Annotated in this window: 47 protein-coding genes and 2 pseudogenes; 29 read left to right on the forward strand and 20 right to left on the reverse strand. The window is 64.8% G+C overall.

What is annotated here, in order from left to right; translation table 11 throughout:
• Window positions 1-111: 111 nt before the first annotated feature.
• From BMW51_RS16390 to BMW51_RS15185, 5 genes and pseudogenes are all read left to right on the forward strand, one after another.
• On the forward strand, window positions 112-246 hold the full coding sequence (locus BMW51_RS16390) for a hypothetical protein (protein ID WP_281243254.1): 135 nt from the start codon (window positions 112-114) through the stop codon (window positions 244-246).
• Window positions 247-316: 70 nt separating this feature from the next.
• Entirely contained in the window at window positions 317-1,408 is a 1,092-nt protein-coding gene (locus tag BMW51_RS15170; protein ID WP_093007966.1) for an NAD(P)-dependent alcohol dehydrogenase, read from the forward strand.
• A gap of 8 nt (window positions 1,409-1,416) precedes the next feature.
• A pseudogene (locus BMW51_RS15175) lies at window positions 1,417-2,241 on the forward strand (aldo/keto reductase); the annotation flags it as partial.
• A 17-nt stretch (window positions 2,242-2,258) separates the two neighbouring features.
• On the forward strand, window positions 2,259-3,239 hold the full coding sequence (locus BMW51_RS15180) for an aldo/keto reductase (protein ID WP_093007968.1): 981 nt from the start codon (window positions 2,259-2,261) through the stop codon (window positions 3,237-3,239).
• On the forward strand, window positions 3,199-3,966 hold the full coding sequence (locus tag BMW51_RS15185) for an SDR family NAD(P)-dependent oxidoreductase (RefSeq protein WP_245708578.1): 768 nt from the start codon (window positions 3,199-3,201) through the stop codon (window positions 3,964-3,966). The genes BMW51_RS15180 and BMW51_RS15185 overlap by 41 nt, the downstream gene beginning before the upstream one ends.
• 186 nt (window positions 3,967-4,152) lie before the next feature.
• Here BMW51_RS15185 and BMW51_RS15190 read toward each other — a convergent pair whose 3' ends face one another.
• Genes BMW51_RS15190 through rfbC form a run of 5 tightly spaced genes read right to left on the reverse strand, consistent with a single transcriptional unit; the run spans window position 4,153 to window position 8,134 of the window.
• A complete protein-coding gene (locus tag BMW51_RS15190; protein ID WP_093008049.1) occupies window positions 4,153-4,686 on the reverse strand; it encodes a septal ring lytic transglycosylase RlpA family protein in 534 nt (177 codons plus the stop codon).
• 20 nt (window positions 4,687-4,706) lie between these two features.
• Window positions 4,707-5,576: a glucose-1-phosphate thymidylyltransferase RfbA gene (gene rfbA / locus BMW51_RS15195; protein ID WP_093007970.1), complete on the reverse strand. Its 870-nt coding sequence runs from the start codon at window positions 5,574-5,576 to the stop codon at window positions 4,707-4,709.
• Entirely contained in the window at window positions 5,573-6,514 is a 942-nt protein-coding gene (rfbD, locus tag BMW51_RS15200) for a dTDP-4-dehydrorhamnose reductase (RefSeq protein ID WP_093007972.1), read from the reverse strand. Before rfbD ends, rfbA begins: the two co-directional genes overlap by 4 nt.
• Window positions 6,514-7,566: a dTDP-glucose 4,6-dehydratase gene (rfbB, locus tag BMW51_RS15205; RefSeq protein ID WP_093007974.1), complete on the reverse strand. Its 1,053-nt coding sequence runs from the start codon at window positions 7,564-7,566 to the stop codon at window positions 6,514-6,516. Before rfbB ends, rfbD begins: the two co-directional genes overlap by 1 nt.
• A 10-nt stretch (window positions 7,567-7,576) precedes the next feature.
• Window positions 7,577-8,134 carry a dTDP-4-dehydrorhamnose 3,5-epimerase gene (gene rfbC, locus BMW51_RS15210; RefSeq protein ID WP_093007976.1) on the reverse strand — a complete coding sequence of 186 codons (558 nt, stop codon included), beginning with the start codon at window positions 8,132-8,134 and terminating at the stop codon, window positions 7,577-7,579.
• 166 nt (window positions 8,135-8,300) lie between these two features.
• Here rfbC and BMW51_RS15215 point away from each other — a divergent pair, with 166 nt between their 5' ends.
• The 5 genes from BMW51_RS15215 (at window position 8,301) to BMW51_RS15235 (ending at window position 15,005) form a co-directional block, all read left to right on the forward strand.
• Complete coding sequence (locus tag BMW51_RS15215; protein WP_143051899.1) at window positions 8,301-9,527, forward strand: tetratricopeptide repeat protein; 1,227 nt, start codon at window positions 8,301-8,303, stop codon at window positions 9,525-9,527.
• A 1-nt stretch (window position 9,528) separates the two neighbouring features.
• Window positions 9,529-10,989 carry an O-antigen ligase family protein gene (locus BMW51_RS15220; protein ID WP_093007980.1) on the forward strand — a complete coding sequence of 487 codons (1,461 nt, stop codon included), beginning with the start codon at window positions 9,529-9,531 and terminating at the stop codon, window positions 10,987-10,989.
• Between the two features lie 110 nt (window positions 10,990-11,099).
• Window positions 11,100-11,810, forward strand: a complete 711-nt coding sequence (locus BMW51_RS15225) for a polysaccharide biosynthesis/export family protein (protein ID WP_245708579.1) — start codon at window positions 11,100-11,102, stop codon at window positions 11,808-11,810.
• A gap of 83 nt (window positions 11,811-11,893) precedes the next feature.
• Window positions 11,894-14,041: a GumC family protein gene (locus tag BMW51_RS15230; protein ID WP_177171710.1), complete on the forward strand. Its 2,148-nt coding sequence runs from the start codon at window positions 11,894-11,896 to the stop codon at window positions 14,039-14,041.
• Window positions 14,042-14,120: 79 nt separating this feature from the next.
• Window positions 14,121-15,005: a hypothetical protein gene (locus tag BMW51_RS15235; RefSeq protein ID WP_093007984.1), complete on the forward strand. Its 885-nt coding sequence runs from the start codon at window positions 14,121-14,123 to the stop codon at window positions 15,003-15,005.
• A 59-nt stretch (window positions 15,006-15,064) separates the two neighbouring features.
• Here the strand turns inward: BMW51_RS15235 and BMW51_RS15240 are convergent, their stop codons facing one another.
• From BMW51_RS15240 to BMW51_RS15250, 3 genes are all read right to left on the reverse strand, one after another.
• A complete protein-coding gene (locus BMW51_RS15240) occupies window positions 15,065-16,024 on the reverse strand; it encodes a rhamnan synthesis F family protein (protein ID WP_093007986.1) in 960 nt (319 codons plus the stop codon).
• 73 nt (window positions 16,025-16,097) lie between these two features.
• Window positions 16,098-17,129, reverse strand: coding sequence for a glycosyltransferase family 2 protein (locus BMW51_RS15245; RefSeq protein ID WP_143051901.1), 1,032 nt, complete (start codon window positions 17,127-17,129; stop codon window positions 16,098-16,100).
• Between the two features lie 67 nt (window positions 17,130-17,196).
• Entirely contained in the window at window positions 17,197-18,105 is a 909-nt protein-coding gene (locus tag BMW51_RS15250; RefSeq protein ID WP_143051902.1) for a hypothetical protein, read from the reverse strand.
• 112 nt (window positions 18,106-18,217) lie between these two features.
• On the opposite strand from BMW51_RS15250, the gene BMW51_RS15255 reads away from it, so the two are divergent.
• Complete coding sequence (locus BMW51_RS15255; RefSeq protein WP_093007992.1) at window positions 18,218-19,645, forward strand: oligosaccharide flippase family protein; 1,428 nt, start codon at window positions 18,218-18,220, stop codon at window positions 19,643-19,645.
• 42 nt (window positions 19,646-19,687) lie between these two features.
• On the opposite strand, the gene BMW51_RS15955 is transcribed toward BMW51_RS15255, so the two are convergent.
• A complete protein-coding gene (locus BMW51_RS15955; RefSeq protein WP_143051903.1) occupies window positions 19,688-20,155 on the reverse strand; it encodes a hypothetical protein in 468 nt (155 codons plus the stop codon).
• 378 nt (window positions 20,156-20,533) lie between these two features.
• Here BMW51_RS15955 and BMW51_RS15260 point away from each other — a divergent pair, with 378 nt between their 5' ends.
• Window positions 20,534-21,634 carry a glycosyltransferase gene (locus BMW51_RS15260; RefSeq protein WP_177171712.1) on the forward strand — a complete coding sequence of 367 codons (1,101 nt, stop codon included), beginning with the start codon at window positions 20,534-20,536 and terminating at the stop codon, window positions 21,632-21,634.
• A 38-nt stretch (window positions 21,635-21,672) separates the two neighbouring features.
• On the opposite strand, the gene BMW51_RS15265 is transcribed toward BMW51_RS15260, so the two are convergent.
• Window positions 21,673-22,764, reverse strand: coding sequence for a glycosyltransferase family 4 protein (locus tag BMW51_RS15265; RefSeq protein ID WP_177171713.1), 1,092 nt, complete (start codon window positions 22,762-22,764; stop codon window positions 21,673-21,675).
• Window positions 22,765-23,083: 319 nt separating this feature from the next.
• Here BMW51_RS15265 and BMW51_RS15270 point away from each other — a divergent pair, with 319 nt between their 5' ends.
• Window positions 23,084-24,328, forward strand: coding sequence for an O-antigen polymerase (locus BMW51_RS15270; protein ID WP_093007998.1), 1,245 nt, complete (start codon window positions 23,084-23,086; stop codon window positions 24,326-24,328).
• A 66-nt stretch (window positions 24,329-24,394) separates the two neighbouring features.
• Window positions 24,395-25,243 (forward strand): glycosyltransferase family 2 protein, encoded by an 849-nt coding sequence (locus BMW51_RS15275; protein WP_177171714.1) that lies wholly within the window; start codon window positions 24,395-24,397, stop codon window positions 25,241-25,243.
• A 136-nt stretch (window positions 25,244-25,379) separates the two neighbouring features.
• Here the strand turns inward: BMW51_RS15275 and BMW51_RS15960 are convergent, their stop codons facing one another.
• Window positions 25,380-25,796, reverse strand: a complete 417-nt coding sequence (locus BMW51_RS15960) for a hypothetical protein (protein WP_143051904.1) — start codon at window positions 25,794-25,796, stop codon at window positions 25,380-25,382.
• On the opposite strand from BMW51_RS15960, the gene BMW51_RS15280 reads away from it, so the two are divergent.
• Genes BMW51_RS15280 through BMW51_RS15290 form a run of 3 tightly spaced genes read left to right on the forward strand, consistent with a single transcriptional unit; the run spans window position 25,761 to window position 29,211 of the window.
• Window positions 25,761-26,708 carry a hypothetical protein gene (locus tag BMW51_RS15280; RefSeq protein ID WP_425441002.1) on the forward strand — a complete coding sequence of 316 codons (948 nt, stop codon included), beginning with the start codon at window positions 25,761-25,763 and terminating at the stop codon, window positions 26,706-26,708. The genes BMW51_RS15960 and BMW51_RS15280 overlap by 36 nt on opposite strands.
• Window positions 26,705-27,622: an aldo/keto reductase gene (locus BMW51_RS15285; RefSeq protein WP_143051906.1), complete on the forward strand. Its 918-nt coding sequence runs from the start codon at window positions 26,705-26,707 to the stop codon at window positions 27,620-27,622. Before BMW51_RS15280 ends, BMW51_RS15285 begins: the two co-directional genes overlap by 4 nt.
• Complete coding sequence (locus BMW51_RS15290) at window positions 27,619-29,211, forward strand: GMC oxidoreductase (protein WP_143051907.1); 1,593 nt, start codon at window positions 27,619-27,621, stop codon at window positions 29,209-29,211. The genes BMW51_RS15285 and BMW51_RS15290 overlap by 4 nt, the downstream gene beginning before the upstream one ends.
• Window positions 29,212-29,267: 56 nt before the next feature.
• Here the strand turns inward: BMW51_RS15290 and BMW51_RS15965 are convergent, their stop codons facing one another.
• On the reverse strand, window positions 29,268-29,801 hold the full coding sequence (locus tag BMW51_RS15965; RefSeq protein ID WP_143051908.1) for a hypothetical protein: 534 nt from the start codon (window positions 29,799-29,801) through the stop codon (window positions 29,268-29,270).
• Here BMW51_RS15965 and BMW51_RS15295 point away from each other — a divergent pair.
• From BMW51_RS15295 to BMW51_RS15305, 3 genes are all read left to right on the forward strand, one after another.
• Window positions 29,800-30,837 (forward strand): replication initiator protein A, encoded by a 1,038-nt coding sequence (locus BMW51_RS15295; protein ID WP_245708580.1) that lies wholly within the window; start codon window positions 29,800-29,802, stop codon window positions 30,835-30,837. The two genes, BMW51_RS15965 and BMW51_RS15295, sit on opposite strands and share 2 nt — an antisense overlap.
• 404 nt (window positions 30,838-31,241) lie before the next feature.
• Window positions 31,242-32,138, forward strand: a complete 897-nt coding sequence (locus tag BMW51_RS15300; RefSeq protein WP_093008008.1) for a helix-turn-helix domain-containing protein — start codon at window positions 31,242-31,244, stop codon at window positions 32,136-32,138.
• Between the two features lie 226 nt (window positions 32,139-32,364).
• Window positions 32,365-32,613, forward strand: coding sequence for a hypothetical protein (locus BMW51_RS15305; protein WP_093008010.1), 249 nt, complete (start codon window positions 32,365-32,367; stop codon window positions 32,611-32,613).
• An 86-nt stretch (window positions 32,614-32,699) separates the two neighbouring features.
• Here the strand turns inward: BMW51_RS15305 and BMW51_RS15310 are convergent, their stop codons facing one another.
• Window positions 32,700-33,860, reverse strand: coding sequence for a glycosyltransferase (locus BMW51_RS15310; RefSeq protein ID WP_093008012.1), 1,161 nt, complete (start codon window positions 33,858-33,860; stop codon window positions 32,700-32,702).
• A gap of 1,261 nt (window positions 33,861-35,121) precedes the next feature.
• Here BMW51_RS15310 and parA point away from each other — a divergent pair.
• Entirely contained in the window at window positions 35,122-35,775 is a 654-nt protein-coding gene (gene parA / locus BMW51_RS15320; protein ID WP_093008016.1) for a ParA family partition ATPase, read from the forward strand.
• Complete coding sequence (locus tag BMW51_RS15325) at window positions 35,772-36,077, forward strand: ribbon-helix-helix domain-containing protein (protein ID WP_093008018.1); 306 nt, start codon at window positions 35,772-35,774, stop codon at window positions 36,075-36,077. The genes parA and BMW51_RS15325 overlap by 4 nt, the downstream gene beginning before the upstream one ends.
• A gap of 602 nt (window positions 36,078-36,679) precedes the next feature.
• Here the strand turns inward: BMW51_RS15325 and BMW51_RS15330 are convergent.
• From BMW51_RS15330 to BMW51_RS15345, 4 genes are read right to left on the reverse strand one after another with little or no spacing between them, the layout of a single operon-like run.
• Complete coding sequence (locus BMW51_RS15330; protein ID WP_245708581.1) at window positions 36,680-39,739, reverse strand: discoidin domain-containing protein; 3,060 nt, start codon at window positions 39,737-39,739, stop codon at window positions 36,680-36,682.
• A complete protein-coding gene (locus BMW51_RS15335; RefSeq protein WP_093008022.1) occupies window positions 39,736-41,160 on the reverse strand; it encodes a glucoamylase family protein in 1,425 nt (474 codons plus the stop codon). Before BMW51_RS15335 ends, BMW51_RS15330 begins: the two co-directional genes overlap by 4 nt.
• Before the next feature lie 59 nt (window positions 41,161-41,219).
• On the reverse strand, window positions 41,220-44,315 hold the full coding sequence (locus tag BMW51_RS15340) for a TonB-dependent receptor (protein ID WP_245708582.1): 3,096 nt from the start codon (window positions 44,313-44,315) through the stop codon (window positions 41,220-41,222).
• Window positions 44,312-45,352: a LacI family DNA-binding transcriptional regulator gene (locus BMW51_RS15345; RefSeq protein ID WP_093008024.1), complete on the reverse strand. Its 1,041-nt coding sequence runs from the start codon at window positions 45,350-45,352 to the stop codon at window positions 44,312-44,314. Before BMW51_RS15345 ends, BMW51_RS15340 begins: the two co-directional genes overlap by 4 nt.
• Window positions 45,353-45,497: 145 nt before the next feature.
• On the opposite strand from BMW51_RS15345, the gene BMW51_RS15350 reads away from it, so the two are divergent.
• The gene (locus tag BMW51_RS15350) at window positions 45,498-47,789 is read left to right on the forward strand and encodes a glycoside hydrolase family 3 N-terminal domain-containing protein (protein ID WP_093008026.1); all 2,292 of its coding nucleotides are present in this window, start codon (window positions 45,498-45,500) and stop codon (window positions 47,787-47,789) included.
• Here the strand turns inward: BMW51_RS15350 and BMW51_RS15355 are convergent.
• Both BMW51_RS15355 and BMW51_RS15360 read right to left on the reverse strand, forming a co-directional pair.
• A complete protein-coding gene (locus BMW51_RS15355; RefSeq protein WP_245708583.1) occupies window positions 47,750-49,078 on the reverse strand; it encodes an MFS transporter in 1,329 nt (442 codons plus the stop codon). The genes BMW51_RS15350 and BMW51_RS15355 overlap by 40 nt on opposite strands.
• Window positions 49,079-49,109: 31 nt before the next feature.
• On the reverse strand, window positions 49,110-49,841 hold the full coding sequence (locus tag BMW51_RS15360) for an SDR family NAD(P)-dependent oxidoreductase (protein WP_093008055.1): 732 nt from the start codon (window positions 49,839-49,841) through the stop codon (window positions 49,110-49,112).
• Window positions 49,842-49,922: 81 nt separating this feature from the next.
• Between BMW51_RS15360 and BMW51_RS15365 the strand changes: the two genes are divergently transcribed.
• The 6 genes from BMW51_RS15365 to BMW51_RS15390 all read left to right on the forward strand — a co-directional run bounded on the left by BMW51_RS15365 (window position 49,923) and on the right by BMW51_RS15390 (window position 54,071).
• Window positions 49,923-50,300, forward strand: a complete 378-nt coding sequence (locus BMW51_RS15365) for a winged helix-turn-helix transcriptional regulator (RefSeq protein WP_093008028.1) — start codon at window positions 49,923-49,925, stop codon at window positions 50,298-50,300.
• Window positions 50,301-50,755: 455 nt separating this feature from the next.
• Window positions 50,756-51,211, forward strand: coding sequence for a CsbD family protein (locus tag BMW51_RS15370; protein ID WP_093008030.1), 456 nt, complete (start codon window positions 50,756-50,758; stop codon window positions 51,209-51,211).
• A 4-nt stretch (window positions 51,212-51,215) separates the two neighbouring features.
• Complete coding sequence (locus BMW51_RS15375) at window positions 51,216-52,718, forward strand: PAS domain S-box protein (protein WP_093008032.1); 1,503 nt, start codon at window positions 51,216-51,218, stop codon at window positions 52,716-52,718.
• The gene (locus BMW51_RS15380) at window positions 52,715-52,933 is read left to right on the forward strand and encodes a hypothetical protein (RefSeq protein ID WP_093008034.1); all 219 of its coding nucleotides are present in this window, start codon (window positions 52,715-52,717) and stop codon (window positions 52,931-52,933) included. Before BMW51_RS15375 ends, BMW51_RS15380 begins: the two co-directional genes overlap by 4 nt.
• Before the next feature lie 2 nt (window positions 52,934-52,935).
• Window positions 52,936-53,832: a hypothetical protein gene (locus BMW51_RS15385; RefSeq protein ID WP_245708584.1), complete on the forward strand. Its 897-nt coding sequence runs from the start codon at window positions 52,936-52,938 to the stop codon at window positions 53,830-53,832.
• A gap of 101 nt (window positions 53,833-53,933) precedes the next feature.
• Window positions 53,934-54,071 carry an entericidin A/B family lipoprotein gene (locus BMW51_RS15390; protein WP_093008036.1) on the forward strand — a complete coding sequence of 46 codons (138 nt, stop codon included), beginning with the start codon at window positions 53,934-53,936 and terminating at the stop codon, window positions 54,069-54,071.
• 163 nt (window positions 54,072-54,234) lie between these two features.
• Here the strand turns inward: BMW51_RS15390 and BMW51_RS15395 are convergent.
• Window positions 54,235-54,680: pseudogene (locus BMW51_RS15395) on the reverse strand (integrase); the annotation flags it as partial.

Below are 54,680 nucleotides of genomic sequence, written 5' to 3' on the forward strand. Positions count from 1 at the left end.
CGCTGCTTCTGCCAGCCGCGGTTTCAGGTGTGACGGTCGACGCTGAGCAATCTAAATGTGACGCAGCGTGGGCCCGATCCGTTTAATGGCTGAGCGGCTGTGGATGCTAGAATGCTGGTGCTGAAGCACGCAAGCGTCAACCCTGCTCGACCTAACACAGCACGGCAGCGGCGACTGGTCGGGGTGCTCGAGGTGCGCGTTGACGGGCGCGCGGCTTACCGGCTGGTGCTCGGCGCACCCAACTGATCGCGCGCACGGATAGAGACGGCGTTCCGCTCGTTCTGCCTCGCAACTGACCAGTGCGAGGACACTCACCATGACAATCAAGGCCATCGGCTACGCCGCATCGGGCAAACACGCCAAGCTGAAGCCGATGCAGCTTGAGCGGCAGGACCCGCTGCCCAACGAGGTGCAGATCGCGGTGCTCTATTGCGGCGTCTGTCACTCCGATATCCACCAGTGCGAGAACGACTGGGGCAACACCGTCTATCCATGCATGCCCGGACACGAGGTGGTCGGACGCGTCGTCAACAAGGGCTCGCTGGTGACGAAACACGCAATCGGCGATCTGGTCGGGGTCGGCTGCATGATCGACAGCTGCCACGAATGCGCGCCCTGCCTCGCCGGCGACGAGCAATATTGCGAGGGACCGAACAGCTGGCTTGCGACCTATAACGGCCCGATGAAGCAGACCAAGACGGGCGAGAACATGTACGGCCGCGATAATACATTCGGCGGCTATTCCGACCAACTCGTGGTGCGCGAGGATTTTGTGCTCAAGATCCCGGCCGCGCTCCCGATTGAGGCTGCGGCGCCAATCCTGTGCGCGGGTGTCACCACCTATTCGCCGATGAAGCACTGGGGTGTGAAGGCGGGTAGCAAGGTCGGCGTCGTCGGCTTCGGTGGTCTGGGCGACATGAGCGTAAAGATCGCACGCGCGATGGGCGCGCAGGTGACCGTCTTCACGCGCGACAAGGACAAGGTGGCGGAGGCGCACCGGCTCGGCGCGAAGAGCGTCGTCGAAGGCGACGATAAGGCGTACGCGGCGCTCGAAGGCCACTTCGACTTCATCATCTCGACCGTGCCCGAGAAGCACGAGGTCGATCCCTTCATTCCGCTGCTGCGCCACGACGGTGTGTTCGTCGCGGTCGGCGCGCTCGCCCCCATGCCGGGATGGAACCACATGAACGTCATCATGGGGCGCAAGACGATCGCGGGCTCGCTGATCGGCTCGATCACGGAAACGCAGGAGGTGCTCGATTTCTGTGCCGAACACCGCATCGCGCCCGACATCCAGCTGATCCCGATCCAAGAGATCAACGAGGCGTACAAATACGTGAAGTCGGGCGACGTCCGCTTCCGCTACGTCATCGACGCGGCGAGTTTGGCCGAGGATAAGGCGGCCTGAGCACGCCTGTGCGCCAGGTTGTACTGCCCGACGGCACCCACGTTCCCGCGCTTGGGCAGGGAACGTGGAACATGGCCGAGCACGCCGACGCAAGGCCTGAGGAGATCGCCGCGCTGCGCGACGGTGTCGAGCGTGGGCTGACGCTGATCGACACCGCCAAAATGTACGCCGACGGGCGCAGCGAGCAGCTGGTCGGTGAGGCGATCGCGGGATTACGCGACCGCGTGTTTATCGTCACCAAGGCGTATCCGCACCACGCCGGGCGCGACACGTTGCCCCGCGCCTGCGAGGCGAGCCTGCGTCGGCTCAGCACGGACACGATCGACCTCTACCTGCTTCATTGGCGCGGGAGCGTGCCCTTGGCGGAGACGGTCGATGCGATGGAGGCGCTGGTCACGCGCGGGCTGATCGCGCGCTGGGGGGTGAGCAACCTCGACCGCGATGACATGGAAGAACTCGTCACGGCAGGCGGTGCGAACTGCGCGACCAACCAGATCCTCTACAATCTCTCGCGCCGCGCCCTCCAACACGACCTGATCCCTTGGCTGACCGAGCGGCACATGCCCGTCATGGCGTACAGCCCGGTCGAGCAGGGACGATTGCTCGGCCACGCTGCCTTGCGCGAGGTCGCCAAGGCACGCGGGGCGACGCCGGCGCAGGTCGCACTCGCCTGGCTGCTGGCGCGCGATGGCGTGATCGCAATCCCCAAGGCGGGGACGCGCGCGCACGTCGCGGAGAACGCGGCCGCGGCAGAACTCGTGCTGAGCGCGGACGACCTCGCCGCGCTCGACCGCGCCTTCCCGCGCGCCGCACCTCGCCCACTCGACATGCTTAACGAAGGACCAAGACGATGCAGAAACGCAAACTCGGCAGCCAAGGCCTCGAAGTCTCCGCGCTCGGGCTCGGGTGCATGGGGATGTCCGACTTCTACGCCGGACGTGACGAGGCGGAGTCGGTGGCGACGATCAACCACGCGCTCGATCGCGGCGTGACCTTTCTCGACACCGCCGACATGTACGGCGTCGGCACGAACGAAGAGCTGGTCGGGCGCGTCGTGCGCGATCGTCGCGAATGGGTGGTGGTCGCGACCAAGTTCGGCAACGTCCGAGGGAGCGACGGCAGCTTTCAGGGGATTAACGGTCGCCCCGACTATGTCCGCCAGGCCTGCGACGCGAGCCTGAAGCGCACCAGGCTCGACTTCATCGACCTCTACTACCAGCACCGCGTCGACCCCGAGGTGCCCATCGAGGAAACCGTTGGCGCGATGGCCGAGCTCGTGCAGGCGGGCAAGGTCAAATATCTCGGCCTGTCGGAGGCTGCGCCCGCCACGATCCGCCGCGCGCACGCCGTCCACCCGATCACCGCGCTGCAGACCGAATATTCGCTGTGGACGCGCGATCCCGAGGCTGAGATCCTGCCGGTATGCCGCGAGCTCGGCATCGGCTTCGTGCCCTATAGTCCGCTCGGCCGCGGTTTCCTGACGGGGCAGTTCAAGTCGCCCGACGACCTGCCCGAGGATGATTACCGCCGCCACTCGCCGCGCTTCCAGGGCGAGGCGTTCGAGCGCAATCTCGATCTAGTGCGCGCAATCGAGGAGATGGCGCAAGGCAAGGGCTGCACGCCCGCGCAGCTCGCGCTCGCCTGGGTGCTGGCGCAAGGCGACGACATCGTGCCGATCCCGGGAACCAAGCGGCGCAAGTACCTCGACGACAATCTCGGTGCGCTCGACGTGTCGTTGAGCAACGCCGATCTCAAGCGGATCGACGAGGTGCTGCCTCCCGGCGCGGCGAGTGGCGAGCGTTATCCCTCGATGGCGACGATCGACCGGTGAGCGCCCCTCCTTCGCCGCGATCGCGCCCGGCCGGCTAGCGGTGGTGACGGGCGCGGCGAGCGGGATCGGGCTCGCCGCGGCACGTGCGTTCGCCAAACGCGGCATGCGCGTCGCGCTGGTCGATCGCGCGGGTGAGGCGCTCGACGCAGCCGCGCGCGCGATTGAGGGTGCAACCGCGTACGCGCTCGACGTTGCCAATCCCGATGCCTTGGTCACGCTGGCGGAGGAACTGGGCGAGGCCCCTGCCCTCCTCATGAACAACGCCGCGATCGGGGCGGGAGGCGACGTGCTCGCGGGGGTTTCTGCTTGGCATAGGCTGATCGACGTCAACCTGATGGGGGTGCTCCACGGTGTTGCTGCCTTCGCTCCCGCGATGATCGCTGGTGCCGAGCCGGCAATGATCGTCAACACCGGCTCGAAACAGGGCATCACCCAGCCGCCCGGCAACACCGCCTACAACGTCAGCAAGGCGGGCGTGAAGGCGCTGACCGAGGGGCTGTCGCACACGTTGCGCGAGGCAACCGGCGAGCGCGTGACCGCGCACCTGCTGATCCCCGGCTACACCCACACCGGCATGACCGCACGCGGGACGGAGAAGCCCGCCGCGGCGTGGAGCGCGGAGCAGGTCGTCGATCACATGCTTGCCGCACTGGAGGCGGGCGACTTCTACCTGCTGTGTCCCGACAATGAGACCACGCACGAGCAGGATGCGAAACGGATCGCCTAGGCCGCGCGCGATGTAATCGAGAACCGCCCCGCGCTATCGCGCTGGCACCCGGCGTGGAAGGATGCGTTCGCGCGTTACATGGCGGAGTAAGGGTGTGTGCGTGTCTTGGTGTCGACATGCACACATTCCTGTGTGCAACTCGCTTACGTGGTCGTCACGCGTGTGCGTCGATAGCGTCGCTATGTATCACTGCGCCGCGAGCACCGAGCGCCACGCCGCCAGCTGTCCCGGCGAGGCCTCGCGCCGAGCCACGGCGGGCTTGCCGCGCCGCAGCCGCGCACGGTCGCGCTCGGGCGGGTCGACCAGCTGCACATGCACCTCCGCACGCCCCGCCTGCTCGATCCCGAGCAACCGCGCCGCCCCGCGTGACAGGTCGATGACGCGCGTGGGCGAGAACGGCCCGCGATCGTTGACGCGCACCAGGATTGTCCGCCCGGTCGTGAGCGCGGTCACCTCAACGTAACTCGGCAGCGGCAAGGTCGTATGCGCCCCGCTCACCCAGCGCGCCCGGTAACGCTCGCCGTTCGCGGTACGGTTGCCTGACTCGCTGCCGTACCAGCTGGCGTAACCCACCACCTCATACCCCGGCGCAGCCGCAGGCACGTAGGTCACCCCACGTACGCTGTACGGCCACCCGATCTTCACCGGCCAGTCGCTCACCTGTGCGCCGGCGCATCCGATAAGCGTGAGCGTCGGGGCAACCGGAAGGAACCGCAGCATCAGCATGCGCGACCGTTGCGTTAGCTGGCATCAACCGCTCGTAGGATAGCGCGGCCGTAGTTGGTCTTCTTGAACTTCTCACCCGCCGCGCGTGCTTGTTCGGCGGAGATGAAGCCCATTTCGAACGCAATTTCTTCAAGGCAAGCGATCTGGACGCCTTGGCGGTGCTGAAGCGTGCGAACAAATTCTCCAGCCTCTAGCAGGCTGTCGTGCGTGCCGGTGTCGAGCCAAGCGTAGCCGCGACCCATTTGCTCAACGTAGAGGTCGCCCGCATCGAGGTAGATACGGTTGAGGTCGGTGATCTCGAGCTCGCCACGTGCCGACGGCTTCAGGTTACGTGCGAAGTCAACGACGCGGTTGTCGTAGAAGTATAGGCCGGTAACCGCGTGGTTGGACTTGGGCTGCGCGGGCTTCTCCTCAAGGCTGACTGCGCGGCCACCCTCGCCGAATTCGACCACGCCATAACGCTCGGGGTCTTCGACCTGGTAGGAAAACACAGTTGCGCCACCTTTGCGCGCGACCGCACTTTCGAGCAGATTGGTCAGGTGTGCGCCGAAGAAGATGTTGTCGCCCAAGACCAGCGCAACGTCGTCGTCGCCGATGAAGTCCGCGCCGATCGTGAACGCCTGTGCGAGGCCGTCGGGGCTCGGCTGCTCGGCGTAAGCGATCGAAATACCAAAGGCGGAGCCGTCCGCGAACAGCCGGCGATAATTGTCGAGATATTCGGGGCTGGAAATGATCAGCACGTCGCGGATTCCCGCGAGCATCAGCACGCTGAGCGGGTAATAGATCATCGGCTTGTCGTAGACGGGCAAGAGCTGCTTGTTGACGGCGAGCGTCGCCGGGTGGAGCCGCGTGCCCGAGCCGCCCGCCAGGATGATGCCCTTCACTTCACGTCTCCGATGAGTTCGTTCAGAATGTCGCCGAGCGCGTCCTGCCAGGGACGCGGCTCGATCCCGTAGGCCCGTTGGATCGCCGAATGGCTGAGCAGCGAGTTGGCCGGGCGCTTGGCCGGTGTCGGGTACTCGGCGGTGGCAATACCCGCGACCTCGGCCGAGGCTCCGCCGCACGACGCAGACTGACGAAAGATTTCGCGCGCGAAGCCAGCCCAGGTGACGTCGCCCGCGTTGGAGAAATGGAACGTGCCGGTCGGCGCGTCCGCATCCGCGATCAGCCGGAGCGTGATCGTGTGGAGCGCTTGCGCCAGGTCGGCCGCGCTGGTGGGTGAGCCGCGCTGGTCGTCGACGACGCGCAACGTCGGGTTGGTCGCGGCGACGCGCAGCATCGTTTTCACGAAATTATTGCCGTGTGCCGACACGACCCAGGCGGTGCGCACGATCGCGTGGCGGGCTCCGCTGGTGCGCACCGCGAGCTCGCCGCCGAGCTTCGACGCGCCATAGACGCCGAGCGGCGCAACCGGATCGTTCACCTCCCACGCACCCGCCTTGTCGCCGGCGAAGACGTAGTCGGTCGATACCTGGACGAGCGGGATGCCAGCGTCCGCGCACGCCTTGCCGAACGCCGCGGGCGCCATCGCGTTGACGGCCCAGGCGGTGACCAAGTCGCTCTCCGCCTTGTCGACCGCGGTATAGGCGGCACCGTTGATCACCGCCGCGAACGGCTGGCCGTCGTGCCCGGCCGCGACGCGTGCCTCAATTGCCGCGGTGTCGGTCAGGTCGAGGTCGGCGACGTCGACCGCCACCACCTGGACGCCAGCGGGCCAGGTGAGCCGCTGGAGCTCGGTGCCGAGCTGCCCGTTGGCGCCGGTGACGAGGATGGCACCTGTCGCCGTGTCGCTCTGTCGGCTCGTCGACGTGTCGACAGACATTATGCCGCGACCCCGCGGCGCTCGGACGCCTTGGCCGCCACCAGCGGACGCCACCAATCCTCGTTGGCGAGGTACCATTCGACCGTCTTGCGGATGCCGCTCTCGAACGTCTCCTGCGGGTACCAGCCGAGCTCGTCGCCGATGCGGGACGCGTCGATCGCGTAGCGCTTGTCGTGGCCGGGGCGGTCGGCGACCTCGCTCATCTGCTCGGCGTAGGGCCTGCCGTCGGCGCGCGGGCGCAGCTCGTCGAGGATCGAACACAGCGTGCGCACGACATCGATGTTCTGCCGCTCGTTGTGCCCGCCGACATTGTAGGTGCGCCCGACCTCGCCGCGCTCGAACACCGCCTGGAGCGCGCGGACGTGATCCTCGACGAACAGCCAGTCGCGCACCTGGTCGCCGCGGCCGTAGATGGGGAGCTTCTCGCCATCCAGCGCCTTGGCGATCATCAGCGGGATCAGCTTCTCGGGGAAATGGTACGGCCCGTAATTGTTCGAGCAATTGGTAATCAGCACCGGCAGCCCGAAGGTGTGGCCCCAGGCGCTCACCAGATGGTCCGATCCCGCTTTGCTCGCCGAATAGGGCGAGCGCGGGTCGTAGGGCGTGTCCTCGGTGAACAGCCCGGTGTCGCCCAACGTCCCGTACACCTCGTCGGTCGAGATATGGTGGAAGCGGAACGCCGCGCGCGCGTCCTCATCCAGCCCCAGCCAATAGGCGCGCGCCTCGGCGAGCATCGTGTAGGTGCCGACCACGTTGGTCTGGACGAACGCGCCGGGGCCATCGATCGAGCGGTCGACGTGGCTCTCGGCCGCCAGATGCGTGATCACGTCGGGCTTGAACTCGGTGATCGCGGCGCGCACCGCGTCGGCGTCGCAGATGTCCCCCTGCACGAAGCGATAGCGATTGCTGTCCGCGACGCGCTCCACGGTCGACAGCGTGCCCGCGTAGGTCAGCTTGTCGAAGTTGAGCACTTCATGGTCGGTGTGCTCGATTAGGTGACGGACGAGCGCCGAGCCGATGAAGCCGGCCCCGCCGGTGACGAAGATACGCATCGATAATCCTTCAGGCGAGGGGCTGGAGCGGGTTGCCGTCATAGGCGAACAGGCTGTCGAACTCGGCGAGCGTCGGCTGCACCTTGTCCTTGTCGGATAGCTCGGGCGCCGTGCCCGCCGGCATCGGCCAGTCGATCCCGACCGAGTCCCAGCGGATGCCGCCATCGGCCTCGGGCGCGTAGGTGTCCGAGCATTTGTAGGTCACCTCGCAGTCCGGCTCGAGCGTGACGAAGCCGTGCGCGAAGCCGATGGGAATGAACAGCTGGTGCCCGTTCTCCGCGCTGAGCTCGGCGCCGACCCACTCGCCGTAGGTCGGCGAGCCCGCCCGCACGTCGACCGCGACGTCCCAGATGCGCCCACGCACGCAGCGCACGAGCTTGTCCTGCCCGCGCGGAGGCGTCTGGAAATGCAGCCCGCGCAATGTGTAGGCTGGCACCGACAGCGAGTGATTGTCCTGCACGAAGGTGCAGGTGATGCCGAGCTTGGCGAACGCCGGCTCGGAATACACCTCGGTGAACCAGCCGCGGGCATCGCCAAAACGGCGAGGTTTGATCAGTTGAACGGACATGGGCGGGCCTTCTATTGCGGCACCGCGGGAACGGCAATGAGGCTAAGTGGGATTGCCCGCGTTGCGGTATTTGCCACTTTTCAATACAGCGGCGACCCATTGCGGTAACGCGTAGCGAATTGATTGCTCAAATTCGTTGTTGCTGCGGCATTCCAAGGAGTTGGTGTTGCAGCCGCGTTCGTTTGTTAAGCCTGGATTGATCCTGCTCCTAGGGCTCCTGATCGGCTGGGGTGTGCTGGCAGCGACAATCGATCGGGTGTTCGCTAACCGGGCACCTGCGCTTGCCTTGCAGTGGAACCCGGCCAGTGCAGATGGCAACGCTCGTCTCGGCGACACGTTGCTGCAAGGCGGTGATATCAAGGCAAATGCTGCCCGCATTGCCGCGCTCGCAGATCGCTCGATCGGACGGCAGCCGATTAATCCTGTAGCAGCACGCCTACTTGGCTTGGTCGCTGCGGCCCGCGGAGATGAAGCGCGCGCAACCGGGCTGGTCCACTATGCGGAGGCCATGTCGCGGCGGGATTTGCCGACGCAATTGTGGTTGATTGAAACCAACGTTGCGCGCGGCGACGTGGACGCGGCGCTGCGCCACTACAACCGTGCCCTGAAAACCTCGGTCAGCGGCCGCAACCTGCTCTTCCCAATCCTGGCGCAGGCCGCGAACGATCGTGCGATCTGGGTGCCGCTCAGCCGCATGCTCGCCGAGCAACCGCAATGGTGGCGCCCGTTCATGGTGCAGGCGGTTCAGCAAGGTAACAACCCCGATGCCTTGTACGCCTTCGCGCGCCGGCTTGGTATCGACAAACCAGAACGGCTCGACACCGGGTTGTTGCAGGGAATCGAGAAGCGCCTGGTTGATCTGGGCGACTATCGCCGCAGCGCCGAACTGTTCAACCGTGCACACGGCCAACCTGTGGGCTCCAATCCTTTGCTGCGCAACGGCGGGTTCGAGCAACCGAGCGGGTTCGATCCGTTCGAGTGGAATTTGAAAGACGAGCCCGATCTTGCCGCGGTGCGCCAGCCGAGCCCGCGTGCGCAGCGCGGCAGCGCACTGTTCCTGACCGCAACGAACGGGCGCGGCGGTGATCTGGCAGTACAGTTGATCATGCTGACACCTGGACGCTACGTTGTTGGGGCGCTGGTGGGCGGTGTGTCAGGTGATCCGCTCGCCTTTCCGCATCTCGTCGTGCGCTGCGCCAAGGACGGGCGCGAGATCGTGAACACCCCCTTCCCCACCGCGCCGAACGACGGTCGGGCATGGCGCACCGATTTTACGGTACCCGCCGGCTGCGCGGCACAGCGCATCGTCTTTCAGGCGACCGCCTCGCTGGACCCTTCCGGCCTGACGCCGTGGATCGACAACATCACCATTCAACCGCAAGAAGGACGCTGACATGGCGTCGCCCCGTCATCACCGCGCACGCGCTCATCGTTCAGCCGCCACGTATGGCTGGCTCCCGTCCGCGCTACAGGGGCCGCTAGCGCAGACCGCCCCTTTTTACCTGCTGCTACTGCTGCTCGTCACCTGCGCACTTGGCGGTGGATCATCGTTCGCCGACGTTTATTCGCTGCTATACGTCCGGCCGATCGCGATCATCTGCTTTATCGCGGCGCTGCTGACCCCGACCGTTGCCGATTGGCGCACGTATCGCGCGCCCTTGCTGCTGTTCGCGGTGTTTGCGCTGCTGATGGCGGCTCAATTGATTCCGCTGCCGCCATCGGTCTGGACCACGCTGCCCGGACGCGCACCCTACGTTTCAGCCGCGGCGCTGTCCGGCATTGCGCAACCGTGGCGACCGATTTCGCTGACGCCCGACCTGACGCTCAACAGTCTCGCCGCCTTGATCGTGCCTGGCGCAGTACTGGCCGCCTTTATCAAGCTGACACCTGTCCAGCGGCGCGCAATCGTGCTGGTGTTGATAGTGCTGTGCGGCCTGAGCGCTGCCCTGGGCGTGGCACAGTTCGCAGGCGGCAAGCGCAATCTGCTCTACTGGTATCAGCGCACCTACCAGGGATACCCGGTCGGTTTCCTGTCCAACCGCAACCACCATGCGGTGTTGCTGGCGCTCGTATTTCCTACGCTTCGCGTGTGGACGCTGTCGACAACCCAGAACAAGGCTTGGCGCGTGCGTCGGCAATGGGTCGCGCTTGCGCTGGGCGCGTTCACTCTCCCGGTGATCCTGGCGACCGGATCACGCGCGGGAATGATGGTGACGCTGCTGAGCCTGGCGACCACCTTTGCGCTGTTTCCCGCTCGATCGGATCGCGAACGTGGTTCGTCCGCGGCACCGCGCTGGCACGGCCGATTGCTGCGCTTTGGCGTGCCGGCGGTGCTGCTGCTGCTGGTTGCGCTGACCTACGCGTTCGGTCGCGCCGCCTCGATCGACCGGTTCCTATCGTTGTCGGCGCTCGATAACGACCAACGGTTCCTGTACGCGCCGATCGTTCTCGCTATCGTCAAAGCCAATTTTCCCGTCGGCACCGGCTTTGGCAGCTTCGATCCGGTTTTCCGTCAATATGAGCCCGACGCGATCCTCAAGAGCAGCTTCTACAATCACGCGCATAATGAGCTGTTCGAACTGGCAATGATGGCGGGTTTGGCGGGATTGCTGCTGTTGGTCGGGTTCCTGCTGTGGTGGGCGGTGCGGATGATCGCTGCGTTGCGCGTGCGTGGTGTCGCCGAAACCAATCTCGCGCTACTGGGCGGTGTGGTCGTCGCCTTTATACTGCTTGCCAGCTTGTTTGATTATCCGTTGCGCGCGCCGTTGATGGCGGCGGTGTTCACGCTCGGCTGCTGCCTGTTGTGCGAACGCCCAGGCACCGCGGCGAACACGGTTCGAACATCCCGGCTGTGACTTCCTTTCATGGCCGGTCTCATCATCGGCCCAGCCTACATTGCCACGATGGGGAAGCTGCCATAGAGGGTGGAACATATGTCCCCGGTGCCCAGGAGCCCGCCTCCCCAATGAAGTTCTCCCTTGTCACGGCTACGTTGATCGCGCTGATCGGCGTCAGCGGGTGTGCCGAAGACCGGTTCGTTGGCCGCCCCGGATTGACTGTCGTGCAGCAGGGCGCCCTACCTGAACCGCTCGCCACCGATCTCGTGTCGGCGTCGCGTCCGCAGGTGCTCGGACCGTTCGATCAATTGTCGGTCGACGTGTTCGGCTTGCCCGAATTCAGCCGCACGGTAACGATCGATCGCAGCGGCAATATCTCCCTGCCGCTGGCGGGCGAGATCCCGGCCGCGGGCAAGACACCGACCCAATTGGCCCAAGCGGTGACGCAGAGCCTGCGCGCCAATTACGTGCGCGACCCGCGCGTCACGATCAATGTCACCCAGGTCGTCAGTCAGGTTCTGACGGTATCGGGTCAGGTGCGTCAGCCCGGGCTCTACCCGGTGACCGGGCGCATGACGCTGCTACGTGCGATCGCGCGCGCGCAGGGCGTGTCGGACGTCGCACGTGAAGACCTCGTGCTGGTGTTCCGGCGCGTGAACGGCCGCGACACGGTAGGCTTGTACGATCTACGCGCGATCCAGCAGGGCATTTACGCCGATCCCGAAGTGTTCGCGAACGACGTCGTGCAGGTCGATGCATCGCGCGCCCGTCGCCTCTTCAACCTGGCCATTGCGTCGTCGGGGCTGATTGCCGGCCCGCTGATCGCGATCCTGAACTGATCCTGCGGAAAGCTGGCGGAGCAATGAACAATCTATCTTTCAGGCCCGCTCCCGCATCCGCGGGAGGAGCGTTCCCGGTTGAGGTGGAACTCGCCGATACGAACGCCAACAAGCGCTCGCTTATCGCCGACTATCTGTCGATCGCCAATCGGCGCAAATGGCTGATCCTGGGCACGACGGTCGGTTTCGTGCTCGCCGGGCTGCTGATCACCCTGTTCATGACGCCGCTTTACACGGCGTCGGCGACGATTGAGATCCAGCGCGAAACCAGCAACGTCGCCGAGGTAAAGGGCGAGGAGCGCACCCAGTCGAGCGTTGATGCCGAATTCTATGAAACGCAGTACGGGCTGCTGCGCTCGCGCGCACTCGCCGAGCGCGTAGCGCGAACCTTGCGACTGGGCGACGATCCGGCGTTCTTCGAAACCTTCGGCGTCACCGCCTCGGACGAGTGGTTTCAGAACGGCCGCGCGGTTCAGACGCCGGCGGTTCGCGAGGAACGTTTGAAAACGGCAGGCGGACTGCTGCTCAAGAATATCAAGATCGAGCCCGAACGATTGTCGCGCCTGGTGGAGGTGAGCTTCACCAGCCCCGATCCGCAACTATCCAAGCGCGTTGTCGATGGCTGGTCGGAGAACTTCGTTCAAACCACGCTTGAGCGTCGCTACGCGGCGACATCCTACGCACGCAAATTCCTTGAAGACCGACTTCAGCAACTGCGCGTTCGCATCGACCAATCGGAACGCGCGCTCGTTGGCTATGCCGCCAATCAGAATATCGTCAACATTCCGGGCAACAGCGGCACGCAGGGCGAAAGCACCGGCGAACGGTCGCTCGTCGCGGACGATCTGGTCAACCTGAACCGCGAGCTGGCCACCGCAACTGCGGACCGCGTTCAAGCCGAGAGCCGGCTGGCGGGCAACAGCAACGTCAAGGAAGCGCTGGACAATTCCACCACCAACACGTTGCGGGCGCGTCGTGCCGAACTGAACGCTGATTATGCGCGCATGCTTCAGCAATTCGCTCCCGATTATCCACCGGCGAAGGCGCTGCGCGCCCAGATAGCGTCGATCGATGCTGCGCTGCGCGGTGAAACCGGGCGCGTCACGGACGTGCTGCGCCAGAATTACGACGCTGCGGTCACGCGCGAGAATGCGCTGGCAGCACAGGTCAAGCAACTGACCGGGCGCGTGCTCGATTTCCGTCGTCGCAGCATCCAGTACAACATCCTGCAGCGCGAGGTGGACACCAACCGCCAGCTCTACGACGCGCTGCTCCAGCGCTACAAGGAAATCGGCGTCGCAGGCGGCGTCGGCGTCAACAATATTTCGGTGGTCGACGAGGCTGAGGTGCCCGGCGCTCCTTCGAGCCCGCGCTTGTTCTTCAACCTGGCGCTGGCGCTGCTCGCTGGGCTGGTTGCGGGATGTGGTATAGCGCTGTTGCTCGAGCAGATCGACGAGGGTATCACCGATCCAATCGACGTGGAGCCGCTGCTCGGCATGCCGCTGATCGGCGTGACGCCGCAGTTAAGCAACATTGAACCGCTCGACGCGCTACAGGATTCTAAGTCGGCATTGACCGAGGCTTACGCCTCCATCGCCGCGAACCTGGGTTTCGCCACGTCGCACGGTGTGCCGCGCAGCTTGGCGGTGACGAGCGCGCGTCCGGCCGAGGGCAAGAGCTCGACCAGCTACGCGCTGGCGCGATCACTGGCGCGAATCAACCGGCGCGTGCTGCTGCTCGACGCCGACATGCGCTCACCCTCGGTTCATCACCTGTTGCACCAGCCGCTCGGCAACGGGCTCAGCAACTATTTGGCCGGCGACGACGATCTCGGCACGTTGGTTCGTGCAACCGAGATCGATCGACTCTCGATCATGACCGCAGGCCCGCAGCCGCCCAGCACGCCCGAACTGCTGGCAGGCAATCGCCTGACCATTCTGCTCGAACAGCTGGCAACCGAGTTCGACCACGTGGTGCTAGACCTTCCTCCGGTGATGGGGCTGGCAGACGCGCCGCTGATCGCGAGCAAGGTGGAGGGGACGCTGATTGTCACCGCCGCGCACAGCACGCACAAGAACGTTGCGCGGCTGGCGGTTGGTCGCCTTCGCAGCGCGCACGCGCACCTACTGGGCGCAGTGCTGTCGATGTTCGACTCCCGTCAGGCCAGCTACGGCTACGGTTATGGCTATGGCTATGGCGAGGGTTACGGCTACGGCGACAAAGCCAAATAGGAGCAGGAACACGGCAGGCGGCGACCACACGCACGCGTCCGCCTGCGTCTCGCCCCGCAGCGCATCAGGAACACCGATCATGCAGACCACACGCCCGCAGTTCGCCAGTTTCTGGCGCGGCACGCTGTCACCCTTCGAACAGGCCTGCCTGCGTTCCTTCGTGAACGACGGCAACCACATCACCTTGTACAGCTACGAACCGCTGGCCGGCGTGCCCGACGGTGTTGCCACGGCCGACGCGCGCGACATCGCGCCGGAGGCGTCGGCAGGCCGTTTCCTCTACAAGGGTAAAGCCGACCTCAGTCATTTCTCCGACTACTTCCGCTACAATCTATCGATGAAGAGCGACAGCATCTGGATCGACACCGATCTGCTGCTGGTCGCACCCTTCCCTACAGACCTCCCCGCCACGATCGTTGCGAAGGAGAGCGACACGCTGATCTGCCCGGCAATACTGCGGCTGGAACGCGGTGACCCCCGGCTGCCGCAACTGGTCGCCGCAACCGAGGGCAAGATGGATCGTAATCTGGTTTGGGCGGAAACCGGCCCCAAGCTGATGACCACGGTGTTCGACGGCGATGCGATCATGCGCCAGGCGCTGCCACCGCAAATGTTCTTTCCGATCCCGCATGAGGAATTTTGGCGCGCCTTCGTACCGGCGGAACGCGACTGGTGCGAGCGCACCACGCAGGGCGCTGTGGGTGTGCACCTGTGGAACAACATCGTCACGGCGCTGGGATATTGGAAGGCGCTGGCACCGCCCGTCGGATCATACCTCCATCACCGCTTCGAGCAGGATGGCTCGCTTGATCTCTTCGCGGGCTGCTACCCGGCGAATGTCATGGAACGGATGGTGGAGAATTACCGCTTCCGCCTGAACGGAGGGGGCGTAGGATTCGGCGCGATCGTGCGGCAGGCACTACCCAGCATCAAGCGCTCATGGCGGTACCGCTTCGGCGATTGACGTAGCATCCGGTCGATGGGGCGGAGCCGAGGCTTGGCGGCTCCATCCCCAATGTCGGGCTACAGCAATCGCAGGTGCGTCTTAGCGATAATCCGGTCGAGGTCGGCCGGCGTGTCGACCGGCTCCATTTCCGCTGGATTGGAGAAAAAGGCCGGGGCCGCGATCTTGGTCCAGGTGAAGCCGGCGTGTTCGGCGACAAACAGGATCAGGCGCTCGATCGCGTGCTGATTGGTCCAGATCGTCTGACCCTTTTCCGGCGGAAAATCGTCAAAGGTCAGATCGGCGTCGATCAACGGTTTCAACGCTGCTCCCCGCGTCCAGAACATCGAGCCCGAAGGAAAATCGAGCACGTGCTGGTCGGTCAGCGCGATCCCCATCCGCTTGGCGAGTGGTTGCCCGAAGCGGAAATTGCCGTCCCAGTGCAGGCAATCGCGCACGCCTTCGAAATGCTGGCACATGACGACGCCCATGTCGGGATGGCGATTGAACAGATCCACCACCGAACGCACGATGTCAGGTGTTCCCGCCAGCGTCCCGGCCAGCGTGTCCCGCCACGCATCGCCGATCGTCCCGGTCAGCGTTTTCTTGCCCTGCAAGATCAGCACCAGCTCGTAGCGCGCGTAAACGTCGCACAGCGTCACGAATTTCGGCGCGATATCGCGGCCGCGATTAGGCGCGATCCTAACCTCCACCTGCCCACCGAACCAATCGGCGAACTCGCGCTCGATCGCCGCCTTCTTGGCTTCGGTGTCGGTGGTGATGAAGACATCGGCCGGAAAAGGCACGTTGTTCATGTACCCGCGCATCAGCGGCGCCAGGTCGTCGTAGAACAGGTGACAAACGATCGCGATACCGCGCGCGGGCGCGGTGACGCCGCTCAGGTCATAGCCGAACGGAACGATGGCGCTGACGTCGGGTACGTCGCTGGGGCGTGGGCGCCCCTTCGGGCCTGCCAACAGCTTGCGGAAAGTGCGCAGCGTGAAGGAGCGTGCCTTTCGCACCAGTATCGCAGGAGTCACGGATTATTCCTGTTGAAAGATAGCTCGGTTCGAGCGAGCTGTAGCGCCCGGATCGTCGGCAGGGTTAAGAACATCATGCGTGATGGCCCCAGCCCGTGACGCCCAAGGCGAAATCCTTGGCTGCCGAGAATAGTCGCGTCCGCGGCGCTATATCGTCGCCGCCCCGTAATTGCTGCAGCCGAACCCAGGCGCGCAATCGTTCAACCAGCGTGTCACCGCCATGCAGGCCGGCGCGCAACGCGAATCGGTCTCGCCGCTCGCGGTAGCGCACGGCCGCGGCTTCGGCGCGGCTACCCAGCTCACCCTGGTTGGTGCGTGCCATTTCGTCGAACAACGCGGCCAGGTGACCAAAGAAGATCACGCGCTCGTGATAGCTCCCCAACGGCACCGTGGTCGCGGTGCGCCACCGCGCCCGCAGCCCTGGCGTCACCATGCCGCACGCATTGCCGCCGTGCTGCCGGTACAGGATCAATGGCTGCGCGATGTGCGACACGCGCCCGATCGCTGCCGCGACGATGTAGAGCCAGGTGTCGTGCGACAATGGCCGGTTCGCCTCCGGATGGCGCGGGCGCTGGACGCGCGGCACCAGCGTCACCAGTTCGCGGCGAAACAGCATGGTGTTGCCCCACCCTGCCCAAGGATCGAGTTCCAGCGGCTGCCACACCCGGTCGGCAACGATCCCCTGATTCCATAGTTCGGTCGGCACCAGATCGCCGTCGGTCATCATCAGCTGGTGCAGCGACATCAAGCTATCGTCGGCCAGCAGCCGTCGCGCACCAACCTCGAGCTTGTCGAGCGTCCATACGTCGTCCTGGTCAACGAATGCGATCAAGGGGCTGGTGCAATGCTCGGCCGCGAACAGGAAGTTGTCGGAAAAGCCCAATCGCTCGGTCTTGTCCAAAATTCGGACGGGAAAGGACACCTGCGCGGCAAAGGCCCGGATGATCGTCAGCGTGTCGTCGCTCGACCCGTCATCGCTGACCACCAGCTCGGCGGGGCGCAGTGTCTGCGCGGTAATACTGGCGAGCTGTTCACCGAGGAAGCGTGCGCCGTTGTACGTCGCCATCGCGACCGATACGCTGGGAAGATCGTGTAACTGCTGCACGACCGCGTGCGCTACCCGTCAGCGGGGCAACTGGCTAGTCACGATGTGACGACCAGCGCGTCGGTCGCTATTCCGCCCGCATCGGTGGCGATGATCTGCTGGGCCGCTTGGCTGGATCGCCCAGCACGCCGTCGCGCGGGTAGATGCCCAGCAGCTTGCCCAAGCGCCGCTGCACCCCGCTCAGGCGATGGTGGAGCCGCGATCCCGAGAGTAGAAAGGGACGCAGCGTAATGACGTGCGCCCAGCGTGGTCGCAGGGCGCGTGCATATTTGGCGGTGATCGCATCGCGCGACCGATCGTAGCTGGCATCCAGCGTCCCCCTGCTGTTGTGGCGCAGGAAGAAGTCGATAACGTAGCTGTTCCAGCCCAGGATGTCGGCGACCGTGCACAGGTCGATGGCGTAATGGTGGAACCCCGACAGGTCGCGCGACACCGCCAGGTTCGCTCCGCGGCGCACCAGCAGGAAGTTCTCGTCGAGCGATACTACGCGAACGGGAAATGGCGTGCCTAGCACATCGCGATCGTTGGCCGGGTGCGACAAGTTCAACACCGGCCAACCTTCCGCAGTGTAGCCGGCGTTGCCGCATACGCCCCAGTGCGGATCGATCTGGTCGAGCTCGGCTAATTGCCGTTCCAGGTCCACGCGGCCGTGCTCGATCAGCACCACATCCTGGTGACAGATCAACACGTGCCGGCCCGCAGCCGCCTGGAGGAATTCGTTCAATGCGACATAACCGTCGGCCCGATTTCCCGCGGTGTTGTCCAGCACGATGAACTCGCAGCTTTGATGGTCGAACCCGCCTCGTGCGAACGACGCCATGCACCCGTCATATTCATCCCAGTTCGTCACCATCGTGCAAATGGAGAAGACCGGTTGTGCACTGCCGCCCAAGCGCGTGACGATGCCTGCCGGGCCGACCCGTTCACCGCGGTGCATCGTTTCGGCTGTCATGTGATCGTCCGCCTGTTGCAGCATGATGGGCGCGTTCCACCACTTCGCGTGCGCGTGCAATAAGTTTAACATTTGCGGCTAGACCTGCGCTACCGCGCGCCCACGCAATCGCCGACATCGGGCGAGTGGAGCTTCCATGTCAATACGTAAGTCGCTGCTATGGTCCTATGGCAGCCAGGCCATCACCTTCGTTGTCAGTTTCTCGACCTCGGTCGTCGTTGCCCGACTGCTGTCTCCGCGCGAAGTGGGCATCTATGCGCTGGCGGTCGCGGTATCGGCAGTGCTTGCCATTTTCATGGCGTTCAGCGTGCACACCTATCTGGTGCGCGAGGAACGGGTCGATCGCGCGCTGCTACGCAGCGTGTTCACCGTGAATGCAGTGCTGAGCATTGTGCTGGCGGGCGCGCTGTTCGGGATGGCGTTCGTTGAATCCGGTTATCTGGGACAGCCGGATGTGGGCGCGGTGTTGTTGCTGACCAGCATGGCGCCGTTGATCGCCATCTTCGAATTCATTCCCACAGCGCTCAGCATGCGCGAAATGCGTTACAGCCTGATCTCGGCGGTGAACGTGGTGCGCGTGGTCGTCACCTCGGCCGTGACGGTTACGCTCGCGCTCCGCGGTTATGGCGCAATCAGCCTAGCGATCGGCCCGCTGGTCGCAGGGGCGGTGTGTGCCACCATCTATACCGCGACACGCTGGCGCGATACGGTGTTTGCTCCGTCATTCGCCAATTTCCGCCCGATCATCGCCTTCGGTGTTCAGATGATCTCGATCAGCGGCGTCGCGCAGCTTGCTACGCGCGGCAGCGACCTGATCCTGGGGCGGCTAATCGGCCTCTCGGCGCTCGGACTGTACTCCCGTGCATCGAACATCCAGGCGCTGGTGTTCAGCAATGTCTACGGTGCTGCAACCAACGTGATCTTCTCGCACATGTCGCGCGAACTGCACAATCGGGGAACGGTGCACGATACGTTCACCACCTCGATCCGCAACATCATCGCCATCATGTGGCCGCTACTCATCGGACTGGCGATCCTGGCGCGACCGGTGGTCGTTACCCTCTACGGCGAGCGGTGGCTGGGCGCGGCGCTACCCTTGTCGCTGTTGATGGTATCCACCTTCGTCACCCTAGGGTTCGGAATGAACTGGGAGCTGTTCGTGCTGCGCAAGGAAACCGCGCGCCAGACCCGGTTCGAAATGCTGCGGGCGATCGTCGGCACGTCCTTGTTCACCGTTGGCTGTTTCTTCGGCATTGCTTGGGCCGCGGCGTCGCGGATCGTTGAGGCAATAGTCGGTTATTTTCTGTATCGCCCGCACATGGATCGCCTCGCTGGCACCCGGCCGGGGGAGCTGGAACGTATCTACGCCGAAGGCCTACTGCTGACGGGAGCCGCGACGATCCCGGCGTTGCTCCTGATGCTATGGTACCGCTGGTCGCCGGCAACGCCGATGCTGCTGATCGCCGGAGCGATTGCGCTGGGTGTCGCGAACTGGACAGGACTGCTGGTCGCGCGTCGCCATCCACTGATTCTAGAAATCAGCCGCTTGTATACACGCCGGTAGGCGGCGTAACGCGCGCATATCGCCCGGCGGGCGGCGCGTTTGTCATCGCTGCTGCCGGTCGCGCCGCTGCTGCTGGTCGCGTTCCAGCAACGCTGGAGTCATCGCGCAGCGAACTTCAATTTCTACTGTCACCTGGTAGCTGACGCCACCTTGCTCGTAAATGCAGAAACGATTGGTTGCGCTGGTCGTCTCACTGCGCAGTGCAGCGTTCGACGGGATCGGCGCGTCGGGGTCGACGTAAGGTGCAGCGACCGGGCATTCCTGGCCTACGGCAAGCGTGACTGTGCGAGCGTCCAATGTATCATTGGGTACTGTCGGCGATCCAACATACGTACAAATGCGCTGGTCACCACGGATCTCGTTTCCGATCAGCTGCGCACACGCGGGAGCGACTGTCATTCCACCGATAACCGCAGCAATGGTGATCGTGGGGCGCCACAGCCGCGTCGCACGGATAATCATTCCGTCAAGGCTCCATGATTTACTACAATAAACTACCGTGAGGATCAATCATGCCTCAATCTATTCCAGGCAATACATAGGCTTATCAATCGTCATGAGTATGCCATAATCAAGAAATGGCGCCAAGTGGTCTATATCCAAGGCAGTGACATCCATTAGGTAAACCTGATTTTACCGCCAGCATAGTGGTACTCGTACGTCATCCATTTTAGGTTCATCAGCAACGTGGTGGAGTCACTGCCATATCCTTTCCTATTCGTTGTGTCTTGCGCCTCGCATCCGCACGGGCGCTGGCACGTGATCGCCCCGCTGTTCTCTCGTGCCTATGTGTCTATAAGGCCCTCAAAGCATTGTGAGGCGTTGCGATATCAACTGTCTTCCACCCGACACGACTGCGGCGACCAGCTATGCAAAATGAGTAAACAAATGTCTAGCACAAAGAATTGCGTGATTGCTCATGATTATCTCACCCAAAAAGGTGGGGCTGAACGCGTTACCCTTGATATGGTTAAGGCATTTAACCCAGAGTTAATAATTACATCAGTGTGGAATGAGAATAGTACTTTTAATGAGTTTATGGACTACAGTATAAAGGAAAGCTTTCTAAAGCACTTCAAGGTTTTCCGCCGTGATCCACGATTTGCGCTTCCTCTATTACCGTTTGCATGGCGCTTTATGAAGAAGATTGATAGTGGTGTTGTACTTTGTAGTTCTTCTGGATGGTCACATGCGATACGCACAAGCAGTAGAACGAAGAAGATAGTTTACTGCCATAATCCTGCTAGGTGGATTTACCAGGATCAGGATTACTTTCTAAAAAGTGGAAAGCTCGTGAAGGCTTTGTGGGCCTTGGCGAAGAGGCCGCTGCGCTTTCTGGATAAGATAGCGGCGCGTTCGGCCGACTGCTACGTCGCAAACTCGACCTCAGTCGCAGCGCGTATCCGACACGCTTACGGCATTGAAGCACGGGTTGTGTTTCCGCCAGTATCGATTGATGTGCATGCGCCCCGGGAACCTGTAGTTGCCCTTGAACCTGGATATTTCCTTGTCGTGAGTCGATCCAGAGGATATAAGGGAACACAAACTATTATCGACGCATTTTGCCAATTACCCGATCATAGGCTAGTAATTATCGGCGGTGATAACTTTGGCAACTTTTCACCAAACATCAGGTCACTTGGGCACGTTTCGGATGCACAATTGCGTTGGCTATATGCCCATGCTGTAGCACTGGTGTCCTTGTCTCGTGAGGACTTTGGCCTCACTCCAATAGAGGCTAACGCGTTTGGGACGCCCGCGCTGGTACTCAGGGCTGGCGGATTCTTGGATACAACACAAGAAGGGACGAGCGGCTTATTCGTTGACGAAGCAACCGTGCCAGCGCTGGTAAGAGCCGTGGCGGATTTCCCCGATCACTGGGACAAGAAACGGATCGCCGCAAATGCCGAGCGCTTTTCCTTAAACGCATTTACCGCCAATCTTTCTGCGATCATCGATGACGTGATCGGGCGCAAAGGTTCAACGTAAATTCGATCGCTATCCGACGCTGATACCGCTGCCGGCACTCATTGTTTTTCAAACATTGCGAGCACGTCCAGTACCTGCCGTGCCGCATTTACCCAAGTGAAGAAACCGGCACGTTCTCGGGACCGCGAAGACAATGTTTCGCGCAACGATGCATCGTTCGCTATGCGGCGTAGCGCCTGCGTCCATGCGGCGCGATCGTACGGATCGGCGTAGATCGCGGCATCACCGCACATCTCGGGCACCGCACCACCGGTGGTCGCAACCACGGGGCAGCCGAAGCTCATTGCCTCTAGGGGCGGCAGGCCGAACCCTTCGGAGATCGACGGGCAGGCAAAAGCCATCGCTTTGGCGTATAGGCCCTTCAGCGCGGCATCGCTGATTCGACCGGTATAGCGGATGTTAGCGCCTCCGCTGAGCCCGGCGTGCTGGAACACGCGGGAATTGCCACCTCCCGCCACCACCAGGTCAACGTCGTGAAGCTCGGCTGCGCGGAACGCGTCGATCAGCATCCCCAGGTTCTTGTGCCGTGCCAGTGATCCGATCGCCAGGACATAGCCGTGCGGACGCACGCCGATCTGATCCAGGATCGCTTCGTCGCATACCGCACCTTCCAAGTGATCAATGCCGAGCCGCAGCACGTGCGCCTTGCCTGCTGGAACCAATTTGTGTCGCTCCAGAGACGCTTTGGAGAACTCGGATACGGTAAACACCGCGTCCGCGCGCCGACCGACCACGCTCACCACCAAACGATACCACCAGCGGAACGCGCGAGAGAATGACTCAGGATGGTCAATGAACAGGGTATCGTGTATCATGATCGCTTGGCGCCGGCGCAGCATGGGGCCAACGTTGCACAAGCTGAGCAGCCAAGCGTCTGGGTACGCGCACGACAGATCGATTTGCTCCCACGCATGGCCGGCGCGCCGGCCGACTTTGTTAACGGCCGGGACAGGGCCGCCCAGCAGCATTTCAACGTTGATGGCTGGGGTGGTGGAGGGAATCAGGACGTCGATGTCGCGTTCGCCGCGCTGCGCAAGCAGCCCGCGCATCGCGCGGGTGAGTTCCAGCGCGACGCGCTCGACGCCGGTGACGGGGCGGCCGAGAAATCGGCCATTGAGGACGAAGCGCACGACGATTGTCCTTGAAGGTAAATGGACTTGCCGCATCGCGACACCGGCTATGCATAGAATGGGATGCCGCCAAATCCCAGCCGCGTCGCAGGCTCCGCTGGATTGCCAGAGCATTTCCCCGTTAACGCCACAACCCGCTTAGAGGTTGTCGGACGCTGGCGCGTGCGGCTACGGACACGGCGTGTTGCTCGCAGGAGTGTCAATGACTTCTTCCCCCCAGATCGGGGCGTCGGATGCCCAAGGTCCGCCCGACAACAGGGCGGAGCGACCGCGCACGCAACGTCAGGCACTCGTGCTCGACAGCCCGCCAGGAGGCAGCATGGCGTGGTGGCTCGATCCGATCTGGGCGATTGTCGCCATTGTAATGCCGATTTTCTGCTTCGCGGCCTATCTGAACCAGTTCAATTATTCGCTCTACAATGCCAGCGCTAACTTCGTGACATGGCAGACGTTCGGGGTCGCGATCTTCAGCGCCGCGATGATGCTGCTCGGGATCGCGGTCGGGCGCGGCGCTGTGCGACGACAAAACATGATTGTGTTGATCGATCCCGACCGTGCCACGAGGGTGCTGATATGGTTCGGGTGGATCACGATCTTTGCCTATGTGCTATTGCTCGGCACCCTGTTCTACCGCTTCGACCTAGTGCTGGAACTGCTACGCGGCAACGCAGCCGCGGCGGGGCTGCTGCGCGAGGCGTTGGGGCGTATTCCGGGCGTGACGTCGCTGGTGCAGTTCGGGATCGTCTTTCTGGCGTTGCTGTCGGCGTTAATCACGTTGGCGGGCTATCGGATGCCATCGCGCATTCGGCACATCGCATTGGGCATCATCGTTCTCACCTTTCTGCGCTCCGTGCTGAACTCCGAACGGTTAGCGCTGCTCGAGATCCTATCGGCAATGTTCGTGATCCCTGTCGCCTATCGCTGGCGTCCGTCAGCGCTGCGCAATCTGGCGCCTTTCATCGGGATCGTCGCAGTGTTTCTCGCCTTCGTAGCGGGCGAGTATTTCCGTAGCTGGCAATATTATCGCTTGTTCTACGCGTCGTACCTAGATTTCGTGACCCAGCGGTTTGCTGGGTATTTCTCTACCTCGATCAACAACGGGGCGGGCGCGTACCTGATGTACGGGCAGAACCATCCCACACCCGAAATCACGATCGGCTGGATCAGTAAGTTTCCGGGATTGCGCGGCTTCTTCACCGGCGACGAAGAATCGATGATGAATCAGTACCTGCAGAAATACGCCACGCTGGAGTTCAACAATCCAGGGGGATTTTTTTCAGCCTACTTGGATTACAACTTCTTTTTAGCATCCTTGTTCATGGTCGCGCTGGGCGTGCTGATCGGCGTGGTTCATCGCAGCTTCCAGAATCGCAATCTTATAGGGCTTATGTTGTACCCCGCGGTATTCCTCGGCCTGACTGACCTAATCCGTATCGTCTATATCGTCGACACCCGCACGCTGCCGATCTTTCTCGGAACTGCGATCGCCTTCTACGCGCTGCGTCCTACCCAGGTGCCACGGGGCCGCTTTCTTGCCAAAGTCGCACGCGCAACGAACTCATAGGCCGTTCTCATGCACAACGTTTCAACCATTCCACCGGCGCCTAACGCTCCCGCTCATGCTTTTGCAGTGTCCCTCGTCGTGACGACGCTTGGCCGTGTGAAACAGGTTGAACGGCTGTTCGACAGCCTTGCGGGGCAATCCTTTACCAATTTCGACGTTCTGGTCGTGGACCAGAACGACGACGATCGCTTGGCGCCCTTATGCGTGCGGCCATGGCCTTTTCGGATCGAACGCTTCCATACGCCGGGCGAGCGCGGCGCCAGCCGTGGCCGCAACCGCGGCTGGCGCCGAACCCGAGGCGATATCGTGCTCTTCCCCGACGATGATTGCTGGTATCCGAGCGACTTTCTGGAAAAGTCCCTCGCGGCGATGGCGCACTGGAATTGTGACATCATATCGGGCCGCGCCGCTGACGAAACCGGTCGAAGCATCAATGGCCGGTTTGAGAAGGCGCCTCAATCGCTCGACCTAGTCAACGTTTGGACAACGGCGATTGAGTGGATGGTGTTGTTCCGTCGCAGGGCGCTGGACATGCTCGACGGGTTCGATGACGACATCGGCATCGGTGCTGCGACACCGTGGCAATCGTGCGAAATCCAGGACATTCTCATTCGAGCACTACGTGCCGGTCTGCGCTGCTGGTATGATCCCGCGCTCGTCGGTCACCACGAAGAGATGATCTTGGGCAGTCCCGATGCGAAGCTCATGCGAAAGGCGCACGGCTACGCTCGCGGCATGGGATTTGTCCTTCGGCTACATGGCTATGGCCCGATCAAGATCGCGGAGTGGGTCGCGCGTCCGTTGGCCAGTGCGGTAGTGTCGCTGGCGCGCGGGCGCGCCGATATGCTGCCATATTACGGTCGTGTCGCGATTGGCCGGTTGGAAGGGGCCTTGCGCCGCACCTATGGAAATTGATGCATTGATGGCATGGTCGCGCCGCCAGGTCATCGCTGGTCTAGCTGGTTCATGCGTGATCACGGCATGTCAGGGCAAGGAGCGCTCGGTAACGTCCGCGCCTACCGGCACGATCACCAAGCGACCGACGCGCACGCTATCCAGCCTGGGGGTCGACCGGTTCAGCAACCGTGATCAGTGGACAGGGCTTGATCAGGCCTTTCGCGCAGCACACGAGCAAGGGTTCGATCTCTTGGGTGATCCCGATGCTTACTACCGCCACGATGGCCCCTTGTCGCTTCAGGGTGTCTCGTTCGATGGGCAGGGATGCACGTTGGGCGCGCTGGCGGATGCGCGACAGGTGTTGCGCTGCATCGGGCGCGACTTCCGTATCGCGAACCTGCGCCTGCTCGGTGCGGCGCGCGCGCGCACGTCCGACGATTGGGACGATGGTCTGTGGATCGGCGACGAGGGCAACCAGGCGACTGATTTCGTCATCGAGAACGTCACGGTTGACGCGGTTGCCCCTGGCCGAGGCATGGCTGCCGCAGGCTTCATGTTCAACAACGCGCATCGTGGACGCATCATCCGGCCTATCGTGCGCCACAGCTTCGCTGACGGCATCCACGTCACCAACGGATCGACTGACCTGACATTCGAGCGACCGTTGGCGGAGAATACGGGCGACGACGGTTTCGCGGTCGTCTCCTATGTGCGGCAACGTCAGGTATGTCGCAATATTCGGGCGGTCGACGGCATCAGCCGTGACTCAGCGGCGCGTGGCTTCACCGTGGTTGGCGGAACCGACGTCGTTTATGAGCGGCCATTGATCGAACGCGCTGCGGCCGCGGGCGTCTATCTTTATGGCGAGGAAGGGTTCAACACGTTCGGCGTGGCGCGCTGTCGGGTGATCGCACCCGTGATCCGTGGCTGCGTGACCGGGCGCGGGCTACCCGCTGGCTTCGATCAAGGCGCCATCACGATTGGTGGGCGGGCGGGTCAAGACCTCGTTGGATCGGAAACGCTCCCGCGCGCCGCGGTGGATTGTACCGTCACTGATCCCGTCATCGATACGGTAGGCCGGGCATGTCGTGCGGCGGTGATGCTGCATGAGTTCGCTGTACGCCCGCGTATCGCCGGCGCACGTTTGCGCAACATTACCTCCAACAATCCCGACCTCCGCCCCAATGGTTTCGACATCGGTGGGCGCGACGCCGTGATCGACCGACCGCAGTTGACCGACATCGCCGGCCTTGCTTTCGTGCTGACACGTACGGCAAGCGGAACGGCGACGATCACCGCGCCAGTTGTCAGCGGCAGCAGGCTTCGCGGTGGCCCAGTCGACAGCGCGATTTACGCAGAGAATGCACCGGGCCTGCGTCGCTTCAGCATCAGTGGCGGACGCTTCACCAAGGGTTCTACGCGGCTGGTGATCAGCCTGTTACCCGCCGACAAGCTGCGTCTTGCAGACAACGTGATCGGTTGACCTCACCCGGCCGCTCCGGCGTTTCACATGGACACTTCTGCCACCCGCCGGTAGGCGGCCCGCGTCGTCAACGCGTGAACAAGGGGGCGCGCGCACACATGGAAGCAGTCCGATCTGGAACGCCCTGCGTCACCCTGCCGCGCTCCGGGATGGTGGTGCCGCAGATCGGTGTCGGCCTTGCGCACCTTCATCTAATGCCGGCGCACGCCCGTGCCGCGCTGATCGACACCGCGATCGATCTGGGCATGACTCACTTCGACACGTCGCGTTTCTACAGCGACGGTTTGTCCGAAGAAGTGCTCGGCCGCGTACTGGGAACACGCCGCAACAGGGTTACGATCACCACCAAGTTCGGGTTACTACCAACGTCGCTGATCGGTCGCATGGGGCGATTGGCACCGTTCGGGCGCAAGCTGCGCTCCGCCGCTACGCGGTTGAAGCTGACGCGTTATCCCAGACAACGCTACACGCCGGACACGTTGCAACGCTCCATCGCTGCGTCGCTCAAGGCCCTGCGGACCGATTACGTTGATGTGCTCGCGATCCATGAGCCCGCCGGCGCTGCGAGCCTCAACGACGAGATGATCGAGGCCCTGGTCGCCGTGCGCGCCAGCGGCATGGCGCGCTTGATCGGCGTGGCCGGCGATACAATCGACGACGTGGTCGCGCGCTGGGGCGACGTGCTGGATGTGGTGCAGACCGCGGAAAGCCGCTGGGAAGAAACGCGGTTCGTGCCCGATTTCACCTATAGCCTGTTTTCTTCGCAACGCGCGCGCGGCGCAGCCCCGCTGACGCAAGACGAAATCAACGCGTATCTGACACGAGCACTGGAGCGTCGGCCGAACGGAGCGGTGATTGTGCAAACACGCAACCCGGAGCGACTATCCGGTTATGCACGATTGGTGACGCCGTGACGCACTCCGCCAGTCGACATTCGCTCGGATCCCGGCGCGAGCACGTCCATGCCGACGTGTGCGTAATTGGCGCAGGCATTGCCGGCCTAACGGCAGCCGTCAGGATCGCTGCGCATTCGCGCCTGCGCGTCGTTGTGCTGGAAAGCGGTACGGCAACGGCGCTCGACCACGAAGCGGCGATGGTCGGGCTCGACACGGTGGATGATCCCACGGGCATGTATCAGGGGATCGCACGCGGTCGCGGCATCGGTGGCACCTCGGCCAAATGGGCTGGCAAGCTGCTTCCTTTGTCGCCGGGCGACATGGCGGCTCGGCCGTATCTTGACCAGCCCGGCTGGCCGATCACGCCGGACGACCTGTCGCGCTACACCCGCGAGATCGAGGCGATGATGGGGGTCGATAATAGCCCCTATGAACATGATCAGAATCCCGATCTAGATCCCGGGCGATTATTGCCCACCGGCATGTCCGACATCGTTTGGCGGTGGCCCAAGCGTCCCACAAAGGCAAATCATCGGATTGATCACGTGCTGCGGCACGAACTCGAGCGATTGAACAATCTCGAGATTTGGACCGATGCGACAGTGGGTACGCTTGAGATTGCGGAAGGGCGCCTGACCAAAGTGTCCGCAATCAATCACCGCGGAGGCGAATTGACTGTGGCCGCCACCTCGTTCGTGATCGCGGCCGGCACGCTCGAAAGTACCCGCTTGTTGCTGTTAGCTGATGCGCAAAACGAGGGTTGCATCAGCTGTACGACAGACAGCCTAGGACGTTATTTCAATGACCATTTCGGCGTAGAGGTCGCCGTTCTACGCGCTGGATCGATGACGCCGCTCAACCGTGCGCTCGCCGACCGCAAGGTGAACCGCACAGTTCGCCACCTACACGGTGAGCTCAGCGCGGGGCGGCAACAAGCAACTCGAAGCGCGAGCGCGTACTTTGATTTCGACGCGCTGTTTGTAGAGAATTCTGCAATCGCGCGCGCACGGGCGATGATTGCCAGCCTGCATGCGCGTGATGGCGCTGCAACGCTGCGTCACTCGGTGGGGTTGATGCGCAAGCTTCCCGCATTTGGGCAAGCGTTGACGTGGCAAACACGCCACCACCAACAGTTCTGGTCCGCGGACGCGGTGATCAACGTCAAAGTCTGGATTGAGCAGCGTCCGATCGCAGCGAACCGGCTGACGTTAGCCGAGCGGCGCGACAGTTTGAACATGCCGATGTTGCACGTAGATCTTGAGCGCACGTCGGACGACGAGCACACGCTGCAAACCGCGCGTCAGACTATAGCACATCTGTGGCATACCCATTCGACGTTGGGGTCACTCGACTGGAGCACGTTGCCTGAGCGCGCGATCGACGCTGCGTCTGAACAGGCGCACCCCGCAGGGTCTCTGCGAATGGGACACGATCCGCACATGTCGGTGGTTGGACCAACGCTGCGGGTTCACGCAATCTCTAACGTACAGATCGCTAGTGCCGCGGTGTTCCCGACTTCTGGTAGCGCCAATCCCACCTTCACCATCATGCAACTGGCGATGCGAGCCGCCGACGATCTCCTCTCGCAGTTTCGCATCGCCAATTGAAGGATATACCCCCCGGCTATCGAGCGGCCAATCTGCCGGTCATTGCGGCTACGTGTCTATTCTACGGCCACTACGCAGTCTGATACGCGGATAGGTCGTTCGGAAGCAGTCTGGCCGATCTGATCGATTCGGGTGGAGTAGCGATTGAGTGGGTCGGAAAGAGGAGCGATGCGATAGACCGTCGCGGATGTGGTGTCGTTGACCGACCAATTTTGCCCGGATTGCTGCGGTGCTGTCCCATAGGCGCGCCCCAGACAGGTGGCGACCTGCTCCACCGGCATGTTGGTCAGCCACGTAGCTTGCGCATCCGCACTGTCCTGAATCCTCGCTACCCCAACTTCTGAAGAGGTGCATCCGCACAGTAGCAGCAGCACTGCAGATACCAAACTTCTCACCCGTCTACTCCTCACTTCCGGCAGTACGCCGAGCCAAGCATCCATTGCAGAAGATGGCACGATAACGAAGCCGCTTTGACGCACGCATTTTCTACTCGAAAGCACGAACTCGCACGCGCTCGCAGGTGCTTCTTCCCGCGCATACGCCTTCGCCCTCCCCAAAGTTCGTGCTTTCGAGTAGGAAATATCCGGCATGACCCAGGTACCCGCCAAGCCGTCCACTGCCCTCCTCGCCCGCACGCCGGCGCCTGCGCGCAAGCGCGACGGGAAAGGCCTGTCGCAGCGTGACCTGTTCCAGCTCGACAGCCCGCTATACGGCGAGATCCGCGGTGAGCGGTCGCTGATGGCGTTTCCGTTCTTTGCGCTCAGCAAGAACGCGTGGATGAAGCCACTGAGCTACGAGCACGCGACCGTCTCGATCGAGGTGCGCCCGTCGGCGAACGGCGTCGCGACGATCTACGACAAGGAGATCGTGCTCTACATCGCCAGCCTGATGGCGGCGAAGCTGGAGGCGGGCGAGGATGTCGCACAGGATTTCATCTTCACCGCGCACGACCTCTTCTCGGTCACCGGCTCGAACCACTCGGCGCGCTCGTACCAGCGCTTGTCGGAGGCACTCGAGCGGCTGCAGGGCACGCAGATCAAGACCAACATCGAGGCGGGCGGCGAAGGCGAGGAAGGCTTCTTCTCATGGCTGTCCGAGGCGCGGCTGCATTATTCCAAGACCAAGACCGGCGAGCGCCGGTTAAAGGCGGTCAAGGTACGACTGTGCGATTGGCTGTTTCGCGCGATCTTGCGCGACCGGCAGGTGCTCAACTACGCCGCAACCTATTTCCAGCTCGGACCGATCGAACGGCGCATCTACGAAGTCGCGCGCTCGACCTGCGAGGACGGGCGGATGGAGATCGATCTCGCGACCTTTCGGCTCCAGATTGGGTACCAGAACCCGTTGTCAAACTTTCGCGCCGCGATGCGCGGGATCGCCGGGTCGGATACGATCCCCGATTACGCGATCGAGCTGATCGAGGACGAAGCCGCTGCCTCGACGACCGACGCTGCTGAGGGCATCCAGCGCCGCGGACGCCGCGCCGCACCCGCGCGCGTCGTCATTAGCTACCGGCCGGAACCGACCGGCGAAGAGATGAGTGAAACGACTGGCGAGCAGATCGACGTGGCGGCCGAATCACTAGGTACGGCACCGCGCGAATCGGCGCGAGACCTGCCCGAGTAAAGTCGGTCAATTTCTACTCGATAGCACGAACTTTTCGAAGTTATTCTACTCGAAAGCACGAATTGACTGCAGCCGATTGGGGTTCTGGCAGCCACTTTTCCGCATTTCCTACTCGAAAGCACGAACCGTAGCCGCTTTCTTTGTTGGGTTTTTCTTGCGACACCATGCGCAGGACCGGCGCTGATGCCGGCACGAGTAGGAAAGCGGCTGTGACCACATAAAGGAAAGCCCGGCACGAAGGCCGGGCATCCCGAAAGGTTGATGGAACGACGTCGCCAAACGTCGATCCGGGGTCATTCACATGCCCCTTCCAGATACCGTCGAAACCTCTCCGGTTCAAGGATGCGCGTCTCGCGCCACGCCCTTTTTTGACCCTGGTTTCAGCCCTCAAGGAGGGATGGACGATGACGGCTTATACGCTCGGCGAGGCGGGCGCGCTGGCGCTCGCGCGGATCGGACGACGCGCAGGCGCGCTGCCGCAGGACACTGGCCGCTTCACCTGTTCGGTGGATGCGGAGCCAGCGGCCGCGGTGCTGCGACAGCCGGTGCTGCCCGGCAGCCGCGAGGCGGGAACGTTCGAGGAGGCGTTCTTCGCCGCCCCCGCCACGGGCGAAACCGATCGCGTGCTGCGGGCCGCACGGCGCGCGCTCGATGCCGCGCGGATGCTCCGTCGCATCGAGCGCCGCGGCGACCGCGCGCTCACCGCGTCCGAGCGGCTGGTCGCGCGATTGAGCGCGGGCACGGTGCGCGTGCTGGAGGAATTGCTTGCACTCGCACGGCTCAATCGCGGACGCGTCTATCCAAGCTACGACCATCTCGCACGCGTTACGGGGCTGGGTCGCGCGACCGTCGCGCGGGGGTTGAAGCTGCTAGAGGAAATCGGTTTTCTCGTGCGCCAGCGCCGCTTCATGCGGCTGCGTGCCCAGGGCGCGGGACCGCGGATCGCGCAAACGTCGAATGCCTATCGCCTGATGCTGCCTGATCGACTGCTCCAGCACCTGCCGCGCTGGCTGCGCCCAGCACCCCTGCCCGTCGACACAGAAGAGCACGTAGCCGAACGCGCGCGCGAACAGGCAGTCATTCGGCAGACGCTGTCGTGCCGCGAACTGGCGCTGGCGACGCTCGATGGCCCGCTGGGGCGGATGCTCGCGAGACTTGGCGCCGGGATCGACGCACGCGAGGCGGCAAGCCGCGCCACATATGACGATCCATCACCGGGCGCGAGTCTCACGATGGTTCGTAACTCCTTACCCAATTATCTAACCCACCGTGCAGCGAAGACTGACATCGCCGGACAATGATCCCATGTTACTTCCTATTAGCAGCAATTAGGTCATGGCCGATCCCATTGGCCTAGCGACGTCGGCAGCGAATTTGTGTGTGCGAGAGGCGCCTGCCGCAACTGGCAGCGCATCCCACCAATCATTCGTCAATTGCGACCAAACACGTGAGATGAACGACTAGTCGCCTCGACTTTTTGCTGCAACGCGGCTACGACAACAAATTCGAAAAGTCGGGAGTCTTATCATGTTCAGCAAGTATTTCGCGGCCGTGGCCGCATCGGCACTAATCGCCGCTCCGGTCGCTGCTGCGCCCACAAACCCTGCCTCGTCGCTCTCGGTGACGAAGTCGGTCCGCGCTGCGACTCCTTCGACAGGCAAGAGCGAGATCGCAGCGGGCGGCAGCGGCCTGATCATCGCGATCGTGGCTGCAGCTGCGGTGATCGTCGGCATCATCATCATTGCTGACGACGACAACGACTCGGACAGCAACTGAGCTGCTCCCCTTCCCCGTCGGTCGCGACGGGGAAGGCTCGGTCTGCCCGGCGTCGTATCCGCCGGACGGATTGACTGTGCCGTTCCCTATTCGCGGAGCAGCACGGTCGCGCAACGCCGTGGCCGGCGCGGTCGCCAGACGAAATGCGTCGCGACCCCGAAGTTAAACACCGAACTCATCAGCGCCCCCGCGATCCCCGCGAGCGGCCAGCTTCCCATTTCGTTGAGCGTCAGATTAGCGACCGAGATGTTAGCGAGCGCCCCCAAGCTGCACACCGCGCTGAATACCAAATAGCCGAGCACGAACCGTACGCCCTTCAACCGCGCCGAGCGGTAGGTAATCGCGTTGTTTAGCACGTAGTTGAACGCCATCGCGCAGAGGGTCGCGATCCCCTGCGCGCGCAGAAACGACACCCCCTGCCCGATCGCGACGTCGAGCACTGCGATATGACACATGAGTCCGAGCCCACCGATTGCGCAGAATAGCACGAAGCGGGGCGGGATCAGCCCGCGCGTCAGCTTGTCGATCAGCAGAAAGGCATATTCGATCAGTACGACGACATCGAGCTTGCTGGTACCGGCGTGGCGTTCGCGAAAGACGTAGCCGACCTCCGCCACCTTCAGCGGCCGCTGCGAGGCGGTCAGGATATCGAGCAAGATCTTGTAGCCCTGCTGCGACAAATCGTAGATTGTGGCCTCGACCACCGATTGGCGCACCGCGAAGAAGCCGCTCATCGGATCGCTGACGCGCACGCCAGCTAGCCGGTGCGCGATCCAGGTGGCGACCCGGCTCATGCGTTGCCGATGCTGGTTCCACTCCCCTACCCCGCCGCCCGCGACGTGGCGGCTACCAATGACGAGGTCGACGTCAGTCGTTTTGAGCAGATCGAGCATAACAGGCAGCCGCGTCTCGTCGTGCTGCAGATCGGCGTCGATCACCGCGATCAGCTCACTTGTCGCGGCAAGCACGCCCTCGACCACCGCGGAAGCGAGCCCGCGCCGCCCGACGCGGCGGATGCAACGCACCGGCGCCCCCTCACCCGCTAGGGCCGCAATCTCGCGTGCGGTGCCGTCTGGACTGTCGTCATCAACGATGATCAGCTCCCACGTCATCTCCCCCATCGCATGCGCGATCGCGTGGACCAGCGGGCGAATATTCTCGCGCTCATTATACGCCGGCGCCACAATCGAGAGTGCAGGGGCGGCGTGCTGGACAGTGAAACCGAAGGGCTTCTGCCGCTGGATCATGAGGGCGACGGGGTTGGCAAGGCGATGATGGTACCTGCTTGAGCGAGAAGCCTACAATAAGACGTTCCAACATGTCGACAAGTCTCCATATCGACAGGATGACGCATCAGTGATTACCGCGGTGACATCGGTGACATCGGACTGGCCTCGTCGCGCGTGTAGCTGATGACCACCTGATCATTCTGTCGGTATGTCAAAGTGTCGACACCTCTACCTCTGAGTTCCGATCCGGAACCAGCCAGAACCCCAGATTCGACGCAATGCAGGCGGACTAGTCTCCGGCAACGCCGCATTCGGGAAGTCGCTAGCGTCTCGGCCTACGATGGTGACGATGCAGTACCGGGACGCGATCGATGCGCGTTCAGCGGGCATCGCGGTCGAGCTAAGCCCTAGTTTCAGTCCACCGAGTTGAAGCAGCTTTGACAAGTTTGCCGCACGGAACGCTGCCTCGATCGCCGTATGCGTCTTCGTGGGAGCTTCTGCGGTAAAGATCACCGGGAACTCCAATGTCTGGAACGCGTCCAGCCACAACAGCGCGCTGGGTACGAATGTCCAGCGATCGCCAGTGCTGCTCATCGCAGTTTCGAGCCGGACGAGCATCGCTCGCGGCTTGTCGGAACATGGCACCCATGATGGTGTGTCGCTGCTGCTGCCACGTAGCAGGAGGACACTGTTGGTCGGCACGGTGGTTTGCGCAGCGGCATAATGCCCAATGTCGGCCCAACTGGTCAGAGGCAACGCGGCGGGCACGGGTTGCGTGGAATGCGAGGTGGCAACAGGGCGAGGCAGTTCGCCGGCGTAGATGACACCCGCTCGCATCGCTCGCGTGTCCTCCGGCAGTGGCACGACCCCGGTTGATGGCGAAGGAGATAGCTGCAACGGGGCAATTACTGGTGTGGCCGACGCTGCCACAGCGCGTTTCGGGCCCGACGTAGAGCGCGCAGGTGCGGCGTCTAACGGGGGCTCCGTTTGCCCGCGGCGCTTGACGCGCGTCGTGGCGGCGTAATCGCCCGCCTTCTTCGCAGCGAGTCCACCAGCCACGGCGGGGATTGCCGCGACCGCAACGCACCCTGACAGTGCACACGTAACGAACACGAGCATCACCGCCTGGACGCCGCGTTCCACCGAAGCCGTCATTTGCATCTCTTTGCCCATATTCTTCTGCGCTCAGCACGGTTGCACTGCAACGTACCGATGGTGTCAATCTGTTGACTTGTTCACCTGTTGACCTGTCTACATGGAGACATGTAGAAATGACGTCATGCCGACAGTTGCGATCATTAGTCAAAAGGGTGGAGCGGGGAAGACCACGCTCGCCATTCATCTCGCCGCGGCCGCGCACGAAGCCGGACGCGTGGCGTTGATCGTGGACACCGACCCACAAGCGACCGCTAGTCAGTGGGCATCGTGGCGCCACGACTCACCGCCCGAGGTCATCGACAGCCCACCACCGCGCTTGGCAGCCAAGGTGGCGGCAGCGGCAGGGCAGGGGGCCGAGCTGATTGTGATCGACACGCCTCCACATGCCGACAGTGCCGCACGCGCGGCAGTCGAGATCGCCGACCTGGTGCTGATCCCGTGCCGTCCTAGTGCCTTTGACCTGTCAGCGATCCAGACCACCGCCAAGCTGGTTCAATTGCTAAAGAAGCCAGCCTTCGTCGTCTTTACCGCTGGCGCACCTAATGCGCCGCGCGTCTATGCCGAAGCAGGCGAACTGGTGGCAGTATATGGCTCGCCCGCATGTCCGGTGATCATCCCCGATCGCGCCGCCTATCGACATGCAAGCGCGGAGGGGAAAAGCGTGATAGAAACCGAACCCAACGGCCGCGCTGCGTCTGATATCTGGCAGTTCTACGACTGGACATGTCGACAACTAGACATGAAGACGCGGAAATGTAAGGGAGTTATCGCGTGAGCCGCAAACCCAGCTTCGCCAATCTGCGTACCGCCGCAACACCAGCACCCACGCGCACGCCCGAGCCTGTCATGCCGGACAAACCGTCGGGGGCGAGCACAGAAGGTGCAAGGGTAAGGGACACGATGCCGCGTGTCGCCAGTCGAGAAGGACGCAAGCAGGTCGCCGGCTTTTTCAGCCCTGAGATGTCCTTTGCGATGCACACCCTTGCGAGACGTCAGGGCCGCAGCCTCCAGGCGTTGATGGCTGAGGCGTTCAACGACGTGCTGCGTAAATACGGTGAAAGCCCGATAGGTGACTGACGTTGTAGTTGCACGTGGCTAGTCTACGTGTCGACATATCTACACGCTGATATATGAGGAATAAGCACCAAAGCGTCGAAAGCTGCCTTCGCAGTAAGGCTCAGCATCGCACCATTAGAGATCATAATCGCCATGGTCCGGGTAGGATGCCATATTGCAAAGCGTAGCTACAGACCGGGACTTACATGTTTCTGATAGTTGGCGCCTTCGAGCCTGCGGTGTAAATTGCGTGCCAAACGTAAGAAGACCATGCTGCCCACTAGCGTACGATCAAATTTGTCAATACCATTGACACCAATCGTGCGTCTTCTGCGGCATCACCGGCCCGCTGCAGCGGGTGGATATTTCGCAAACACCATGACTTCGACTGATGCCACACTGCGGATCTTACAGCCTAACGCGACTATGTCCTGACAACTGCGGCTCCGACATTAACTATATCTTTCCGCAAGCGCGCGGGGACCACACGCAAGTCGATCATCATCGGTTGGGCGTGAGAGGGTGATCGTTCAGCTGGTCACTCCCGCTAGCCGTCTGGAGCGTTGCCCGGCTGTCATCATGGAGGTGCAGTAGTTTTCCCTGTATCCCGAGGTTGGTGGTGTTCAGGATACCGGCCATACAATCGTCGACGTGCCGGCGAGTAGGTGCACCACACCATCACATGCCACAAGGCGCCGCCCGTTGACTGTCGCGGCGCCCGGCTTGCCTGCAAGCGGCCACGTCAGAACGAACCCGCCGGGTGGCGCGGCGTCGCCGGAGATGGTCGCAACCAGCCCACCCGCGTCAGCGCGCATGCGCAGGTTCACCGTGCCGTAGCGGGTGCGCAGGCTGCGCACCTCGACGCCCGGTCCCGCCAGCCAGTCGGGTGTCAGCCCGGCCGCTAGGACCAATTTGTCTCTGCCAACGTCCTCGTAGGCGAATAGGTCGAGTGCGGAGCGGATGAAGTCGGATGCGACCCAGGCGTGCGGCATGTCGCCGATGAAGCGGATTTCGCGTGGGCGTCGCCCGACCACTTCGGCCCAGCCGTTCCACGCGGCCGGGCGGCGGTCGGCCATATAGGCGTCGAGCAGGTCGTTCGCGTGCCCACCTTCCCCCAGCCTGACCAACGCGGAGACGTTGCGCAGTTCGTAGGGCGTGTAGTCGCTCCAGGTGGCACCGGGGGCACCGCGCGTCATGACGCGGTCGTACTGCCGCTCGAAGGTGCGGCGCAGCAGCTGCGGGTTCAGCCGGTCCTGCTCGCCCGCGGGGTCGAGCGCCATTGTCGTCGAGGTGGCGTCGAAATCACCCATGCTGGTCGCGCCGGGGATGTAGTCGATGCGCCAGTGCCGGGCGGCCGCATCGATCGCGGCGTGGATGTCGCCCGCGAACTGATCGCGCTGTGCCGCGATTGTGCCTGCCTCGGCCCGCCCGAGCACGCGCGCCGCATAGGCGGCGTCCTTGTAGCCCGTGAGCCCCCAGAAATCGTCCCAGAGGCTGTACTGCGGCTTGGCCGAATAGCCCTCGTGGCTGATCGAGGGCGGGAGCAGGCCGTAAAGCATCCGGCGCTCGGGCGTCAGGTTGGCGGGCGTTCGCTCCGACTGGCGCTGCGCCTCCATGTAGCGGCGCGCGGCATCGAGCCGCGGCCAGTTGCGCTGCAACGCCGCGCGGTCGCCGGTGTAGCGGTAGAGCTGGGTGACGAGGTGGATATACTCGCCCTGGCTGTCGTTCTCGGGGACCGGATCGGGCCCGCGCGCGTCGACGCAGCACGGCACCTTACCGTTGTCGAACAGCTTGGTCCCGTACCAGTCGGCGAAGGCGCGCACGGGCGCTGCGTGGCCGAGCCGCAGCAAAGTGTCACCCATCATCGCGCCGTCGCGGATCCAGCTGCGGTCGTAGGAGCGCGTGCCGGGTTTGAACGCCGCGCCATCGCGGCTCATCAGCACGTGCGCGAGCGCGGTGCGGATCGTGTCGGCGACCGCCTGTTTCGCGGGCGGCACGGTGATGGTGACGTTACCCAGTGTGTTGCGCCAATAAGCTGCCGTCTGCGTAATCGCCCGGTCGAACGCGGTGCGGTCGGCGGGGGCCGCGTCGTCGATTGCGAGCGGCACGTCGGCGCTCGCCCCCGGCGCCAGCGTCACCGTCCAGCGCATCGTGCCGCTGGCGAGCAGCGCGGGGTCGGTGACCGATGCGGTCCCCGTCGCCGCGGCGGGGGTAGCGAGCGCGCCTTGATCGAAGGGCCGCGCGACGACCGCGTCGGGGCGGGTGAGGGGGGTGACGCGGCGCGTGACCGCGGCGTCGCCGGCGATCGCGGGCGCACTCGTTACCGCCAGCGCTGACCCGTTCCACGCGATCCGTTCGATAGGGCTGACGCCGCCCTGTTGACTGAGGAACTGCGCCGGCGGATTGACCTGGAACGGGCGCACCGCGAGCGCGAGCGTCAGCGTTCGCGGGCTCGTGCCGGTGTTGGTCAGGCGGTAGCGCGCGAGCAGCCGCAGCGTCGCCTGGTCGGCGACGAGCGCGGTGTCGAGCGTCCAGCCGTCGCCCGCCCAGGCGACGTGCGGCAGCGGGAGATAGCCGTCCTCGAGCCGCTGGGTCGCGCGCACGTCGGCCCAGCCGACCGTGCGCGCGCCGTCGACCACGAAGGGTTCGATCGAGAAGGCGCCCTTCGCCACCTCGATCGCGCCGTCCTCGCCGATCAACCCCGACACCGCGCCGCCATCGCTGGCGACGAGCGTCCAGTAGCTCTGCTCGGTGAAGCCGCGCGGGTAGGCGCCGCGCGGGGCGGCCCTGGCGAGTGCGGCGATCGTGGCGTTGGGGGTCGCGGACCATGCGCGCGGCATCACCTCGACCTCGGCCAGCTCGACCTTGGCGCCCTTGTCCGCGGTCAGGCGCAGGTAGCGCGTCTCGGTGCCGGGTAGCGGGAGCGGATCGTCGCCGCCATCGCCCTGGTCGACGCGGCGGATCGTACGCCAGACACGTCGATCGTCCGACGTGTCGACACGGTAGCGCGCGGCGTAACGCTTACCCCAGTGAAGCGTCAGCCCGCCGATCTCGCGCACCGCGCCTAGGTCGATCACCAGCGGACGCGCGAGATCGGCCGCGGTGCCCTGCCGGCCGTCCAATGCGCGCCGGTCGCTGGCGACGGGTGCGGCCGGCGGGGCAGGGGGCAGCAGCAGCTGGAGTTGGAGGTCGTCGACCTCGACGTGCCCCGCCCCGCCGTCGCGCCCGCGCACCACAACGACCTCGACCGCGGCGGTGCGGCGCAGCGCCTTGTCCGCGCTCGGCCCCCAGGCGAACTCGACGTCGCGCGGGCGGATGCGGAGCGTCTGCCACTCAGCAGAGGGGCGGAAACTGGGGTAGGGGACCCACCAGACATTGTAGCCGCTGGCGTCGCTGAACTTGATCTGCAGATCGGTGACGTTGGCCGTCCCGCGCACACGCAAGGTGAGCACGAAATTCGCCGGCCAGTCGATTACGAGCGGTCGCCGCGCAACCGCGTAGCCGGAAACGCGCGCGAAATCATAATCTAGCCGGAGCGCGCCCGCGTCCGCCGACACGCGCGCAGTGACGCCATCCGACGCCGAGGACTGCCAAGCCGCCACGCTGTCGAAGCGGTCAAGCACCCGCACCGGCGCTGGCGCGGCAACGACCGCTGCGGTCGCGAGCAGCGCGGCCGCGATCACGCCAGCCAGCCCCCGGTGAAGCCCGCGCGCTCCAGTCCGCGGCGGATGTGCGGGTTGCGCCTGAGCGTCTGCCAGACGAGCCCGGTGCGCGCGTTCTCGATCCCGATCAGGATGGGCCCCTGATCGATCCCGAGATAATCGCCGTCGACCCAGCCGACGCCGGGGACGACACGACCGTGCTTCAATGGCGCCGCAGCGTCGGTCAGCGTCGGGTTGAAGGAGTCGAGGAAACCGTAGCGCGTGTAGATGCCGCGGCCGTAGCGCGCGTGCATCGCCTGAACCGCGCGGGTCGCGAGCTCGGGCTCGAACGCGATCGACGCCGCGGCCGCGGTCGGCGCGATCGTACCGTCGTCGCGGTCACCGGGACCGCGCGCGGAATAGCTGAAGAACTCGCGCTGCCGCCCGTCGATCGTACGGGTGAAGTCGCCCGGCCCGTCGCACGCGGTCAACCCCCAGACGTCGGCGCCGTAGCCCGCCCAATCGCCCGGATTGGCGATCGCGTAATCGCGCTGTGCACGCACCGCGCGCCGGCTGTTCTCGAAATAATCGATGCCGCGCCGCGCCATGTAGGCGTCGCGGATGCCGCGGAAATCGATGAAGCAATGGCTGTACTGGTGGATGAACAGCGGCGGGAATTGCAGGTGCGGCTCACCGCCGTGAGCGTTGCCCCATTGCGCGTCGAAGCGGTCGCTCCACGCGGTCCAGGTCGCGGGCGGCAGCGCGTGCGTCGGCGAGCCGAGCGCCAGCACGTAGAGCAGCAGCCCCTCGTTGTAGATGTTCCAGTCGCTGGTGATGAACCCGCTCTCGGGATGCCAGCCCATCGACAGGAAGGGTTTGCGCGGCGTGATCCACGTCCACTCGACCGCGCGGTAGAGTTGGTCGGCGAGCCGGCGGATCTCCGCCTCGGGCGCGTCTTCGCGGTCGAACCACGATTGCGCGAACAGCACGCCGCCCATCAGCAATGCAGTGTCGATCGTCGACAATTCGGTGCGGCCGAAACGGTGCCCGCGTGCCATGTCGAGGAAATGGTAGAACAGCCCGTGGTGCCCGGCAGTGCCTGTCGCTGCTGGTCCCTGCGGCGCGCGCGCGAAGAAGCGCAGCGTGGCGAGCGTGCGGTCGCGCGCCTGCTCGCGCTTGATCCAGCCGTTCGCGACGCCGATCGGGTAGGCGGTCAGCGCGAATCCGACCGCCGCGATTGAGGCGAAGGAGGGCGTGGGCCAGCGATCAGGCGCGAGGCCGGTCGCGGGGTCGGTCGTGTCCCAGAAATAGCGAAACGTGCGCTGCTGCAGGTCACGCACCAGCACGTCGGACGCGGGTGTAGCGGTTGAGGCGGGAAGCGTCGCGCACCCGCCCAGCACCCCAGTGCTCATCGCAGCGAAGCCGAGCGCTCCCCCGCCCAGCATCTGCCTGCGATCGATCATATCCTGTCTCACTCGAATAAACACGCGAGGCAGCGGCACGTCGCTGCCCCGCGCTGGCGTCAGAAGGAGAAGCCTGCCGACAGCTTCACCGTGCGCGGCGGATTGCCGCCTACCGAGTAACCGACCTGCTGGCGGAAGGTACTGCTCAGCGGGCTGTTGTCGAAATCGACGTAGTTGCGGTCGTTCATCACGTTGATGACGTCCAATCGCAGCCGCACGCGCGCCTGGTCGTTGACGAAGCCGATAGGGATGTACTTGGTCACCGCGAGGTCGAGCTGGCGCCGACCCCAGCGGTCGCCGTTACCCTCGGTCAGGCTGCCGACGATGATGCGCTCGAACGGCTGCGACAGGTCGAGGAACGCCTTCTGATACGCCGGCGATTCAATCTGGAACTTGCCCGACAGCGTGACGCCGATCGGCAGGTCGACGCTGCCCGCCGTCACGAACCGGTGCCGCGGCACACCCGAGGAGCGCAATGTCGGGTAATCGTCGAGTGAGGCGTAATCGAGCGAGTAGACCTCGCCGAACTGCCGGTTCTCCTCTGCCTGGGTATAGGTGTAGGTCGCGTCGATGCTCCACGGTGAGGCCGCCGTATAGGGCTTGGTCAGCTTGAAATAGGCCGCGTCCGAGTTGGTCTTGAGCCCGTTGGTGCCCAGAATCAGGTTGCCGTAGCCGTTCGGCGTGAAGCTCCACGGGTTCTGCGGCACGTCGGTCGGATCGGCGGGATTGTTGAAGAAGAACGACCCGTCGGGGCGGCGATTGCCGAGCAGGAAGGCGAAGCCGTCGCGGCTCTGGATGTGGGTGTAGCCGACCTCGAGCTCGAGCGCGGCGAAGCGCCCGCGCAGGCCTAAGCTAAACTGGTCCGAGTACGGCACCTTCAGGTCGTTGTTCATGAAGATCAGCTCGCGCCCACCGCCGACCGCGGTGTTGAGCAGGCTCTGGCGTCCTTCGGCGGTCAGGTAGGCCGGGTTCCACTGGATGCAGGTGGTCGGGTTGGCGACCGGGTCGCACGGGTTCAGCGAATCGTTGCCGATGAAGTTGAACGTCCGCGTCTGGAACGCGCCCTGCGAGAGCTCCTGCTGGAGGAAGTCGAACTGGTTGCGGTCGTACGAGCGGCCGTAGCCACCGAACATCGAGAAGCGACCCGCCTCGTCGAAGCGGTAGGTGAAGCCCAGCCGCGGCTGGAACGCGCCGGTGAACGCCTTCCGCTCACGCCCGGTCGAGATGTAGTCGCTGATCGAGTAGTTCGCGTTCGCGAGATTGGGGTAGTTGGCGGCCGACACCGCGTTCACGATCTCCGCCGGCGTCTGATAATCGAGGTAGCTAGGCGTCCGCTCGTAATCCCAGCGCAAACCGAGGTTGAGCGTCAGACGGTCGGTCACGTCCCAGTCGTCCTGCGCGTAGAGGCCGAGCTGGAAGTTGTTTGACTGGATCAGCGCGTTGCCCGATGCGCCCACCGCGCCGAATTGCAGGCGATAGGGCTGCGTGTCGTTGAAGCCGGTCTGGCTGAACGCGTTGACGTCGTAGGTGTAGAGCGGGTTGGTGAGGTTCTGCTGCAATGAGCGCAGCTTCACGAACTTGGTCTTGAAGCCGACCTTGATCGTGTGACCTTCGAAGCCGGTCCAGGTGAAGTCGTCCTGGACGGTCCAGCCCTTCTGCCCCTTGTCCTGGAAATTGGTGCCGGCGCCGAATTGCAGCAGGTCGGTGCGCACGGTCGACACCGCGCCGTTCGCGCCGGTCGAGCGCTGCGTCGCCTGGAACAGCGTCGCATTGCCGTTGACCGCGGGCTGCGGGCTCCACGACGCGTCCTCGTAGGATACGCGCGCGTCGTTGATCCAGTTATCGGCGGTGTGCTGCCAACGCAGCAGGGCGCGGATGTCCTCGACCTTGTTGAGCGTCGCGCCCGACGGCGCGAGGATGCCGGTGCCGTTCTGCAACCCGCTCTCGTCGCGGTACTTGCCCGATAGCTCGATCAGGTCGCGGTCGGTCGGCACGATGTCGATCTTGCCGAAGTACAGGTCTTCCTTGAACGAGTTGGAGAAGGTGCCGAAATTGTCCTGGTATTGCGACGGCAGCAGCGAGGTCGACAGGCCGTTGCCCGGGCGCACGTCGTACGGGTTGCTCAGCCGCTTGCCTTCGTAGCTGGCGAAGAAATGCATCTTGTCCTTGATGATCGGCCCGCCGAGCGCCCCGCCGAACTGCTTCTGCGTCGTCTCGACCTTGTCGATCAGCGTCGGAAAGATTTCGCTCGGGCGGCGATCGCGCAGGGACTGGTCGGTGTAGTCGAAGAAGCCCTCGCCGTGGAACTCGTTGGTGCCCGACTTGGTAATCGCGGTGATCGCGACCGAGCTGACCTGGTCGAACTCCGCCTTGTAGTTCGACGACAGCACCTGATACTCGCCGATCGCGAGCTGCGGAAACGGGTTGCCCTGCGAGCTGTCCTGGCCGGTAATACCGCTTTTGAGCACGTAATCCTTCTGGCTGACGCCGTCGATGAACACGTTGACGGTGCGGCTGTCCTGCGCACCGCCCTGGATGCGCGAATTGCCGCTCGCATCCTCGAGGAAACGGACACCGGGTGCGAGATCGGCGAAGGCGAGGAAGTTGCGGTTGTTCTGCGGCAGCTGCTCGATCAGCCGCGGCGTGATGTTGATGCCGACCTGTCCGCCCGACAACGAGCGGATGCGGCTGCCGGTCACGATGATGTCGCCGTCGCCCGCGGTCTCCGCGCCGGTCGAGGGCGTGCCCGCGGGCTCGGTGCCGGTCGCGCCACCCGCTTCGGGCTCGGCCGGGGTGGCGGGCGCCGTAGGAGCAGTGCTCAGGTCGAGGTCGAGCCCGGCGGTCTGGCCGACGCGCAGCGTGAAGGCGTCCGACTGGCGCACGCCGTTCTTCTGCCGGATCTCCAACTTGTAGGTGCCTGCGCGCAAGGAGGCGAAATTGTAGCTGCCGTCGGCGCCGGCGGGCACGGTGCGGCGGATGCCGGTCGCAACCTCGACCGCGCTTACCTCCACCACCGGATTGTCGGCCGGCGCGGTGATCGTACCGCGTAAAGATGCCTGACCCACCTGCGCGCTCGCGGTCGTGGGCACCATCACCGCGCCGCCAGCCAGCGCGGTCGCCGCGGCAAAGGCGGCGCGCAACATCGTCTTGTTCATGCTTCTTCCCTGTGTGCCCGGTCTGCCGGGATCGTGTTGATTATCGAACTGGTGGATTGGCGCGCGACGAGGACGGGCACGCGCCGTTCGGACGCGCCGTCATCGTCGCCGGCGATGACCTGGGCGAGCCGCGCAACCGCGCTGCCCCCGAAATCGGCGATGTCGATGCTCAAGGTGGTGAGCGCGGGCGAGATCAAGGCGGCGAGCGGAATGTCGTCGAACCCGGCGATTGCGACCCGCTCGGGGACCGCAACGCCCGCCTCGCGCAGTGCCATCATCGCGCCGATCGCCATCATGTCGTTGGCAGCGAAGATCGCGTCGAACGCCACGCCCTTGGTCAGCAGTGTCGCGACCGCGCGCGTGCCTGATCCCTGGTCGAAGTCGCCGGGCAGGACGCGCAACTCGATACCGGCGCGCGCGCACGCGGTCCGTGCGCCGCGCAGGCGCTCCTCGGCATCGACGTTACCGGCTGGACCCGCGACATGGACAATCGCGCGGCGCCCGCTCGCGATCAGGTGATCGACCATCGCCTCCGCGCCCGCGGCGTTGTCGATCCTGAGCGACGCGCGCGCGTCAGCGGCGCAATTGAGCAGCACGACGGGCATGCCGGTGGGCAGGTGAGGCAGCAGTTCATCGGCGGGCAGGTGCGGCGCCATCAGCACCAGTCCGTCTACGCGACCGCGCATCGACTGGAGCGCCGCGACGCCGCGGGTCGCATCGTCGTGCATCACCATCAGCATCAGGTGCAGCCCGCGCACCCGCGCCTCGCCGTCCATGCCGCGCAGCAGCTCGGAATAGAATTCGCCGTGCAGGTCGGGCAGCACCACGCCGATCGCGCCCGAGCGCGCGAGGCTGAGGTTGCGCGCGCCCGCGTGCGGCACGTAGCCGAGCCGTGCGGCGACCTCCTCGACATGGCGGCGCATCTCGGGACGAACGGTGCCCAGACCGTTCAGCGCGCGCGATACCGACGCGACCGACACGCCGGCTTCGCGCGCGACGTCGCGGATCGTGGCATTCGTGTTCGGCGCACCGCTCAAGCTGCATCCCCTCCAACGAGCGGCGAGCTTCCGGCTCATCCAACCCTTGCTGTAACCGGTTACATCGATCACACGGACGGTTCAACAACCTTGTTTAAAGCTGGGTGCGCGGCGATGACGCGAGACCTTGGGTGAGGAAGAACGAATGACGATGGCGACGATGCCGAGGCGCACGGTGCTGATGGGGGTCGGTATGGCCGCGGCCTGGGCGGCGAGCCCGGCGCGCGCGCTGCTGGCGCAGGCGGCCGCCAGGACGACGACGCTGCCACCCGCGGTCGAGGCGCTGATTGCGCAGATGACGGTCGAGGAAAAGGCGGGGCAGGTGACGTTGATGGCCGCGGCCTGGGCCGGAGGTGCTGCGACCGCGCTCAACCCCGCGGGCGCGGCGTCGAGCTTCGAGGGGCAATTGGCGGAGGTCCGCGCCGGGCGGCTGGGCGGCGTGTTCAACGGCAACGGCGCGGTGATGGCCAGGCGGATGCAGACGGTCGCGATGCGCGAGGCGCGGCTGAAGATCCCGCTGATCTTCGCGGCCGACGTGATTCATGGCTTACGCACCGTCTTTCCCGTGCCGCTCGCCGAGGCCGCCAGCTTCGATCCCGAGCTCGCGCGCCGTACCGCGCGCGCGGCGGGCGCGGAGGCGGCCGCATCGGGGATCGACTGGACCTTCGCACCGATGGTCGATGTCGCGCGCGACGCGCGCTGGGGCCGGGGTGTGGAGGGCGCGGGCGAGGACGTGCTGCTCGGCCGGGTGATGGCGGCCGCGCGCGTGCGCGGGTTCCAGGGCGACCGCGGGCTCGCCGCGCCCGACGCGGTCGCCGCCTGCGCCAAGCATTTCGCCGCCTACGGCGCGGGCGAGGGGGGCCTCGACTACAACAGCGTCGACGTGTCCGAGCGGACGCTGCGCGAGGTCTATTTCCCGCCGTTCGAGAGCGCGTTTGCCGCGGGGGCGCCGACGACGATGGCCTCGTTCAACGAGATCGCCGGCGTCCCCGCGACCGCCAACGAGTGGCTGTTGACCGAGGTTCTGCGCCGCGAATGGGGTTTCGACGGGCTGGTCGTGTCCGATTATACCGGCGACGAGGAGCTGATCGCGCACGGCTTCGCCGCGGACGCGCGCGAGGCGACCAGGCTCGCCTTCATGGCAGGCGTCGACATGAGCATGCAGAGCGCCTTCTACATCAAGCATCTGCCGGGTCTCGTCGCCGCGGGCGAGGTACCGATGGCGCGGCTCGACCAGGCGGTGCGCCGCGTGCTGGCGCTCAAGGTACAGCTCGGGCTATTCGACGATCCTTTCCGCCGCATCGATTCCAAGCGCGAGAAGGCCCGCGTCCGCACGCCCGCGACGCTCGCGCTCGCGCAGGAAGCGGGCGCGCGCTCGATCGTGATGCTCAAGAACGATGGCGTCCTGCCGCTGCCGACGACGGGCAAGAAGATCGCGCTAATCGGCCCGTTCGCGGGTGGGCAGCACGATCTGATCGGGCCGTGGAACGTCTACGGCACCGACGCCGAGGCGGTCGATCTCGAGATGGGCGTGCGCGCGATCGTGCGCGATGCCGCCTCGGTTAGCGTCACCGCGGGCAGCGGCATCGACGACGCGCTACCCGGCGGGATTGATGCCGCGGTCGTCGCGGCGCGCGCGGCCGACGTCGTCGTGCTCGCGATCGGCGAGAGCCAGCGCATGTCCGGCGAGGCGCAGTCGCGCGTCGACGTGGTGGTGCCGGCAGCCCAAGTCGCACTCGCCCAGGCGGTCGCGGCGACGGGCAAGCCGGTCGTCGTGCTGCTGCGCACCGGCCGCGCGCTGGCGCTCACCGAACCGGTGCTGGGCGCGTCGGCGATCCTCGTCACCTGGTTCCTGGGTTCGCGCGACGGCCCCGCGATCGCCGACGTGCTGTTCGGGCGTGTCGGCCCGTCGGCCAGGCTGCCGGTGTCCTTCCCCTACGCGACCGGGCAGGAGCCGTACCATTACGATCACAAGAGCACCGGGCGTCCCAACCCGCCGGGACCACTCGCCGAGTATAAGGCGCATTACCGCGAGTTTCCCAATCAGGCGCGCTTCGCGTTCGGGCACGGGCTGACCTACGGCACGATCGACTATGCCGCGCTCGATCTGGGGTCGGCGCGGATGAGCGCGGACACGCCGCTCGTCGCACGCGCGACGATCCGCAATTCGGGCGCGCGCGCGGCCGAGGAGGTGGTGCAGCTCTACGTCCACGACGTGACCGCCAGCATCACTCAGCCGGTCCGGTTGCTGAAGGCGTTCCAGCGCGTCTCGCTCGCACCCGGCGAGGCGAAGCAGGTCAGCTTCACGCTGCGCCGCGCCGACCTGCTGTTCGTCGGACAGGACCTCAAGCCCGTGGTTGAGCCCGGGCGCTTCCGCGTGTGGATCGCCCCCTCGGCTCAGGCGGACGGCGTGTCGGGCGAGTTCGTGCTCGCCTGACTTGCATCACGGCGGTGCGGGATGGCGACCACCGCCGCCAGCATCGCCGCGACCAGCACGGCGGGGCCGGCGAGCATCAGCCAGCGGATCGCGGCGCTCGCGTCCGGCCCCTGCGGCGCGCCGCTGCGGAAACCCGCATATTGATACACCGCGCCGATTGCGAAGCCGGCGAGCGCCAGCGCGACCTTCTGCGCCAGCGCGAAGGTGCCGAACGCCAGCGCCTCGACCCGCTCGCCGTTCTTGGCCGCCCCCCAGTCGACCGCGTCGGGCAAGAGCGTCCACGCTGCCAGCCACACGCCCGCGAACGCCGCCTGCATCGCCAAGAGGAAGGCTGCGGTAGCGATGCTGCCCGGTGCCGCCAGCGCCAGCACGACAGGTGGCACGAGCGCGAGCGTGCCCGCGACGAGCCACGCTTCGCGCGCGCCGCAATGCCGCGCCACCCACGTCCACGCCGGCACCGCGACGACGCTGACCAGCGCCATCGCGGTCAGCGCGCGCGGGCCTCCCTCGGCGTCGTCCAGCACGTAGCGGAAGAAGTAGAGCACCGACTGTCCCATCACCGCGGCCGCGGCACCGCCCAGCGCAGCCGCGAGATTGAGCGCGATGAAGAACCGGTTGCGCACGAGCAGCGCCAGTGCGTGGAGCGTCGCGGGCGGGGTGGGAGCGCCCGTTTCCGCGCGCGTCTCGGGCACGCGCCACGCGATCACGAGCAGCAGCGGCGTACCGGCGAGCGCCAGCACCGCCGCGGCCGCGGCGTAGCTGCCTGCCGTGGCGACCAGCGCCGGCAGCGCGAACGCGACCAGCGCGCCCGCGGCCGCACCGAACCCCATCCGCCACCCCGCGATCGTCGCGCGCGCCTCGCTCGTTGCCGCCACGCGCGTCGTCCAGGCGGCGTAGGGGATGTTGGTGAAGGCGTAGAGCGTGCGGAACACGATCTGCGCCGCCAGCGCCAACAGCGCGTGCCCCGCCGGCACCGCGAACATCGCGACGAACGCCAGCCCCAGCGGCACCGCGCCGAGGCCGACCAGCCGGCGGTACGCGACCGCCGTTCGCTCCGCGACCGCGCCTGCGCAGAAATCCGCCGCGCCGTCCCATACGGTGCCGACCATGAACACCGTACCCGCGACCGCGGGCGGCAGCTGCAGTGCGTCGATGTAGAAGAACAGCAGGTAGAGGTTGATCGCCTGCCAGTAGAGATTGAACGCAAAATCGCCCGAGCCGAACAGCGCCAGCGTCGACTGTCGGGGATGCTCGCGCGGTGTCACCGCCGCTTCATCGGTCACCGGCACGGCGATGCCAAGGGCGTGTGCTGACCCGGCCTCAGACCTGCCGCATCCCGCCGTCGACGCACAGCTCGGCGCCGGTCACGAAGCTGGCCTCATCGCTGAGGAGAAAGGCGGCAGCCGCGGCTACCTCGTCGACGCGCGCCATGCGCCCCAAGGGAATAGGAGCGATCAGCGCCTGACGCATTTCCTCGGGCACCCCGGCCATCATGTCGGTGTCGGTCGGCCCCGGCGACACCACGTTGACGCGGATACCCTGAGGCGCGAGCTCGGCCGCCCAGCTGCGGGCGTAGGATCGCAGCGCCGCCTTGGTCGCCGCATAGGTGCTATAGGGCGACACCCCCATGACATCGGCGATTGAGCCGATGAGGACGATCGACGCGCCGTTGTTCATCGCGGGCACCGCCGCCTGAACCGCGAACAGCGCGCCGCGCACGTTGACGTCGAAGTGGCGGTCGAAATGCTCCGCCGTTTCCTCCGCGATCGTCGCCGGCTCGGACAAGCCGGCGTTCAGGACCAGCAGGTCGATCCGGCCGTGCAGACGCCTGGCCTCCGCCACTATGCGCGCGAGGTCGGCCGGGGAGGCCGCGTCCGCCGCGATGCCCTGCACCGATGCTCCGATACGCTCAGCCGCTGCGGCGACTTCACCCGCGCGGCGCCCGGTCAGCAACACCGTCGCACCTTCCTGCGACAGCCGGCGCGCGATCGCGAAGCCGATCCCCTTCGCGCCGCCAACCACCAATGCGACCTTGCCCGTCATCCTTGCCATCATTCGTCCTTTCACTGGCGACGGCAAACCAGATATACGAAGCATATCTGCCAACAAGAATGCACCTGGATTAGCCTAGATATGGCCGACGATACCGACCTCCACGCGCTGTCCTGTCAGGCGCTGATGAACGTACCCCGCATCCGGCCTGTGCTCGACAAGATCGCGGACAAATGGACGATCATGATCCTGACGGTACTCTGCCCCGAGCCCGCGCGCTTCAACGAGATCAAGCGGCGACTGGACGGGATCACCCACAAGTCGTTGGCCGACGCGTTGAAGCGGCTGGAACGGGACGGATTGGTCACGCGCACGGTGATCCCGACCACCCCGATCGGCGTCCGCTACACGATCACGCCGCTCGGCCATTCACTGCGCGAGCCATTCGAGGCGCTTTGCTCCTGGGCGCTGAAGCATGAAGCGGCGTTTGCACCCGACAGCGATGGCGACACCGCGTAACGCAGCCTTCCGTCCTGCTGGGACGTCATTTTACATAAGATGTATTATCGACCGATTTGCGTGTAAGCGCTAAGTAGAAATGACACCCCTCTGCTGCGGTGCGACTGCGGCCGAATTTGTCCGGCTCAGGCATGGTGTCATCGCGACCAATCTACTGGTTGCCGCTGGCCCATTGGTGCGTCGCTACTGGTAGGTTGACGCTTCGGGACAGCAATCTGGCGCGTCGCACGCTGCTCTCCGCTGCGACCCCATAGTAGAACAACACCAATCCTGCCGTAGCAAATTACCAGCAACCAAAATTGATAACATAGGTTGATGCGTCCGAAGCGGCTGTGTTGCGTAGCCGTAACGGAATTGATGGTGACGCACGCCCCTATCCCTGCCCGCTCGCCGCGACGTGGCTCGTGTCCGCGTGCGGGACGTGGTGCGTGCGCTCGCCCGGTGGAGGAACAGGCATGAACAAGAACGAACTGCACGGCGGTGCGCGTTATCTGGGCGGCAAGGTCGAGAAGGCGGTCGGCGACGCAGTCAACAGTCGCGAGTGGCAGGTCGACGGGGTCGTCGATCAGGTGGCGGGCGGTGCGGAGAACCTCTACGGCCGCGCGCGCTCGGTTGCCGAGGACGCGATCGACGCCGCACCCGGCTTCGTCGACGAGGCGAAGGAGCGGTTCGACAAGGCGCGCGAGCGGCTGGGCGACGCAGCCGGCGACCGCGCTCGCGACGTTGCCGACCGCGCAACCGAGCGCGCCCGCGACCTCGCCGATCGTGCCGACGACGCGGCCGCGCGCGGCACCCGCAAGGCGAACGCCGCGGTGTCGGACAATCCCGCATCCTGGGCGGTACTCGCGGCAGTCGGCGCCGGCATCGGTGGATACCTGCTCGGCTGGCTGATCCACGGCGATCGCGCCTGAACGCATGGCCTCGTCACTGACTTCCCTGCGCGAGACCGCCGATCTGCGCCACCTGCGCCAGATCATCGCAGGGCTCGACGAGGGCGTGATCCTGATCGATCCCGACCAGACGTTGCTGTGGGCGAACGACGCGGCGCTGAAGATGCACGGCGTGTCCGCGCTCGAGGAGCTGGGGCACGACGTCGACGATTACCGCCGGCGTTTCCAGCTGCGCTACCGCAACAATCGCCGTGTCGCGGCCGACGATTACCCGATCGAGCGCGTGGTGGCGGGCGACAGCTTCTCCGAGGTGGTGGTCGAGGTCACGGTCGCGGGCGAGGAGGAGCCGCGCTGGGTCCATCAGGTGCGCAGCCTGGTGCTGAACGACCGCGACGAGGACGCGCCGACCTGCGTCGTGCTCGTGATCCAGGACGTGACCGCGCAGTACGAGGCGGAGGACCGGTTCGAGCAGTCGTTCAACGCCAATCCCGCACCCGCGGTGATCTGTCGCCTGTCCGACCTGCGCTTCGTCAAGGTGAATGACGGCTTCCTCGAGATGACCGGCTTCGCGCGCGACCATGTGCTCAGCCGCACCGTCTACGACATCGACGTGCTGCGCGACGCCGACCGCCGCGATCTCGCCAAGGCGCGGCTGGCCGAAGGCACGACGATCCCGCAGATGGAGGCGCGGCTCGACCTGGCGGAGGGCGGCAACAAGCTGGTGATCGTCGCCGGGCAGCCGATCGAGCTCAACGATCAACCGTGCATGCTGTTCACCTTCGCCGATCTCGAGCCCCGGCGACAGGCGGAGGAGGCGCTGCGCCACAGCGAGGAGCGCTTCACGCGCACGTTCCAGATGGCGCCGGTCGCAATGGCGATCGGTGCGCGCGACGGGCATCTGCTGTGCGAGATCAACGCCAGCTTCACCCAGCTGACCGGCTATGCCGCTTCCGCGATCATCGGCCGCTCGCTGAGCGAGGTCGGACTGTGGGCGGGCAAGGACACCGGCCGCGAGATCGAGCGCGCGATCGAGGAAGGCAATGGCTTGCGCGGTCACGAGGCGGGGATCGCGACGCGCGAGGGCGGGCATATCGACTGCCTCGTCTCAACCGAGGCGTTCACTTTGAACGGCGACGAGTGCCTGCTGTGGGCATTCCAGGACATCACGCAGCGCAAGGCGACCGAACTCGAACTGGTCGAGGCGATCGAGGCGGTGATGAAGGATACCAGCTGGTTCAGCCGTTCGATTATGGACAAGCTCGCGCGGCTGCGCGCGCCGATGCCCGATGAGCGCGGCGCCTCGCTCGACGACCTGACTCCGCGCGAGCGCGAGGTGCTGGCGCTGATCTGCCGCGGGCTGGACGACAAGAGCATCGCGCGTGCGCTCGGTGTGTCGGGCAACACCGTGCGCAACCACGTCGCGCGCATCTACGCCAAGATCGGCGTCAACCGCCGCACCGCCGCGGCCGCCTGGGCACGCGCGCGCGGGTTCGACGGCGAACGGCTGCTAGCGGAGGCGAACGCGTGAGCGACGACACACCCGACAAACGCGAGAAATCCGCTCCGGTGCGCGAGGCCAAGGGCGCCGCGCAGGAGGCGATCGGCAAGCTGCTCGGCGACGACCAAGCCGTGCGCGACGGGCGCAGTGAGCAACGCGACGCCGCGAAGCAGCAGGACGCCGAGGCGCCGAAGACCGACGCGCGCGACACCGACACCAACAATCCGAAACAAGAACAGGAGTGAATATGGCGACCAATGTAACGGGGGTTCGGGACGATTACGTCGCGACCGACACCGCGCTCACCGCGCGGTTCGCGCGCGTGTCCTGGGGCGCGATCTTCGCCGGCGTCGTGATCGCGATCGCGGTGCAGGTGGTGCTCGGCATCCTCGGCACCGGCATCGGGCTGTCGATGGTCGATCCGACCGAGGGTACGACGCCGGGCGCGGCAGGCTTCGGCATCGGTGCGGGCATCTACTGGCTGATCACCACCGTGATCGCGCTGGGTGCAGGCGGCTATACCGCCGCGCGCGTGTCGGGCGTGACCGACCGCTTCGATGCTTTGGTCCACGGCATGGTCGTCTGGGGCGTGACGCTGATCCTGACGATCTATCTGCTCACCTCCGCGGTCGGCGGGATCATCGGTGGCGCGTTCCGCACCGTCGGCAGCGTCGCGGGCGCGGCGGGTTCGACCGTCGGCGCCGCGGCACGCGTCGCGCCGCAGGCGGCCTCGGTCGCGGGCATCGACCAGAACGACGTGCGCCAGGAAGCGTCCGACTACCTCTCCGACGCGCCCAATGACCCGGCGCAGATGACGCCCGAGCAGGCGCAGAAGGAAGTCGCGAAGGAACTGCCCGCGCTCGCCCGCGGCGGGGCCGACGGCCAGCGTGCCGAGAACCGCATCGTCGACATCGTCGCTGCACAGCGCAAGATCAGCCGCCCCGAGGCGCAGGCGCAGGTGACGCAGGCCAAGCAGCGCTTCGTCCAGACCAAGAACGAGGCGATCCAGACCGCCAAGAAGGCCGCTGATGCTGCCGCGGGCGCGGCGTCGAAGACCTCGTTTATCCTCGTGCTCGCGCTGCTGGTCGGCGCCGGTGCAGCCGCCTTTGGCGCCACGACGGCGACGCGTCGCCGCCTGCGCTGAGTGCCCGCGACGGGGCGCGTACCGGCCCCGTCGCACCTTTGTTAAAGGCGTTGGTGGGGCGGCGTACTGACCCCGTCGCACCTTATCCAAGGAGATTTCCCATGAAGAAGATCATCCTAGCAACCGGACTGACCGCAATGCTGGCGCTCGCCGCGTGCAACACCGTCAACGGCGCGGGCCGCGACCTGAAGTCGGCCGGCGACGCCGTCTCGGGCGCCTCGGGCAAGGACGGCAAGTAACACCATTCCACCGCGCGGGAGGTGCAAGCACCCCCGTTCTCCCCCTCTCGCGGGTCCCCGCCTGCACGGTGGGATCGCGCCCGGATGCCTGTTCACCTGCTCGAACCCGCGTCCGGGCGCGTTTTCATATGTCATGCGGCGTGCGAGCGCTGGAGCAGGACGTTCATCCCCGCACGTGTGATAATACGCGAGCCGCAACACCGCTCTGCGCCTGCAATCGCCGTCCGTAACGCAGCGCCGTCGACGGTGACGACCAGCGCAATTCCCGCACCGTCTTCGCCCGCCGCGAACAGGTCCTGCGTCAGCCCGACCCGCAGCGAGTGTGTGGATAGCGCCGCGATCGCCTGATCGAGTTCGCCCGCGGGCAGGTCAACCAGCCCGGCATTGGCGGCCGCGCGCGCGATACGACGGTAGATGCCGGTTACTCCTTGCCGGGTCAGCAGCATGGTCTCGATCGTGTAGGTCACCAGCAGCGCTGCGCCCTCCGCGTCCTCGTCACCCCAGTGCGGATCGGCGAACTCCTTCGACCGCTGCCGACGTCGGTCGACGCCGACGCGGCGGAACAGCACGCCCTCGGTGATCGCAGCCTCGGCGCGCGGCGACGCGGCG

The sequence above is a fragment of the Sphingomonas palmae genome (assembly GCF_900109565.1).
Classification (GTDB): Bacteria; Pseudomonadota; Alphaproteobacteria; order Sphingomonadales; family Sphingomonadaceae; genus Sphingomonas; species Sphingomonas palmae.

What these genes read in the sequence shown, in the direction of transcription:
- rfbB (WP_093007974.1), bottom strand. Translation starts at nt 7,566, where the DNA reads ATGCGTATCTTCGTCACCGGCGGGGCCGGCTTCATCGGCTCGGCGCTC.
- BMW51_RS15250 (WP_143051902.1), bottom strand. Translation starts at nt 18,105, where the DNA reads ATGCTGCAACAGGCGGACGATCACATGACAGCCGAAACGATGCACCGC.
- BMW51_RS15375 (WP_093008032.1), top strand. Translation starts at nt 51,216, where the DNA reads ATGGCCTCGTCACTGACTTCCCTGCGCGAGACCGCCGATCTGCGCCAC.
- BMW51_RS15960 (WP_143051904.1), bottom strand. Translation starts at nt 25,796, where the DNA reads ATGCGCGTTGTTGAACATGAAGCCTGCGGCAGCCATGCCTCGGCCAGG.
- BMW51_RS15370 (WP_093008030.1), top strand. Translation starts at nt 50,756, where the DNA reads ATGAACAAGAACGAACTGCACGGCGGTGCGCGTTATCTGGGCGGCAAG.
- BMW51_RS15965 (WP_143051908.1), bottom strand. Translation starts at nt 29,801, where the DNA reads ATGCCGGATATTTCCTACTCGAAAGCACGAACTTTGGGGAGGGCGAAG.
- BMW51_RS15190 (WP_093008049.1), bottom strand. Translation starts at nt 4,686, where the DNA reads ATGCTGCGGTTCCTTCCGGTTGCCCCGACGCTCACGCTTATCGGATGC.
- parA (WP_093008016.1), top strand. Translation starts at nt 35,122, where the DNA reads ATGCCGACAGTTGCGATCATTAGTCAAAAGGGTGGAGCGGGGAAGACC.
- BMW51_RS15365 (WP_093008028.1), top strand. Translation starts at nt 49,923, where the DNA reads ATGGCCGACGATACCGACCTCCACGCGCTGTCCTGTCAGGCGCTGATG.
- BMW51_RS15235 (WP_093007984.1), top strand. Translation starts at nt 14,121, where the DNA reads ATGCAGACCACACGCCCGCAGTTCGCCAGTTTCTGGCGCGGCACGCTG.
- BMW51_RS16390 (WP_281243254.1), top strand. Translation starts at nt 112, where the DNA reads ATGCTGGTGCTGAAGCACGCAAGCGTCAACCCTGCTCGACCTAACACA.
- BMW51_RS15180 (WP_093007968.1), top strand. Translation starts at nt 2,259, where the DNA reads ATGCAGAAACGCAAACTCGGCAGCCAAGGCCTCGAAGTCTCCGCGCTC.
- BMW51_RS15360 (WP_093008055.1), bottom strand. Translation starts at nt 49,841, where the DNA reads ATGGCAAGGATGACGGGCAAGGTCGCATTGGTGGTTGGCGGCGCGAAG.
- BMW51_RS15255 (WP_093007992.1), top strand. Translation starts at nt 18,218, where the DNA reads ATGTCAATACGTAAGTCGCTGCTATGGTCCTATGGCAGCCAGGCCATC.
- BMW51_RS15225 (WP_245708579.1), top strand. Translation starts at nt 11,100, where the DNA reads ATGAAGTTCTCCCTTGTCACGGCTACGTTGATCGCGCTGATCGGCGTC.
- BMW51_RS15305 (WP_093008010.1), top strand. Translation starts at nt 32,365, where the DNA reads ATGTTCAGCAAGTATTTCGCGGCCGTGGCCGCATCGGCACTAATCGCC.
- BMW51_RS15170 (WP_093007966.1), top strand. Translation starts at nt 317, where the DNA reads ATGACAATCAAGGCCATCGGCTACGCCGCATCGGGCAAACACGCCAAG.
- BMW51_RS15385 (WP_245708584.1), top strand. Translation starts at nt 52,936, where the DNA reads ATGGCGACCAATGTAACGGGGGTTCGGGACGATTACGTCGCGACCGAC.
- rfbC (WP_093007976.1), bottom strand. Translation starts at nt 8,134, where the DNA reads ATGTCCGTTCAACTGATCAAACCTCGCCGTTTTGGCGATGCCCGCGGC.
- BMW51_RS15340 (WP_245708582.1), bottom strand. Translation starts at nt 44,315, where the DNA reads ATGAACAAGACGATGTTGCGCGCCGCCTTTGCCGCGGCGACCGCGCTG.
- BMW51_RS15270 (WP_093007998.1), top strand. Translation starts at nt 23,084, where the DNA reads ATGGCGTGGTGGCTCGATCCGATCTGGGCGATTGTCGCCATTGTAATG.
- BMW51_RS15350 (WP_093008026.1), top strand. Translation starts at nt 45,498, where the DNA reads ATGACGATGGCGACGATGCCGAGGCGCACGGTGCTGATGGGGGTCGGT.
- BMW51_RS15390 (WP_093008036.1), top strand. Translation starts at nt 53,934, where the DNA reads ATGAAGAAGATCATCCTAGCAACCGGACTGACCGCAATGCTGGCGCTC.
- BMW51_RS15295 (WP_245708580.1), top strand. Translation starts at nt 29,800, where the DNA reads ATGACCCAGGTACCCGCCAAGCCGTCCACTGCCCTCCTCGCCCGCACG.
- rfbD (WP_093007972.1), bottom strand. Translation starts at nt 6,514, where the DNA reads ATGTCTGTCGACACGTCGACGAGCCGACAGAGCGACACGGCGACAGGT.
- BMW51_RS15300 (WP_093008008.1), top strand. Translation starts at nt 31,242, where the DNA reads ATGACGGCTTATACGCTCGGCGAGGCGGGCGCGCTGGCGCTCGCGCGG.
- BMW51_RS15280 (WP_425441002.1), top strand. Translation starts at nt 25,761, where the DNA reads ATGGCTGCCGCAGGCTTCATGTTCAACAACGCGCATCGTGGACGCATC.
- BMW51_RS15335 (WP_093008022.1), bottom strand. Translation starts at nt 41,160, where the DNA reads ATGATCGATCGCAGGCAGATGCTGGGCGGGGGAGCGCTCGGCTTCGCT.
- BMW51_RS15310 (WP_093008012.1), bottom strand. Translation starts at nt 33,860, where the DNA reads ATGATCCAGCGGCAGAAGCCCTTCGGTTTCACTGTCCAGCACGCCGCC.
- BMW51_RS15260 (WP_177171712.1), top strand. Translation starts at nt 20,534, where the DNA reads ATGTCTAGCACAAAGAATTGCGTGATTGCTCATGATTATCTCACCCAA.
- BMW51_RS15220 (WP_093007980.1), top strand. Translation starts at nt 9,529, where the DNA reads ATGGCGTCGCCCCGTCATCACCGCGCACGCGCTCATCGTTCAGCCGCC.